At 67.2% G+C, this 57,671-nt stretch carries 43 protein-coding genes (2 of these 43 cut by a window edge); 25 read left to right on the top strand and 18 right to left on the bottom strand.

Translation table 11 applies throughout. The annotated features are described in order from the left end of the window. Positions 1 to 2,238, top strand: partial view of an EAL domain-containing protein gene (locus IPM80_19770; GenBank protein ID MBK8960590.1) — the 3' portion only. Its footprint begins 156 nt before the window's first position; the window shows 2,238 of its 2,394 coding nt (coding positions 157–2,394); its start codon lies beyond the left edge, outside the window; it ends in the stop codon at positions 2,236 to 2,238. 420 nt (positions 2,239 to 2,658) lie between these two features. Here the strand turns inward: IPM80_19770 and IPM80_19765 are convergent, their stop codons facing one another. After that, a complete protein-coding gene (locus IPM80_19765; protein MBK8960589.1) occupies positions 2,659 to 3,831 on the bottom strand; it encodes an amidohydrolase in 1,173 nt (390 codons plus the stop codon). A gap of 161 nt (positions 3,832 to 3,992) precedes the next feature. Here IPM80_19765 and IPM80_19760 point away from each other — a divergent pair, with 161 nt between their 5' ends. Next, positions 3,993 to 5,690, top strand: coding sequence for an amidohydrolase family protein (locus tag IPM80_19760; GenBank protein ID MBK8960588.1), 1,698 nt, complete (start codon positions 3,993 to 3,995; stop codon positions 5,688 to 5,690). A gap of 113 nt (positions 5,691 to 5,803) precedes the next feature. Here IPM80_19760 and IPM80_19755 read toward each other — a convergent pair whose 3' ends face one another. Further along, on the bottom strand, positions 5,804 to 6,649 hold the full coding sequence (locus tag IPM80_19755) for a class I SAM-dependent methyltransferase (protein ID MBK8960587.1): 846 nt from the start codon (positions 6,647 to 6,649) through the stop codon (positions 5,804 to 5,806). Positions 6,650 to 6,809: 160 nt separating this feature from the next. On the opposite strand from IPM80_19755, the gene IPM80_19750 reads away from it, so the two are divergent. The 5 genes from IPM80_19750 (at position 6,810) to IPM80_19730 (ending at position 12,905) form a co-directional block, all read left to right on the top strand. Further along, entirely contained in the window at positions 6,810 to 8,264 is a 1,455-nt protein-coding gene (locus IPM80_19750) for a hypothetical protein (GenBank protein MBK8960586.1), read from the top strand. Positions 8,265 to 8,344: 80 nt separating this feature from the next. Next, on the top strand, positions 8,345 to 9,172 hold the full coding sequence (locus tag IPM80_19745) for an N-acetylneuraminate synthase family protein (GenBank protein ID MBK8960585.1): 828 nt from the start codon (positions 8,345 to 8,347) through the stop codon (positions 9,170 to 9,172). After that, positions 9,172 to 10,320, top strand: a complete 1,149-nt coding sequence (locus tag IPM80_19740; protein MBK8960584.1) for an acylneuraminate cytidylyltransferase — start codon at positions 9,172 to 9,174, stop codon at positions 10,318 to 10,320. The genes IPM80_19745 and IPM80_19740 overlap by 1 nt, the downstream gene beginning before the upstream one ends. A 6-nt stretch (positions 10,321 to 10,326) precedes the next feature. Next, positions 10,327 to 11,073: a TerC family protein gene (locus tag IPM80_19735; GenBank protein ID MBK8960583.1), complete on the top strand. Its 747-nt coding sequence runs from the start codon at positions 10,327 to 10,329 to the stop codon at positions 11,071 to 11,073. A gap of 107 nt (positions 11,074 to 11,180) precedes the next feature. Then, positions 11,181 to 12,905: an aldehyde ferredoxin oxidoreductase gene (locus tag IPM80_19730; protein MBK8960582.1), complete on the top strand. Its 1,725-nt coding sequence runs from the start codon at positions 11,181 to 11,183 to the stop codon at positions 12,903 to 12,905. A gap of 124 nt (positions 12,906 to 13,029) precedes the next feature. Here the strand turns inward: IPM80_19730 and IPM80_19725 are convergent, their stop codons facing one another. The 4 genes from IPM80_19725 to IPM80_19710 form a co-directional block, all read right to left on the bottom strand. Continuing rightward, entirely contained in the window at positions 13,030 to 14,016 is a 987-nt protein-coding gene (locus tag IPM80_19725; protein ID MBK8960581.1) for a pyridoxamine 5'-phosphate oxidase family protein, read from the bottom strand. A 12-nt stretch (positions 14,017 to 14,028) separates the two neighbouring features. Continuing rightward, a complete protein-coding gene (locus tag IPM80_19720; GenBank protein ID MBK8960580.1) occupies positions 14,029 to 15,312 on the bottom strand; it encodes an acyl-CoA dehydrogenase family protein in 1,284 nt (427 codons plus the stop codon). A gap of 36 nt (positions 15,313 to 15,348) precedes the next feature. After that, positions 15,349 to 16,563 (bottom strand): MFS transporter, encoded by a 1,215-nt coding sequence (locus IPM80_19715; GenBank protein ID MBK8960579.1) that lies wholly within the window; start codon positions 16,561 to 16,563, stop codon positions 15,349 to 15,351. Positions 16,564 to 16,692: 129 nt separating this feature from the next. Beyond that, positions 16,693 to 17,538, bottom strand: a complete 846-nt coding sequence (locus tag IPM80_19710; GenBank protein ID MBK8960578.1) for an aldo/keto reductase — start codon at positions 17,536 to 17,538, stop codon at positions 16,693 to 16,695. Between the two features lie 245 nt (positions 17,539 to 17,783). Between IPM80_19710 and IPM80_19705 the strand changes: the two genes are divergently transcribed. From IPM80_19705 to IPM80_19695, 3 genes are all read left to right on the top strand, one after another. Beyond that, the gene (locus IPM80_19705; protein MBK8960577.1) at positions 17,784 to 19,250 is read left to right on the top strand and encodes an NAD(P)/FAD-dependent oxidoreductase; all 1,467 of its coding nucleotides are present in this window, start codon (positions 17,784 to 17,786) and stop codon (positions 19,248 to 19,250) included. Between the two features lie 143 nt (positions 19,251 to 19,393). Next, complete coding sequence (locus IPM80_19700) at positions 19,394 to 20,941, top strand: transglycosylase SLT domain-containing protein (GenBank protein MBK8960576.1); 1,548 nt, start codon at positions 19,394 to 19,396, stop codon at positions 20,939 to 20,941. Next, positions 20,938 to 22,425: a hypothetical protein gene (locus tag IPM80_19695; protein ID MBK8960575.1), complete on the top strand. Its 1,488-nt coding sequence runs from the start codon at positions 20,938 to 20,940 to the stop codon at positions 22,423 to 22,425. Before IPM80_19700 ends, IPM80_19695 begins: the two co-directional genes overlap by 4 nt. A gap of 6 nt (positions 22,426 to 22,431) precedes the next feature. On the opposite strand, the gene IPM80_19690 is transcribed toward IPM80_19695, so the two are convergent. Next, positions 22,432 to 23,529 carry a hypothetical protein gene (locus tag IPM80_19690; protein ID MBK8960574.1) on the bottom strand — a complete coding sequence of 366 codons (1,098 nt, stop codon included), beginning with the start codon at positions 23,527 to 23,529 and terminating at the stop codon, positions 22,432 to 22,434. 217 nt (positions 23,530 to 23,746) lie between these two features. Here IPM80_19690 and IPM80_19685 point away from each other — a divergent pair, with 217 nt between their 5' ends. Together IPM80_19685 and IPM80_19680 are read left to right on the top strand one after the other, a co-directional pair. Then, positions 23,747 to 24,325, top strand: a complete 579-nt coding sequence (locus tag IPM80_19685) for a hypothetical protein (protein ID MBK8960573.1) — start codon at positions 23,747 to 23,749, stop codon at positions 24,323 to 24,325. Positions 24,326 to 24,404: 79 nt separating this feature from the next. Then, complete coding sequence (locus tag IPM80_19680) at positions 24,405 to 24,806, top strand: PPOX class F420-dependent oxidoreductase (protein MBK8960572.1); 402 nt, start codon at positions 24,405 to 24,407, stop codon at positions 24,804 to 24,806. A 111-nt stretch (positions 24,807 to 24,917) separates the two neighbouring features. On the opposite strand, the gene IPM80_19675 is transcribed toward IPM80_19680, so the two are convergent. Both IPM80_19675 and IPM80_19670 read right to left on the bottom strand, forming a co-directional pair. Then, a complete protein-coding gene (locus IPM80_19675; protein MBK8960571.1) occupies positions 24,918 to 25,868 on the bottom strand; it encodes a class I SAM-dependent methyltransferase in 951 nt (316 codons plus the stop codon). A gap of 7 nt (positions 25,869 to 25,875) precedes the next feature. Next, on the bottom strand, positions 25,876 to 26,667 hold the full coding sequence (locus IPM80_19670; protein MBK8960570.1) for a fumarylacetoacetate hydrolase family protein: 792 nt from the start codon (positions 26,665 to 26,667) through the stop codon (positions 25,876 to 25,878). A 125-nt stretch (positions 26,668 to 26,792) separates the two neighbouring features. On the opposite strand from IPM80_19670, the gene IPM80_19665 reads away from it, so the two are divergent. From IPM80_19665 to IPM80_19655, 3 genes are all read left to right on the top strand, one after another. After that, positions 26,793 to 27,296, top strand: coding sequence for a hypothetical protein (locus IPM80_19665; GenBank protein MBK8960569.1), 504 nt, complete (start codon positions 26,793 to 26,795; stop codon positions 27,294 to 27,296). 127 nt (positions 27,297 to 27,423) lie between these two features. Beyond that, positions 27,424 to 28,986, top strand: coding sequence for a glucan biosynthesis protein D (locus IPM80_19660; protein MBK8960568.1), 1,563 nt, complete (start codon positions 27,424 to 27,426; stop codon positions 28,984 to 28,986). A 185-nt stretch (positions 28,987 to 29,171) separates the two neighbouring features. Beyond that, positions 29,172 to 29,501, top strand: coding sequence for a hypothetical protein (locus tag IPM80_19655; GenBank protein ID MBK8960567.1), 330 nt, complete (start codon positions 29,172 to 29,174; stop codon positions 29,499 to 29,501). Between the two features lie 30 nt (positions 29,502 to 29,531). Here the strand turns inward: IPM80_19655 and IPM80_19650 are convergent, their stop codons facing one another. Both IPM80_19650 and IPM80_19645 read right to left on the bottom strand, forming a co-directional pair. Next, the gene (locus IPM80_19650) at positions 29,532 to 31,043 is read right to left on the bottom strand and encodes an AAA family ATPase (protein MBK8960566.1); all 1,512 of its coding nucleotides are present in this window, start codon (positions 31,041 to 31,043) and stop codon (positions 29,532 to 29,534) included. 27 nt (positions 31,044 to 31,070) lie between these two features. Next, positions 31,071 to 32,696, bottom strand: coding sequence for an NAD(P)/FAD-dependent oxidoreductase (locus IPM80_19645; GenBank protein ID MBK8960565.1), 1,626 nt, complete (start codon positions 32,694 to 32,696; stop codon positions 31,071 to 31,073). Positions 32,697 to 32,911: 215 nt separating this feature from the next. Between IPM80_19645 and IPM80_19640 the strand changes: the two genes are divergently transcribed. Both IPM80_19640 and IPM80_19635 read left to right on the top strand, forming a co-directional pair. Then, a complete protein-coding gene (locus tag IPM80_19640; protein MBK8960564.1) occupies positions 32,912 to 35,347 on the top strand; it encodes an AAA family ATPase in 2,436 nt (811 codons plus the stop codon). Then, positions 35,344 to 36,075: a hypothetical protein gene (locus tag IPM80_19635; protein ID MBK8960563.1), complete on the top strand. Its 732-nt coding sequence runs from the start codon at positions 35,344 to 35,346 to the stop codon at positions 36,073 to 36,075. The genes IPM80_19640 and IPM80_19635 overlap by 4 nt, the downstream gene beginning before the upstream one ends. Positions 36,076 to 36,087: 12 nt before the next feature. Here the strand turns inward: IPM80_19635 and IPM80_19630 are convergent, their stop codons facing one another. Next, positions 36,088 to 36,480: a nuclear transport factor 2 family protein gene (locus IPM80_19630; protein ID MBK8960562.1), complete on the bottom strand. Its 393-nt coding sequence runs from the start codon at positions 36,478 to 36,480 to the stop codon at positions 36,088 to 36,090. A 155-nt stretch (positions 36,481 to 36,635) separates the two neighbouring features. Here IPM80_19630 and IPM80_19625 point away from each other — a divergent pair, with 155 nt between their 5' ends. Together IPM80_19625 and IPM80_19620 are read left to right on the top strand one after the other, a co-directional pair. Beyond that, positions 36,636 to 37,640 carry a flippase-like domain-containing protein gene (locus IPM80_19625; protein MBK8960561.1) on the top strand — a complete coding sequence of 335 codons (1,005 nt, stop codon included), beginning with the start codon at positions 36,636 to 36,638 and terminating at the stop codon, positions 37,638 to 37,640. Positions 37,641 to 37,732: 92 nt separating this feature from the next. Next, positions 37,733 to 39,304, top strand: a complete 1,572-nt coding sequence (locus IPM80_19620; GenBank protein MBK8960560.1) for an AMP-binding protein — start codon at positions 37,733 to 37,735, stop codon at positions 39,302 to 39,304. A gap of 145 nt (positions 39,305 to 39,449) precedes the next feature. Here IPM80_19620 and IPM80_19615 read toward each other — a convergent pair whose 3' ends face one another. The 3 genes from IPM80_19615 to rhlB all read right to left on the bottom strand — a co-directional run bounded on the left by IPM80_19615 (position 39,450) and on the right by rhlB (position 46,400). Continuing rightward, a complete protein-coding gene (locus IPM80_19615; GenBank protein MBK8960559.1) occupies positions 39,450 to 40,616 on the bottom strand; it encodes an FG-GAP repeat protein in 1,167 nt (388 codons plus the stop codon). Then, entirely contained in the window at positions 40,564 to 44,538 is a 3,975-nt protein-coding gene (locus IPM80_19610) for an FG-GAP repeat protein (protein ID MBK8960558.1), read from the bottom strand. Before IPM80_19610 ends, IPM80_19615 begins: the two co-directional genes overlap by 53 nt. A gap of 203 nt (positions 44,539 to 44,741) precedes the next feature. Beyond that, positions 44,742 to 46,400 carry an ATP-dependent RNA helicase RhlB gene (gene rhlB / locus IPM80_19605; GenBank protein MBK8960557.1) on the bottom strand — a complete coding sequence of 553 codons (1,659 nt, stop codon included), beginning with the start codon at positions 46,398 to 46,400 and terminating at the stop codon, positions 44,742 to 44,744. A gap of 476 nt (positions 46,401 to 46,876) precedes the next feature. Between rhlB and IPM80_19600 the strand changes: the two genes are divergently transcribed. The 4 genes from IPM80_19600 to IPM80_19585 are packed head-to-tail and all read left to right on the top strand — an operon-like array spanning position 46,877 to position 51,708. Then, complete coding sequence (locus IPM80_19600) at positions 46,877 to 47,416, top strand: MarR family transcriptional regulator (GenBank protein MBK8960556.1); 540 nt, start codon at positions 46,877 to 46,879, stop codon at positions 47,414 to 47,416. After that, positions 47,413 to 48,852 carry an efflux transporter outer membrane subunit gene (locus tag IPM80_19595; GenBank protein ID MBK8960555.1) on the top strand — a complete coding sequence of 480 codons (1,440 nt, stop codon included), beginning with the start codon at positions 47,413 to 47,415 and terminating at the stop codon, positions 48,850 to 48,852. The genes IPM80_19600 and IPM80_19595 overlap by 4 nt, the downstream gene beginning before the upstream one ends. 16 nt (positions 48,853 to 48,868) lie before the next feature. After that, positions 48,869 to 50,101 (top strand): HlyD family efflux transporter periplasmic adaptor subunit, encoded by a 1,233-nt coding sequence (locus IPM80_19590; protein ID MBK8960554.1) that lies wholly within the window; start codon positions 48,869 to 48,871, stop codon positions 50,099 to 50,101. A gap of 8 nt (positions 50,102 to 50,109) precedes the next feature. Then, a complete protein-coding gene (locus IPM80_19585) occupies positions 50,110 to 51,708 on the top strand; it encodes a DHA2 family efflux MFS transporter permease subunit (GenBank protein MBK8960553.1) in 1,599 nt (532 codons plus the stop codon). Positions 51,709 to 51,824: 116 nt separating this feature from the next. On the opposite strand, the gene IPM80_19580 is transcribed toward IPM80_19585, so the two are convergent. From IPM80_19580 to IPM80_19570, 3 genes are all read right to left on the bottom strand, one after another. Next, complete coding sequence (locus tag IPM80_19580) at positions 51,825 to 53,489, bottom strand: alpha-keto acid decarboxylase family protein (GenBank protein MBK8960552.1); 1,665 nt, start codon at positions 53,487 to 53,489, stop codon at positions 51,825 to 51,827. Positions 53,490 to 53,663: 174 nt separating this feature from the next. After that, positions 53,664 to 54,485, bottom strand: coding sequence for a hypothetical protein (locus tag IPM80_19575; GenBank protein ID MBK8960551.1), 822 nt, complete (start codon positions 54,483 to 54,485; stop codon positions 53,664 to 53,666). Then, the gene (locus IPM80_19570; protein ID MBK8960550.1) at positions 54,482 to 55,588 is read right to left on the bottom strand and encodes an LLM class flavin-dependent oxidoreductase; all 1,107 of its coding nucleotides are present in this window, start codon (positions 55,586 to 55,588) and stop codon (positions 54,482 to 54,484) included. Before IPM80_19570 ends, IPM80_19575 begins: the two co-directional genes overlap by 4 nt. Positions 55,589 to 55,794: 206 nt before the next feature. Here IPM80_19570 and IPM80_19565 point away from each other — a divergent pair, with 206 nt between their 5' ends. Beyond that, positions 55,795 to 56,508 (top strand): hypothetical protein, encoded by a 714-nt coding sequence (locus tag IPM80_19565; GenBank protein MBK8960549.1) that lies wholly within the window; start codon positions 55,795 to 55,797, stop codon positions 56,506 to 56,508. After that, on the top strand, positions 56,505 to 57,671 hold the 5' portion of the coding sequence (locus IPM80_19560; GenBank protein MBK8960548.1) for a RimK family protein. Its footprint extends 312 nt past the window's final position; the window shows 1,167 of its 1,479 coding nt (coding positions 1–1,167); it begins with the start codon at positions 56,505 to 56,507; the stop codon falls past the right edge of the window. Before IPM80_19565 ends, IPM80_19560 begins: the two co-directional genes overlap by 4 nt.

Below are 57,671 nucleotides of genomic sequence, written 5' to 3'. Positions count from 1 at the left end.
GCGCTGCTCGGCTTCATCTGCAACCTCGCGCTCGCGACCTTGCTGCTGTGCCTGTGGTGGCCCTATGGCAACCACGGCATGCTCGCGAGCTGGTACCTGGGCCTCGGCGGCCTGTGCATGTTGCGCATGCACCAGCGCACGCGCTTCCTCGCCAGTCCCGGCCGCCAGCCCGTGGCCCAGGCCGAGCAGCAGTTCTGCGTGCTGGTGGCACTGACCGGCCTGACCTGGGGCGTCGGCGCGGTGTTGATGATGTCGGGCGTACCCTTCGAATACCAGTTCCTCGCCGTCTCGGTGCTGGCCGGCTTGAGCGCGGGCGGCATCGTGCACCTGTCACCGGTGCTCGGCAGCTATCGCCTGTACGTGCCGCTGATGCTGCTCCCCGTGTCGCTGTGGTGCGCACTGCACGACAGCGCGGTGTTTCGCACCTTGGCCTTGATGGCGATGTTGTTCGGCGTGGCGCTGCTGTCGGCCGGGCGGCACTACAGTCGTCATTTCAACCGTTCGGCGGAACTGGCCTCGGCCCTGCAGCAGACCGAGGCGCGCTTCGCCAGCGCCTTTCACAATGCGCCCATCGGCATGCTCCTGATCGACGCCGACGGCGCGGTGGTGCATGCCAACCGTGTCACCGAGGGCATTTATGGCACGGACGCCGGCTATTGGCAGCAGCGGCCGTTCTGGGCGTTGGCCGACGCGGTGGACGGTGCGCGTCTCCACGAGCGCTTCAACGCCCTGCTGGCCGGGCGCATCAGCGAGTTCTGTCTCGAGACCCGCCAATCGTCCTGCCACGGCGCGCCGCTGTGGGTGATGGTGTCGGGCTCACCGATCCTGCGCTCGACCGAGGGCGGTGTGCGCGCCATCGTACAGATCCAGGATGTCACCACCACCCGCATCATGGCGGACCGGCTCGCCTACCAGGCAACCCACGACGAGCTGACGGAACTGCTCAACCGCCACGAATTCGAGACGCGCCTCAAACGCGCGCTGGAATCGATCCGCATCGACACCACCCAGCACGCGGTGCTGTATCTCGATCTCGACAGCTTCAAGGTCATCAACGATGCCTGCGGACACGAGGCCGGCGATGCCATGCTCAAGGAAGTGGCGGCGCTGCTGCGCGAGCACGTGCGCAAGCACGACGCGGTGGCGCGACTCGGCGGCGATGAATTCGCGATCCTGCTCGAGCACTGCACGCGCGCGCAGGCCGGCGCCATCGCCGACAAGCTGTGCAAATCCATCGAGGCGCACCGCTTCGCCTGGGAGGACAAGTTCTTCAATGCCGGTGCGAGCATCGGCCTGGTCGCGCTCTTGTCACCCGATACCAGCGCGGCGAGCGTCATGAAGGCGGCCGACGCGGCCTGCTATGCGGCCAAGGAAATAGGCCGTAGGCGCGTCTACCAGTTCGATCCCGACGACGCCGAGCTGAACCGCCATCGCCAGCAGGTGGACTCGGTGGCGGTCATCAACCGCGCGCTGGAGCACGACCGTTTCGAACTGCACGCGCAGCCGATACGCGCGACCCGCAGCCGACCCGAGGCGCCGTCCACCCATCTCGAGATCCTGGTGCGCATGCGCGACGATCGCGGCGCCATGATTTCACCCGGCCTGTTCCTGCCGGCGGCGGAGCGCTTCGGCCTCGCGCCGCGCCTTGATCGCTGGGTGATACGCCACACCTGTGAATGGTTTGCCGCGCATCGCGACTGCCTGGCGCTGATCGAGTCGTGCTCGATCAATATTTCCGGCCAGTCATTGGCAGACCAGGAGCTGCAGGCCTTCATCGAGCAGCAGTTCCACGCCCACCACCTGCCGGCCGCCAAGTTCTGTTTCGAGATCACCGAAACCGCCGCCATCGCCAGCATCAATACCGCGCAGGCGTTCATCAACGGACTCAAGCAGCGCGGTTTCCGCTTCGCGCTCGATGATTTCGGCAGCGGCTTGTCGTCCTTCGCCTACCTGAAGGCGCTGCCGGTGGACGTGGTCAAGATCGACGGCATCTTCGTGCGCAACATCGCCCTCGACCGACTCGATGAAGCGATGGTGCGATCGATCGCCGAAGTCGCGCGCATCATGGACAAGACCACGGTCGCCGAATTCGTCGAAGGACCGCAGCAGGCCGAAGTGCTGACGCGGCTCGGCATCGACTACCTGCAGGGCTATGGCATCGGCAAGCCGGTGCCGCTCGCGGAGCTGTTCGAGGAATTGCACGATGCGACGGCGGCCATGCATCGCGTGGCGGTGTGAGGTCGTGCCCTGTAGGTGCGAATTCATTCGCACATTGACGTCGAACGTTCGGTCTTCGCCCGAACGTGTGCCGGATGAATTCGCACCTACAGAGGGAATCCGCCGGTCGAGTGTGCTCGACGCGCAGCGCATGCCGGTGCGCCGCCAGCACCTCGTCGAAACGCGCGCTGAGATCGGCGTCCGCTGCCGCTGAATCCACGTAGAAACGAGTCAGGCCGCGCATCGCGCCGCTGGCGTCGCTGGCCTTGGCACTGGCCTCGGCGCGCACGGCGACGCGTTTCAGGTAGCGCAGGAAATACCAGGCGGTGCCATGCCGCTCGGGATCGGCGCGTGTCAGGTCCTTGATGTGGCGCGCCAGGGTCTCGCGAAACTCGACGCAGGCGCTGCTGACCGGTATTTGCGACATCGGCGACGAAGCGTTCAGGCGCGCGCGAGATCCGCGGCGCCCGGTTCCTCGACCTTGTACAGCTTCTGCGCATTGCTCCACAGGATCTTGCGCCGCGTGTCGGCATCGCATTCACCGAGGCCGCTCGCGATGCGCGCGTGTACGTCCGCGCCGTACAGCGATGTCGGGTGCGGGAAGTCGGTCTCGAACAGGATGTTGTCGACGCCGACCTTGTCGATCAGGCGTCGCGGCGCCACCTGCTCGAACCAGTAACAGCCATAGATGTTCCGCGCGAAGTACTGCGAAGGCAGCATGTCGAGATCGGGGCGTTCCTCGCTGACGCGGTTGCCCAGGAACTGGTAGTCCAGCGCTTCGAGCAGAAACGGTATCCAGCCGATGCCGCTTTCCACCGACACGAACTTGATGCCCGGATAGCGCGCCAGCACGCCCGACATCAACAGGTCGGCCATCTGCACGCCGTTGCGCATGAAGAACGCGACCGATACTTCGGTGAAGGCCGCCATGCGGCCGTAGGCCTCGATTTTCTGTTTCTGTACGCCCGCTTCCATGTTGCCCGAACCGATGTGGAAGCTCAGCGGCAGGTCCAGCTCCACCGCCGTTTCCCACAGCGGGTTCCAATACCTATCGCCGATCACCGGCAGGCCGAACGATTGTGGCTCGCCGGTGAACAGGATGCCGCGATGGCCCATGCTGGCGCAGCGTCGCACCTCCTTGACCGCCGCATCGACGTCCCAGAAAGGTGTCGAGGTGATGGGCAGCAGGCGGCGGCTGTCGGCCGACGCCCATTCGGTCTGCCAGTCGTTGTAGACCTCGACGCAGGTCCGCATCAATTCCGGATCACCGAGCTGCAGGAACACCTGGCTGCCGAAGCCACCGACGTTGGGATACATGACCATCGCCCAGATGCCCATCTCGTCCATGTAGGCGAGGCGCGCCTGGGCGTCGAACGCACCGGGATGCATGTCGTCGTAGTGATCGGGCGGTTCCTTCATGTCGCCGGCGCCGGCGGTGGCCGACAGGCCCAGCTTGGCAATGGGCTTGCCGTTCAAAAACCACATATGTCGTCCGCGTTTGTCTTTGGCCAGTCGCGGCACCGCGTCGCGCATGCGTGCCGGCACGCGGCTGGTCCACAGGTCCGCCGACTCGGTGACGTGGGTGTCGACGTCGATGATGGTGTAGGCCGGCATGCGCACGATCTCCTGCGATGGGGTGAGGTTATTGTAGGCGCGCGGTCGCGCTTTGGCGCGAACCCGCGCGATGGGGTGACGATACCCACTAAAGGGTTGGCGGGTGCGCCGCGGACGGTGTGCTAATCTCCTTTACGCTTCTCCCACAGTGAGTGACGACGATGTACGACCTCGTGATCAAGAACGGCTTCGTGGTGGACGGTTCCGGTGGCCCGCGCTTTCCGGCTGACGTGGGAGTGAAGAACGGCAAGATAGTCAAGATCGGACGCATCAAGGAACGCGCGCAGCGCAGCATCGATGCCGCCGGCCAGGTGGTGTCGCCGGGCTTCGTCGATGGCCACACCCACATGGACGCGCAGATCTTCTGGGATCCGCTCGGTTCCTGCTCCTGCTACCACGGCGTCACCACCGTCATCATGGGCAATTGTGGTTTCACGCTCGCGCCCTGCGCGGCGAAAGACGCTGACATGGTGTTCCGCAATCTCGAACGCGCCGAAGACCTGTCGCGCGACGCGATGCGCGCCGGTATCGACTGGCGCTGGGAAACCTTCCGTGAATATCTCGACGTGCTGGACGGCCTGCCCAAGGGCATCAACTACGGCGGCTACATCGGCCACTCGGCGCTGCGCACCTACGTGATGGGCGAGCGCGCGTTCAGCGAGCAGGCGACGCCCGATGAACTGAAGCGCATGCAGTTCGAAGTGCAGGACGCGGTGCGCGCCGGCGCCATCGGTTTTTCCACCTCGCGCACCTACAACCACCAGACCGCCGACGATCGACCGGTGGCGAGCCGCATCGCCGACTGGTCGGAAGTGCGCGCCATCGTCAACGCCATGGGCGAGACCGGCGCCGGCATCTTCGAACTGGCCGGCGAAGCGCCCGGACGCAGCGAGCGGCGCAAGAAGGATTATTTCGAACGCCTGACCACGCTCGCCGTCGAGTCGGGCGTGCCGATTACTTTCGGCATGCCGAGCATTCGCATCGCGCCCGACGTGTGGCCCGACTATTACCAGCTCGCCAATGACGTATGCGTGGCCGGCGGGCGCATGTTCGTGCAAGCCCACAGCCGCTCGATTTCCACCCTGCTGTCGTTCAAATCGCACACGCCTTTCGACACCTGGGACGTGTGGCGCGAGATCCGCGCCAAGCCCATCGATGAACAGCTGGCCCTGCTGCGCGACCCGGCGGTCAAGCGCAAGCTGGTCGAAGTCGCCAACGCCCCGTATACCGGCCCCGAGATCGTCGGCGCCGAGGCGCGTCCGCCGGAATGGGACTGGTTCTATTACATGCGCGGCATCGGTGATGAACTATTGATGTCCGACATCGCGCGCGAGCGCGGCCTGAGCGGCGCCGAAGCGATGATTGACATCGCGCTCGAGACCAACGGCAATGCCTTCTTCCGCCAGCCGCTCGCCAACGAAGACCAGGATCATGTGCTGACCATGATGAAGCACCCGCGCAGCGTGGTGACCTTCTCCGATTCCGGGGCGCATGTCGCGCAGATCATGGACTCGTCCCTGCAGACCCATCTTTTGAGTCACTGGGTGCGCGACAAGCAGGCCTTCACCCTGGAAGAAGCCGTGCGTCTCATCACCCACGACACCGCCACCGCCTGGGGGCTATACGATCGCGGCCTGGTGCGCGAGGGCCTGAACGCGGACCTCGTGATCTTCGACCCCGACACCATCGCGCAGAACATGCCGGAGCTGGTGAACGACCTGCCGGCCGGCGCGCAGCGCCTGAAGCAGACCGCCACCGGCATCAGCACCTCCATCGTCAACGGTGAAGTGCTGCTCGAGAACAATGTGCCGACAGGAAACCTGCCGGGGCGTTTGGTCAGGGGGCCGTTGGCGCGGTAGCGACCGCGTCCCAGCCCTGTAGGTGCGAATTCATTCGCACATTACTGTCGCGGAGGGCACTGCGAATCACACTTGAATGTGCGAATGAATTCGCACCTACGGGATTTTTGCGCTCACACCACCCGCGCTTTCACCACCCAGGTCGCGCCGTTCAGCACCACGCGGCCATTGCGTTCTTCGTTGCCCAGAGCCTCGCGCATCGCATCCAGCGCCAGCGCGCGGTGATCCTCGTTCGCTTCGCGCAACGGTTGGGCGGCCGGGCCCATGTGCGTCAGCCACGCCATGGCTTCATCCAGTGAACCCAGGTCGATGCCGCGATCGAGCGCTTCGAATTCGATTGCGCCGAAGCCGGCCGAACTCAGGATGTCGCTCACGCGTTCGCGTTTCGCGAACGAGAACGGTCCGGGTGCGCCCGGTTCGGGTCTGGGCGGCGGCGGCAACACCGTGAATGCGGCCGCGGCGGCGAGCCCCATCCACGGGTTCTCGTCGAGCCGGCGCCAGCACAGGAAGCACAGACGCGCGTCGGCTTTCAGGGCACGCCGCAGGTTGGCGAAGGCGGCATGGGGATCGGGAAAGAACATCACGCCGAAGCGCGAGGTCAAGACCTCGTAGCTGGCCGGCGCGAAGTCATGGGTGCCGGCGTCGGCGAGCAGGAAGTCGAGATTGGCGAGCGTCGCATAACGGCGCCGCGCCACCTCCAGTATGACTTGCGAGACGTCGAGGCCGGTCACGTGGCCGCCGTCTCCGACCGCGCGCGCCAGCGCCGCGCTGGTGACGCCGCCGCCGCAGCCGATGTCCAGCACGCGCTCGCCGGGCCGCGCCGCCACGCCCGCCAGCAGGCCGGCGTTCAAAGGTTCGAGCATGGCCTCGACGCCGTCGATATGGCGCACCCAGCGTTCGCCGCCTTCCTCGTTCCAGTAGGTCGCCTGTTCGTTGCTGGGCGTGTCGGCATTGCTCATGGCGGGTCTCCGGTGATGACAGGCGCCGGATGATGGCACAGCCTGGCGGACACGGCGACGCGGCTTGGCGGTTGCCAAGCGCCGGCAATTCGGGTCAACTGCGCGCCGTGATGCCGCGCCGTTTCGTTTCACCCGCCATGCCGACAGTTTGCTCCCGCCCATGACGGCCAGCCCGTCGACCTTGATCATTCCGGTCGAGAACCAGGTGCGTGAACTCGACGCCAAGCTGCTGTTGGCCTGCGTGGCGGCGGAGCGCGGCCTGCCGGTCATCATCGGCTCGCGCACCTACATCAATTTCGCCATGCCCTACCTGCCGCGCGGCCTGTTCCTGGCCAAGAGCATGCGCTCCTTGAGCAAGCTCATGCTCAATCTCATCCGTGGTCTCGGCCACGACATCGTGGCCTGGGACGAGGAGAGCCTGGTGCGCTACAGCTCGCCCGAGTACTACGCGTGGCGCTACTCGGAAGACACCTTCAAGGTCATCGACCAGCTGTTCGCCTGGGGCCGCGACGACGCCGAGTTCTTCAAGAGCTATGCCGGCTACAACGGCGTGCCGGTGCACGTGACCGGCAATCCGCGCATCGATCAGCTGCGCCCGGAAGTGCGCGGCTATTTCGCCGACGAAGTCGCGGCGCTCAAGGCGCGCTACGGCGATTTCATCCTGGTCAACACCAATTTCTCGTTCGTGAACAATTTCGTGCCGGCGCTCAATCTCATCGAGCAGGACAGCCACGGGCAGCCGCAGGTGAGTCGCACCGGGCGTGGCATGAGTCTCGAATTCGCGACCGGCATGGCCGCGCACCAGCAGGCCATCTACGATCATTTCCGCGAGCTGCTGCCCAAGCTCGCCGGCTGGTTCCCCGGGCAGCGCATCGTGCTGCGCCCCCATCCGTCGGAGAATCACGACGTGTGGCGCGCCATCCTGGCGGACTGTCCCGAGGTCGAGGTCGCCCACCAGGGCAATGTCGTGCCGTGGCTGATGGCCGCCAAGGTGTTGCTGCACAACGGCTGTACCACCGCCGTCGAGGCATGCGTGCTCGATACGCCGGCCGTCAGCTACATGCCGGTGCGCTCGCAGACCTTCGACTACCACCTGCCCAACGGCCTGAGCCATTGCGCGCAAACGCAGGACGAGGTGCGCGTTTTCCTGGCGGAGATCCTCGACGGCCGCCGTGGCCTGGTCGACGCCGCCACCCGTGAACGCCTGTTCGACCGCCACCTGGCGGCGACCCACGGCGCGCTCGCCTGTGACCGCGTCATGGACGTGCTGCTGGCCGGTGGCCATGGCAACCACGCGCCGCCGCGACCGGCCGCGCTACCCTGGCTCCGCGCGTGGCTGACCGGTAACATCCGCACTCTGGTCAAGCGCATCAACGGCATGAGGCCCAACCACCGCAACAGTGCCGCCTACCATGCGCATCGATTCCCGGGCGTGACCGTGCCCGAACTGAATGCCCGCATCGCGCGTTTCGGCGCCGAGCTCGGGCGCTTTGGCAGTGTGCGGGCCGAGGCCCGCTCACCCTACGTGTTTCGCATCCATGACCCCGCCGCCGCCAGGCGCCGTACCGGCGCGCGCGCCTCGGGGCCACACGCGACCGATCAAGTCGCGCCTTGACAGTTGTAAGGAGCAGGCCAGTGAGCCAACGACCGCATCCACGCGTGGTAGCCGAAATCGGCTGCAACCACAAAGGCGAGATGGCCATCGCCCGCGATTTGATCGAATCCGCGGCGCGCTTCGCCAAGGCCGACTTCGTCAAGTTCCAGAAGCGCTGCAACCGTGAACTGCTGACGGCCGAGGAATACAACGCCCCGCATCCCAATCCCGCCAACAGCTATGGCGACACCTACGGCGCGCATCGCGAGTTCCTGGAGTTCGACCCCGACCAGCATCGCCAACTCATGCGCTGGTGCGAGGAGTTCGGCATCGGCTATTCGACCTCGGTGTGGGACATGACTTCGGCGCGCGAAATGGCGGCGCTCAATCCCTACATGCTGAAGGTGCCGTCGGCCTGCAACCTGCATTTCGAGATGCTGGAATTCCTGGCCCGCGATTACGCCGGTGAGATCCATATCTCCATGGGCATGACCACGCCCGCCGAGCAGGAAGAGATCGTGACCTTGCTCGAGCGGCTCGACGTGCACAACCGCGTGGTGCTGTACGCCTGCACCTCGGGCTACCCGGTGCCGTTCGACCAGGTCTGCCTGCTGGAAGTGGCGCGCCTGCGCGAACTGTATGCCCATCGCGTCAAGGACATCGGTTTCTCAGGCCATCATCTCGGCATCGCCGTCGACGTCGCGGCGGTGACCCTGGGCGCCAACTGGGTGGAGCGTCACTTCACGCTCGATCGCACCTGGAAGGGCACCGATCACCCGGCCTCGCTCGAGCCCGATGGCCTGCGCAAACTGGTGCGCGACGTACGCGCGGTGGCCACCGCGCTGACCCACAAGCCGACCGCCATTCTCGACATCGAGGCGCCCCAGCGCGCCAAGCTCAAGCGTCTGCCCGGCGTGCACCTGCGCTGATGCGCTGGGTCGCGCTGCTGCCGCTGCGCGGTGGCTCGAAGTCCATCCCGGGCAAGAACCTGCGCAGCATCGCCGGGCGGCCGCTGTACGCCTGGAGCCTCACGGCAGCGTTGGAGTCGGGCTGCTTCGATGCCATCTACGTGGCCTCGGACGACGCCGACATCCGTGCCGACGCGCGCGCGCGTTTCGGCGCGCGTGTCGAGGTTGTCGACCGCGACCCGGCCAATGCCAGCGACACCGCGAGCAGCGAATCGGTGATGCTGGAACTTGCCGCCCAGGTCGAGTGCGACGTGCTGTGCCTCATCCAGGCCACCTCGCCCCTGACGCGCAGCGAGGACTTTCGCGCGGCGCGCGCACGCTTCGAAGCCGAACAGCTCGATTCATTGCTGACCGGCGTGGAATTGAAACGCTTCTTCTGGCGTCACGACGGCCAGGCGCTCAATTACGACCCTGCCCGGCGGCCGCGACGCCAGGACTTCGCCGGCACCGTGATGGAGAACGGCGCGTTTTATTTCACCCGCCGCCGCCTGCTGGATGAAACCCATGTGCGTCTCGGTGGTCGCATCGGCGTACACGTGATGCACGAGGAGTGCGCGGCGGAACTCGACGAGCCCGCCGACTGGCCTGTCGTCGAGGCGCTGCTCAGGCCACGCATCGCCGCCGCCCACGATGTCCGGCTGCTGGTGGTGGACGTCGACGGCACCTTGACCGACGCCGGCATGTACTACGACGGCCACGGCGAGGCCCTGAAAAAATTCGACACGCGCGATGCCAAGGGCATGCTGATGCTGCGCGATGCCGGCGTGCGGGTGTGCGTGGTGACGGCCGAGAACAGCGCGGTGGTGCGCGCGCGCATGCGCAAGCTCGGTATCACGGATTATTTTCCGGGCGTGAAGGACAAGCGCGCGTGGCTCGACGAACACGCCCCGCGATTCGGCGTGAGCCTGGCGCAAATTGCCTACATCGGGGACGATCTCAACGATCTCCCCGGGCTGCGCGCGGTGGGCTTGTCGAGCTGCCCGGCCGATGCGGTGCCGGAGGTGCGGCGCGCGGTGAACTACCTGTGCCAGGCCGGCGGCGGCGCCGGCGCGGTGCGTGAATTTTGTGATCTCATACGTGCGCGCGTGGCGCCAGACAGCGAGGCCTGAACGAAGATGGAATGGTTGAGTTCCCCGGAAGCCTGGGTGGCATTGGCCACCCTCACGTTCCTCGAGATCGTACTCGGCATCGATAACATCATCTTCATTGCGATTCTTGTCGGCCGCCTGCCGCCGGAACAGCGCAAGCGCGCGCGCGTGATCGGCCTCGGCTTCGCCATGGCCACGCGCATCATGCTGCTGCTGGCACTGACCTGGATAATGAAGCTCAAGGCCACGCTGGTGAGCGTGATGGGCATCGACCTGTCGGGCCGTGATTTCATCCTGATCGGCGGCGGCCTGTTCCTGCTCGCCAAGTCGACGCTCGAGATCCACCATTCACTCGAAGGCGTGGAAGACACCGGCAACGCGGCCGGCGGCCACGCCACCTTCTTCAGCACCATCATCCAGATCGGCGTGCTCGATATCGTGTTCTCGCTGGATTCGGTCATCACCGCCGTCGGCCTCGCCAGTGATGTCGAGATCATGATCGCGGCCATCATGATCGCGGTGGCGGTGATGATGGTCGCGTCGGGCCCGATCTCGGATTTCGTCGATGCCCATCCGACCATCAAGATGCTGGCCTTGAGCTTCCTGGTGCTGATCGGCGTGGCGTTGATCGGTGAGGGCCTGGAATTCCATATCCCGAAGGGCTACATCTACTTCGCCATGGCCTTCTCGGTGTCGGTGGAAATGCTCAATCTACGTCTGCGGCGCCGCACCGTGGCGCCCATCGAGTTGCGCAAGCACATCGACGACGACTGAGGCGGCGCCGGGCGGCTTCAGCCACACTCTCCGCGCGGGAATGCGGCGCGGGCCGCCCGTGCCGATATACTGGCGCCAGATCAGAAAATGCCACGCGAGGAATGCCGATGCGCAAATATCTCCACATCGATCTCGCCCAGCGCAGCGTGCGCGAAGAGACCTTCAGCGGCGAGCAGGTGGCCCACGCCGGCCGTTACTTCATCGCCAAGACCCTGCTCGAACTGGGCGCCGCCAGCGTCGACCCGCTCAGCACCGACAACCCGCTGATCTTCTCGGCGGGGCCGTTCGCGGGCAGCAACTGGTCCAATGCCAACCGCACCAGTGTCGGCTGCAAGAGTCCCCTGACCGGCGGCATCAAGGAAGCCAATGCCGGCGGCTCTTTCGGCCTCGCCATGGGCCAGCTCTCGATTGCCGGTTTCACGCTCCATGGCGGCTGCGACGACTGGACGGTGATGTACCTCAAGAAGGACGGCACGGTCGAATTCACCAGCGGCACGCCCTATCTCGGCCGCGGCACGTTCGAAACCGCCGCCATGCTGCACGAGGTCTATGGCCAGAAAGTCAGCGTCGCCATCTGCGGGCCGGTGGGTGAGTACGGCGGTCTGTTGGCCGGCATTTCCATGAGCGACACCGACAAGCGGCCGGCGCGCCTCGCGGCCCGTGGCGGTGTAGGCGCGGTGATGGGCGTGAAGAAGCTCAAGGCCATCGTCATCGACCTCGACCGCATGCCGACCTTCCACGATCGCAAGAAGGTGCTCGGCAGCATCAAGGACTACGGCGCCAAGCTGCGTGCCGACGAGGCGGTCAACGTGCTGAAGGACTACGGCACGGCGATGATGGCCGACTACACCAACCATGTCGGTGGCCTGCCGGTGAACAATTTCACCTCCGGTCAACAGGTCGATATCGCCAAGGGCGTGTTGAAGATGGGCGGCGATTTCATCCGCGCCCAGAACCAGTCGCGCGGCGGCGAAACCTCCCATGCCTGCATGCCCGGCTGCCTCATCGAATGCAGCAATGTCTACGCCGATGCCGACGGTCGTGAAATCGTCTCACCGGTGGAATACGAGACCCTGGGCCTGATGGGCACCAACTGCGGCCTGACCGACCCCGACGATCTCGCGCGCCTCAACTGGCACGCCAACGACCTCGGCATCGACACTATCGAAACCGGCGCCATGATGGGTGTGCTGCTGGATGCGGGACTCGCGCCTTTCGGCGACGTCGCGTTCCTCACGCGCGTGATGGAGGAACTGCGCGCCGGCAGCGCCGACGGGCGACTGTGGGCGCGCGGCACGGCGGCGGTTGGCCAGCATTACAACGTGGCGCGCTGTCCGGTGATCAAGAAGCAGGGCATCAGCGCCTATGACCCGCGCGTCATCGAAGTGACCGGCATTTCGATGATGGTCACCGCGCAGGGCGCCGATCACACCACCGGCAACGCGCCGAAGTTCGAATGCAGCGGCAAGAACGTCGACGAACTGGTGGACGTCAGCATGGAAATGCAGACCCTGTGCGCCACCGCCGATTCGCTGGGGCTGTGCGTGTTCGGCCGCTCGGTGACGAATGCCAATATCGAGATGGTGGTCGATTCCATCAATGCCGCCTGCGGCACGTCCTTCGGCGTCGATTGGTTCCGCGCGCTCGGCCGCCAGACCCTGCGCATGGAAGCCGAGTTCAATCGCGCCGCCGGCTTCACCGAGGTCGATGACGAACTGCCGACCTTCTTCTACGAAGAAGCGCTGGCGCCGAGCAACAAGGTCGCGCGATTCCACGCCGCCGAAGTGAACGCCTCGGTGCGCCGCTGGTGGGCGCAGCAGCAGGTGGCGTAGCGTTGCAATGTTGTCTTTGGGCGGCGACGGCCTGACGTTGAACGCAAGGCTCCTGAGCGACTGAAGTCTGACCCACAAAGACGCATTGTGGGTCTGACGCGCAGATGTGCGAATGAATTCGCACCTACAGGGGCCATTCACCCAAATCGTTCAGTTGCGGCGCCAGTTCGGCTTCGCTCCAGCGTACCGGCAACACGCCCGGCCGCCACACGCTGCCGCGCAAGTGGAAACGCCACAGGCGTTCGGCGCCTTTGAAGCGCGCCACCTCCGCACCTTGCCATTCAATCTCGCCGTCGCCCATCAACTGCAACAGCCCGCCGTGCTCGTGGTCGACGAACAGCAGCGCGCAGGCAGGATGTTCGAGCAGGTTGCCGAGCGTGTTGAACAGGAAGTTGCCGACGAAATCGGGGATCACCAGCACGCTGTGCGTGGCGCTGTCGTCGATGCGGATGAAGCCCGGCCTGCCGCCGCGGTGTGATATGTCGAGTCCCGTGCCGCCGTCGCGCGCGGCGTGGCTATCGCGAGAACGGCTGGCGACGAAGAAGGTGTCGGCACCGCGGATGCGGGCGCGCAGGGCATCATCGAGCAGCGCGCCGCCAAGCTCGCGGCCTCCCTGCGGCACGCCGCCGAGCCAGCGCGCCTCGCGCGCCTGGATGTATTTCGGGCAGTTGCCGAAACTCTGGCGCACCGCCACCGTGAAACCCTCGGCGTCGACCGCGCTCACTTCACCGTTCATGCGATTGCGGCGGCGGGTGTGGGCTTGCAGCCCCAGCATCCCGACGGGCGCGCCGACGACGATGCCACCGGCCAGTGGGTCATCGCCGCGCGGCAGCGCATCGATGCGCAGGTGCATCGCGTCCAGTGCATGCACGAAGCCCGGCGCGCCGGCCAACATGCCGGCCCACACCTGGCCGCGCGGGTCGAGGGCGCTCACCAGCACCGTCGGCAACAGCGCGAAGAAGTCGCGGTGCTGCTCGATGAGGTGGTCGCGGATCACCACCTGGCCAAGCTGCTCGATGCGCTCGCGCACGCCGGCGCGCGCCTGCAGGTCCGCTTCGCCGGCGTGGAAGGGCGAGGCCTTGTCCGCGTCGCCCTGGTCCGCGTTCGTCACGAGACCGTCGACCTAGTCGTCGCTGCCGTCGAGCAATGCGTCGTACAGATCATGGGCGCGCTCCGCTTCGCTCAAGTTGTGATAGTCGGGGAAGAGCTTGGTGGTGCCTTCGTATTCCTTCAAGACTTCGCGCGCGACCGTGATCTTGTGCACTTCGGTCGGGCCGTCGGCCAGGCCGACGTGGTAGGAATTGACCAGCCAGTCCGCGAACGGCATTTCCGTCGACAGGCCGAGCGAGCCGTGCAGGTGCAGCGCGCGCTCGGAGATATCGTGCAGCACCTTGGGCATCACGGCTTTCACTGCCGCGATGTTCTTGCGCACCGCTTTGTAGTCATGGCCCTGGTCGCACAGCCACGCGGTTTCCAGCACCAGCAGGCGGAACTGGCGCAGCTGCACCCACGAGTCGGCAATCTTCTCCTGCACCATCTGCTTGCGCGCCAGCAGTTCACCCTTGGTGGTGCGTGACAAGGCCCGCTCGCACATCATCTCCAGCGCGCGCCGCGCCTGCGCGACGGTGCGCATGGCGTGGTGCAGACGGCCGCCGCCGAGGCGCACCTGCGCCACCACGAAGGCATCGCCGCGACCGCCGAGCATGTTCTCCTTCGGCACCCGCACTGCCTTGTAGGCCATGTAGGCGTGGGTCGCTTCCGGCTCGCCGTAGAAGGTCAGGTTGCGCTTGATTTCGACGCCGGGCGTGTCGGCCGGCACGATGAACATCGACATGCGCTTGTAGGGCGCGGCCTCGGGATCGGTGATGGCCATGACGATGTAGAACGCCGCGTAGCGCGCGTTCGAGGAAAACCATTTCTCGCCGTCGATCACCCACTCGTCGCCGTCCTGCACGGCGCGCGTGGTGAACACCAGCGGATCGGCGCCGCCCTGCGGCTCGGTCATGGAAAAGCACGACACGATGTCGTTGGCTAGCAACGGCTCGAGAAAGCGCTTCTTCTGTTCCGGCGTGCCGTAGTGGGCCAGGATCTCGGCGTTGCCGGTGTCGGGCGCCTGGGCGCCGAACACGATGGGTCCGAAGCGCGAGCGACCGAACAATTCGTTCATGAGCGCGAGCTTCAACTGGCCGTAACCCTTGCCGCCGAGATGCGGCCCGAGATGGCAGGCCCACAGGCCGCGCGCGCGCACCTTGGCCTGCAGCGGCCGCACCAGTTTCACAAAGCGCGGGTCGTGGATGTTCCACTGGCTGCCGAGCAGGTGGTCGAGCGGCTCGACTTCGTGCTTGACGAAATGATCTATCCAGTCGAGTTGCTCCTGGAAATCGGGGTCAGTGGCGAATGACCACATGTTCAAGTCCTCACTATTTGTCTTGTCTTGCGGATGTCAGTTGCGTTGCGCAAGGCTGCGCTCGTCGACCAGGCGTATCAAGGCCGTGGCGATGACCAGCACCACGGCAAGGCCGGTCCAGGCGCCCGGCCACGAATGGCTGCGGTCGACGAAATACCCGAACAGCGGCGGAAACACGATGATGCATGGATACATGATCGACATCGCCACGCCGACCGTGCGGCCCTGGCGCTCGGGGCCGGCGACCTCGGCCACCAGTGCGATCCAGTTGCCGTGCCAGCCCAGCGCACAGAATGCATGGGCGGTGACCAGCAGCGCTATCACCCAGAACGGCGTGCCGTGGGGCAGCCAACCGAGCGCCAGCGCGCCGAGCGCCGACAGCGCGACCGGCAACAGCAGCGCCGGCCGTCGCCGATGACCGAACAGGCGATCGCTGGCCACGCCCCACAGCACGCGGCCGCTGGCGCCGGCCACCTGCGCCATCACCAGCAGGCTGGCCGAGGTCGTGACCGCGATGGCCTGGCTCTCCTTGAGATAGATGGCGAGATAGGTGATCAAGGTGAACTGGCCGAGGGTGGCGAGTCCGCCGGCGATGCCGAGCAGCACCACTTCGCGCGACGCGAAATCGCGAAAGCGCGACAGCGGCTGCGCGACGCTGGTGGCGCGCTGCACGGTGTCGGGCGCGCGATACGCCCATTGGCACAACGCCGCGCTCGCGAAGCAGGCGAGTCCGCCGGCCATCACCGCCACGCGCCAGCCGGCGACATGCGCTATGAAGGGCAGGGTGGCGGCCGCCAGCGCACCGCCGAGCGGAATGCCGGTCTGGCGCACGCCCATGGCCATGCCGCGTTGATGGATGGGGAACCACGCCATCACGGTCTTGCTGCCGGCCGGGGTCGGAAAGGCGCCGCCGATGCCGGCAAAGAACAGCGCGATGAGGGCGGTGACGAAAGTATGGGTGGCGATCACGGTCATGCAGAACAGGCCGACCAGCACATTGCCCCACACCAGCGCCGCGCGCTCGCCCTTGACATCCACCACCCAGCCGGCGGCGAACATCGCCACCAGCGAGCCGCCCATCAGCGCCGAATTGAACATGCCGACCTCGGCGCGTGTGAGACCGAGATCGGCCTGCAGGAAGGGCGCGAGCGTCGGCACACCCTGCACCACCAGCGACACCGCCACCTGGCACAGCAGGGCAAGACTCAACATCAACCACGGGCGCGGCGCGGGGGCATGGGAAGCGGGCATGGCGAGACAATACCTGAATGACGTCGGTCCCGCTTGCGCTGATGCGCAGCCGTCGTGTCGGTCGACGCCTTGGCAAGGCGCGGCGTCAGGACGGCACCTGCTGGTCGGCGGACTGGTGATGCGCGGGCTTCAGAACAGCAGGCTGACGGCGTCGCATTCGCGCGCGTCGAGCACGAAATCGAAGATCGCGAGATCCTCACGCATGTGGGCAACGGAGGTGGTGCCGATCAAGGGCACGACGTCGATGTGGGTCAGGTAACGATAGAGGATCTGCGCCGGCGCACAGCGGTGGCGCAGCGCGAGGTTGCGCAGCGTGGCGCTGGCCAGGGCCTCGGGATTGGCGGTCAGGGTCCAGAAGCTCTGGTACACCACGCCATGGGCACGGCAATAGGCGCGCAGCTCGCGATCGTGGCGCGTGCGCGCGTAGAAGCGGTTCTGCAGTACCGCGGGTTTGATCGTGGCCGCGCGGTACAGCGCGTCGAACTCGGCGAGCGCATAGCAATTGCTGATGCCGAGCTGGCGCACCATGCCGCGCGCCACCCCCTGTTCCATGGCGCGCCATGCGTCCAGCGTCGCGGCGCGGCTCGCGAGCGGTGAATGCAGGACCAGGCCATCGACATAGTCGCAGCCGAGGCGCACCAGGGAACCCATGAGCGATTGTTCCACCTGCACCGCCAGCGGCGCTTCGAGCGCATAGGGCAGACGCGCGCGGTCCTGGCCGTCGGGCGGCGTGAACTTGGTCTGCACGTAGAGTTGCTCGCGGGGCAGGCCGACTTCGGCGAGGCCGGCGCCGACGCCGCTTTCGTCGTAGTGCTTGGGTTGCGCGGCGGTGTCGATGCCGCGAAAGCCGGCGCGCAGCGCCGCTTCGACCAGGGCCGCGGTGCGCTCGGCTTTCCAGGCCGTGCCGTAGACCAATCGCGGCATGCGCACGCCCGCGGAGGTGATGATCGCCTGCTGGCGGGCCTCGTCGTTCATGGGGCGCTGGCGGCCGTGTGCGGAACTGCCATGGATGATCATCCCGGAGCCTTGTCGCGCCCAATCTTAAACGTCATCCTGCCCGGCTGGGCAGCCCCCGCCGCCGCCGCCCGCGCTTGATCAGGATCATGCGCCCTGGCGGCGCGGGCTTGAGTTGCGCGCGCGGAGCCCGTGTACTCAGGCCCCATGGGTTTCGAGCGGGCGTCGCGGCGGGCGACGTGATCAATGATTCCAAGGAGCGAGTGATGTCTCAATCTAACGGGCGCGCGTTGCGCATCGTCGTGATCGGCGCCGGCATGGCCGGCATCCTGTCCGCCATCAAGCTGCGCGAGGCGGGCTATGACAATTTCGTCATCTACGAGAAGGCCGCGCGCCTCGGTGGCACCTGGCGCGAGAACACCTATCCGGGCATCGCCTGCGACGTGCCGGCGCATCTTTATACCTATACCTTCGAGCCGAACCCCAACTGGAGCCACGTGTTCGCGCCGGGCGAGGAGATCCAGGCCTACTTCGAAGGCGTGGCGAACAAGTACGACGTGCTGTCGTCGATCCGCTTCAACACCGAGATCACGCGCTGCGTGTTCGAGAACGGGCGCTGGCAGCTCACCACCGCGGCCGGCGCGACCGACAGCGCCGACGTCGTGATCGCGGCGACCGGCGTGCTGCATTACCCGAACATCCCGGACATCGCCGGTCTCGCCGACTTCAAGGGCGCGTGCTTCCACAGCGCGCGCTGGAACCACGAGGTGGCGCTGGACGGCAAGCGCGTGGGCGTGATCGGCACCGGCTCGACCGCCATCCAGATCACTTCGGCGTTGGTGGAGAAGGTCGCCAAGTTCGAGCTCTTCCAGCGCACCGCGCAGTGGGTGATGCCGATCGAGAACCCGGCCTACAGCGGCGAAGAGCGCGCGGCCTTCGCCGCCGACCCGGCGCGCATCTTTGCCATTCGCGACGAAGCCAAGCGCATGATGACCGACTTCATCGCCAACGCCGTCATCGATGCCGACTCCAAGGAAATGGCCAGCATCGAGCGCGCCTGTCTCGACAACCTGGAAAACAACGTCAAGGATGCGGCGCTGCGCGAGAAGCTGCGACCCAATTACCGGGCGGCGTGCAAGCGCCTGATCTTCTCGCCGGATTTCTACCAGGCCATCCAGCACCCCCACGCCGAGCTCGTCACCGACGGCATCACGCGCATCGAAGCGCAAGGCGTGCGCACCGCCGACGGCCGCCTGCACGAACTCGATGCACTGGTGCTGGCCACCGGCTTCCGCGCCGACCGGTTCATCCGCCCGACGGTGGTGACGGGGCGCGGTGGCGTGACGCTCGACGATGTTTGGGCCGACCGCCCCATCGCCTACCTGTCGCTGTCGGTGCCGGGCTTCCCCAACCTGTTCCTGTTGAACGGCCCGAATGGCCCGGTCGGCAATTTCTCCTTGATCCAGATTGCCGAGATGCAGCTCGGCTACGTCATCCAGTTGTTGAACCGCCTGCGTGATGGCAGTTGCCGCGAGATCAGCGCCAGTGCCGACGCCACCAGCGCCTTCGACCAGGCGCGCGTGGAAGCGGCCAAGGGCGCCATCTGGTCGACCGGCTGCAAGAGTTGGTATCTCGACAAGTTCGGCGTGCCGGCCAGTTGGCCATGGAGCTATGCGCGTTTTGCCGAGGAGATGGCAGCGCCGAAACTCGAAGCCTACGAGCAGGTCGCCTGAGCGGCGGGGCGAGTGCGTGACAGACCTCGCGACGAGGTCTGTCGACACGGCGGGCGCCGCGCGGGCTCGGCCGGCGTTTTGTAAATGTTGCACGGCGGCGGGCGTGCCGTTACCTTTGCCGCGGTTCTTGTCGGAGTCTCTGCATGCCCCGTTCCGTTCGTGCCGTTTTCGCCTTCGCGCTGTGCCTGTTGACGGCATGCAATCTCTCCGGCTCACGTTCCTCGACCAACGCTTTCGCCAATCGCCCCAACGAAGTGTCCGCCGCCAGCGCGGTATTCATTCAAGCCGTCTACGACGACAGCGACGCGGCGCGTACGCAAGGCGAGCAGGCGCTCGACAAGCTGCGCAGCGGCGATGCCGCGGCGGCGGCCGATGGCCTGGCCCAGGCGCGCACGCGACTGGCGGCCGCCGCCGAACGCTGCGCGGCCATGCACGGCTGCGCGGTCGAGCGCATTGCCAAGTCGCAGGACGCGCTGCTCGAAGCCCAGACCCAGGCGCTGGTCGGCATCGGCGCGGCTGACGGTGACGACAACAGCAGCAGCGAAGACGGCGAGCGCTCGCCGGTGCTGGCGGCGCTGCCGGAGAGCGAACGCAGCGTCAACCTGCTGAACGGCCAGGCGCTCGGCGACCTCATCCAGTTCAACGAACCGCTGCGCGCCGCGCTGCGCGAGTGGCTGACGTGGATGCGGCCGCAGTTGCTCGACACCTACGAGAACTACCAGTACCTGCGTTACAAGATGTGGCCGACCTACGCCAAGAACGGTCTGCCGGAAGCGATATTGTTCGGCATCATGGCCAAGGAGTCGGGCGGCAAGGTGCACGCGGTGTCGTCGAGCGGCGCGTCGGGCCTGCTGCAGTTCATGCCGGCCACCGGCAAGCGCTATGGTCTGGGCGCCGACAACGGCTTCGATCAGCGTTTCGATCCGACCGCCTCGACCGAGGCCAACGCCGCCTACCTCAACGATCAGTTGAAGCGACTGAACAACGACCTGGAACTGGTGCTGGGGGCCTATAACGGCGGTGAGTCGCGCATGGTGAAGCTGTCGCAGGGCGGCGCGCGGCGTTTCTGGGACCCGCGTGTCTTCCAGGCGCTGGCGCCCGAGACGCGCGAGTACGTGCCGATGGTGTTGGCGGCAGCATGGCTGTTCCTGCATCCCGAGGACTACGGCCTGCGTTGGCCCAAGGTCGATCAGCGGCCCGGTGAGATCAATCTCGTGACTTCGATGTCACTCAACGAACTCAGCATCTGTCTCGGCCAGGATGGCAATGAGCGCGGCTGGTTCCGCACCCTGCGCAATCTCAATCCGCGCTGGGAAGCCAACGCCCGTTTGCCGGTCGGCACGCGCCTCGAAGCGCCGGCGCGCGCCGCCGAGGCCTTCACGCGGCGCTGCACTGCGCCGGAAATGGTGGCGCGCGTCCAGGCCTTGCAGGACGCGCGCATTCCCGGCGTCGCGCCGCGCGTGGGTGTGCGCACGGTGGCGGTGGCCCGCGCCGCGCCGGCGCGCGCCGCGGCGAGCGCGTCCGCCGCCAAGCAGACGCACAAGGTCACCAAGGGCGAAACGCTCATCACCATCGCGCGCAAGCACGGCTGCAACAGCGTCAAGGATTTTGCCAGCATGAACGGACTGGCGGCGCCGCGTTACTCCTTGCGTGAAGGGCAGACGCTGCGCGTACCGACCTGCGGCGCGTGAATCGCCCGGTGCCAGCGGCGGGCGCTGGCGCCGTTTCTACGCTCCGCGCCGCGCCTCGCCCATGGCTGGCGCCGCTGCTGATCCTGCTGCTGGCATTGGTGTTGCGCGCGGCTGCCGCGCGCGGCGATTTGTGGCTGGACGAGATCTGGTCGTGGCTCGCGGTACGCGATCGCGTGCACGGCCTCGCCGACGTGTTCCTCGGCATACGCCACGACAACAACCACATCCTCAATTCGCTGTGGATCCACGCGCTGGGCCTCGAGGTCGACGGGCGCTGGTATCGCCTGCCGGCGGTGGTGGCCGGCAGCCTGTCGGTGCTGGTCGCATGGCAGCTGATGGCGCCGGCCGGACGCGTGGCGCAGTGGCTGGTGGCGTTGTTGATGGCGCCGTCCTTCCTGCTCGTCAACTACGCCTCGGAAGCGCGCGGATACGGCGTACTGATGCTGTGCGTACTGGTCAGCCTGTGGGCCCTCGAGTGCTTCGATGCGGCCTGCGCGCGGGGCGACGCGGGGCGCGCGCGCGCCGCGCTGGCGACTTTCTGGCTGGCTGCCATGCTCGGCGTGATGGCACACGCCAGCTATGGCGCGACGCTGCTGAGCCTCGCCCTGTGGTTCGCCCTGCGGCTGTGGCGTGCGCCGCTGGCGCAGGCCACGCGCTGGCGCCGCTTCGTGCTGCCGTTCGGTGTGCCGATGCTGTTCGCGGCGTGGCTGTCGGCCGTGACCTACCTCGACGCGACGGCCGGCGGTGGTCCGTTGATGAATGCCTGGCAGGCGGCCGCGGCGGCCTGTTCACTGGCGCTGGGCGGACCCGTCGACGGCATGTGGGTGTGGCCCTTGGCGGGCTTGGCGATGGCGGCGCTGTTCACCGAAGCCGCGCTCGCGAGGCGCGCCGGCGATGAGCGCGCACTGCTGTGGCTGGTGATGCTGCTGGTGCCGGCCGTGCCGCTCGCGGCCGGCCTGCACCAGCAGTTCATCTACCCACGATTTTTTCTCGGCGAGGTGCTGTACCTGCTGCTGGCCGTGGCGCAGCTCGGCGCGCGCGCCTGGCGCCACGGCGGCGCGCCGCGCCTGGTCTGTTGTGGCGTGCTGGCCGCGATTTCGCTAGGCAACCTTTTCGGCCTTGCGCTGCTGGTGCGCGACGGCCGCGGTCAGCCCGGCGCGGCGGTACGGTACATGTCCGCCCACAGCCACGCGCCGCGCATCGTGGTGGCGAGCGACCACGCGTTTCGTCATGGCATCACGCTCGATTACTACACGCGCCTGCTCGCGCCCGGTCAGAGTTTTCAACTGCTGGTCGGACCGCCGTGGCCGGCGCAAGGACCGGAATGGATCCTGCGGCAGGACGCGTCACGCGCGTGGCAAGCGGCGCCGGCGCTGCACGATGCCGAGGGCCGTGCCTACCGGCTCGAAGCGTTCTATCCCCATGCCGGCCTGTCGGGATTCAGTCTCGCGCTCTACCACCGCCGCGAGGCACGCGCTCCGTGATGCGCGTCAGGGCGCGGGCGGCGCGATCTCGAACAGCCGCGCCAGCGGTTGCCTGACGCCATCACGCACCACCAGTTGTTCCGCCAACAGCGTGAAGCGCGGCGGAAACGGTGTGCGCACTTCCAGCAGCTCATGGCGCAGTCCGCGATTGGCCGCGCAGCGCGGCCAACAGGCGGACTCGTGCTTGCGCGTCGGGTCGTCGGCGCGTTGCACCAGCAGGTAGCGCACGTAGGGCGCCTCGCTCAGCAATTGCGCGACCGAGCCGCGCATCAGCTTTTCCACCAACAGCAGCTTGCGTTCGTGCTGCGGCGTCAGGATGAAGTTGTCGGCGATGACGCTGCAGGCGGAATGAAAGCTGATGTAATGACCATTGTCGTGCTCGGCCAGCACGATGCCCGGTGCGCGCTCGCAGCGCTGGCCGAGATCGAGATAGATGCCGCGCAGCAGCAGATAACTGATATCGCCGCCGGCCGCCAGGCGATCGCCGAGGCGTGACAGGCCCGGTGCCTGCGCGGCCACCATCACGATCACGAACAGCGCCAGCCAGTGCCGCGGTCGTGGCGGCACGTACGCCGCGTAGAGCACGCATGGCGCGAGCCACAGCACGAAGCCGCCGAAGTAGGCAAGGCGTTCCTGGAACAAGGTCAGGCCGACACCGAACACGCTCATCACCACGAAATGCAAGGCGGCCGGGGCGGCGTCATCGCGCAGCCGCCACAGCAGCGCCGCCAACAGCAGCGGCACGCTCCACACCAGCGCCGAGTAACGTTCGGCGAGCACGCCGTAATCGCCGCGCGCCAGCAGGGCCGGCACGCTCACCGCTTCCTGGATGCGATCCAGCACCGCGAGGCGCGCGCCGAGAAAGCCGGCGCCGAGATGCATCTCGGGCAGCAGCGGCAGCAGCGCGACGAGGCCGAGGCCGAGGCCGAGCAGCACGTTCACGCGCTTGGCGGGACGCCAACGCATCCACAGCGCGGCGCCGGCCGAGCAGGCCGCCACGTAGAGATGAAACCAGGAGTGCAAGGTGTAGGAAAACATGCCGAGCCGGAACGGCTGCGATGGCAACAGCATGATGAAGGTGGTGAGCAGCAGCGCGCCCGGCAAAGGCCACCGTGGCGCGCGCCGGCAGTGCGTTCCGCCACCACAGCAGCGCGAGCGTCACCAATACCGGCAGCTGCAGGATGAAGTCACCGTTGTGAAATGCCGGTGCGAGACCGAGCGTCACGCCCAGCCAGCACGCGGCGCGCGCGTTCTCGAGTCGGCGGCACCAGCGTAGCCCGCAGTACAGCGTGGCAAGCACGAAGATCTGCTCGACGTAGTGATGGTCGAGCATGCCGACGCGATGCAGTTCGCGGGTCAGCGTGGCGAGCGCGAAACTCGCGGCCGCCGCCACCTGCAGCGCGAAGCGCAGGCCGAGCTGCCGGGCGCAGCCGATCACCAGCGCGGCGCTGACGCTCACCGCCAAGGGCGCGATGATGTCGAGGATCGCGAGCGGCTGCCGCGTCGGCATGAACAGCAGCGCCCCGTGCGCGAGCGCCGCCATGAGCATGTCGTAGGCCCATGGCCAGGTGACCCAGCTGCCTTCCGGGGCGTGGATGCGTGCATCGAATTGCAGCAGCTGCCACGGCGCCGGCAGCGCCGCGAGGATGCGTCGCGCGTGGTAGAAAGAATCATGATCGGCCGGGATGTAAACACCGTCGATGAGCGCCGCCGACAGGCCGTGCATGGCCAGCATGAAGGCCACGGCGCTGGCCGCCAGCCACAGCGCCAGGCTGCGATGGCGGAACGCGGGGGCGGACGTGACGGCTTTCATCGCGGGCGCGCGGGCATGGCTGTGGACAGTGAACGCGAACGGACAGGGCGCCATGGTAAGGGAAATCGGCCGCTGACCGCGCCTTGACCGGCTGCTGGGCGCTCGCTACTTTGCCGGGGTCGCCGCAGTCGCGGCCCCATCACAAGCCCTTCGCGAGGAGCCCTCCATGGCCGCATCGATTCCGGAGAATTTCCACGACCTTGTCACCAGCAAGATTACTTTTGCCCATCTCGGCACCGTCATGAAGAACGGCACGCCGCAGGTCACGCCGATCTGGTTCAGCTTCGACGGCAAGCAGGTTCTGCTCAATTCGGCCAAGGGCCGCGTCAAGGACAAGAACATGCGCGCCCGTCCGCATGTCGCGCTGTCGATCCTCGACCCCGACAATGCCTATCGCTACATCCAGATCATCGGAGAAATCACCGAGATCACCGAACAGGGCGGCGACGATCACATCAACGCGCTGGCCAAGAAATATCTCGGCCAGGACGTCTACCCGTTCCGCCAGCCGGGCGAGGTGCGCGTGATCTACAAGGTCACACCGACCAAGGTGCAGACCATGGGTTGAGGACCCTGTAGGTGCGAATTCATTCGCATATTCATGTCCGGCGCTGCGCATGTGGCGCGGCCTGCAATGTGCGAATGAATTCGCACCTACAATGTCTACCCAGTCGAGTTCTTACGCCCGCGTCACCCGCCAGCAGCGATGCGGCGGGCGACGTTTGAAATCCTCCGGCACCGTGCGCGCCGTGATGTCTTCGAAATGCGCGAGCCGCGCCACCTCGGCGTCGAGCTTGAAGCCCTGTCGGTTGTTGGAGAAATACAGCACTCCGCCGGGCGCCAGCAATCTCACGCTCGCCGCCAGCAGCGGCGCCTGGTCGCGCTGCACGTCGAAGCTGTCCTGCATGCGCTTGGAATTGGAGAAGCTCGGCGGGTCGAGCACGATCACGTCGTAGCGTTCGCGCGCGTAGGTGGCTGCGCCCAGCCACGCCATCACGTCCTCGGTCACGAGCCGATGACGTTCGAAATCATCGATACCGTTCAGCCTGAGATTGCGTGCCGTCCAGTCCTGGTAGGTATGGGACATGTCGACGGTCACCGTGCGTTCGGCGCCGGCGCAGGCCGCGTACACCGTGAAACTGCCGGTGTAGGCGAACAGGTTCAGCACGCGCTTGCCCGGCGCCGCCGCCGCCACCATGCGCCGCGTGTCGCGATGATCGAGGAATAGGCCGCTGTCCAGGTAGCGCGTGAGGTTCACTTCGAACAGGTGGCCGCGCTCGCGCACGGTGAAGGATGGGCCATCGTCGGCGAGCTTCTCGTACTGTGAGCTGCCGCGCTGGCGGCGGCGCAGCTTGAGCGCGATGCGCTCGCGCGGCACGTCGAGCGCGGCGCCGATGGCCGCGAGGTGGGCAGCGATGTCATGGTCCGTGACTGGGCGCTTGCCTTCGAACAGCTGTACGTGCAGCCAGTCGGCGTAGATGTCGATGGCGTAGGGAAACTCGGGGATGTCGCGGTCGTAGAGCCGGTAGGCCTCCAGCGCTTCACGCCGCGCCCAGCGCGCCAGGTGGCGCGCGTTCTTGCGCAGGCGATTGGCGAGCGCGGCGGCGTCGCTGTCGCGGACTTCGCTCACGGTCGCGTCAATCGACTATTGAAAATGACAGCGCGCCGAGGCCGGCGATGCTGTAGCGATACTGTTCCGCTTCCAGCGGGAAGCGCGTCGGCACGATGCTGCCGGTGGCGACCACGTCGCCGGCGCGCAAGCCCTCGCCGCTGTCGGCGAGGTGGTTGGCCAGCCACGTCAAGGCGTGGAAGGGATGGCCGAGCACGTCACGTCCGTGGCCCTGGTCGACCGTCACGCCGTTGCGGCTCACCACGCCGAGCAGGTCCGGCAGATTGGGCCAGCGGCTTTGCCACTCGCCGAGGATCACACCCGCGTTCCACGAGTTGTCGGCGACCAGCGAGGCCATGTCCAGGCCCTGGTATTGCGCCGCGCGGTCGTCCACCACTTCCACCGCCACGCAGACCGCCGCCACCGCCGCGGCCACGCGCTCGAAGTCGTGGGGCGCGGCGGCGGCCGGCAGGTCGGCGCCCATGCGCACGCCGATCTCGAACTCGATGCCGAGGCGTCCGTAATCGGCGCGACGCAGGCAGGCGCCGTCGCCGAGCAGGCGCGAGGCCAGCACGCGGCCGGCGATGGGGCTGTCGATGCCGCACATGGCCTGCATGCGCGGCGAGGTCAGGCCAATCTTGTAGCCGGCGATGTGCGTGTCGAGTTGCGCCGCGAGGCTGGCGACATAGGTGCGCTGCACCGCGTAGGCGTCGGCGAGGGAGGGCAGGGCCGCGTCGGCCGTGAACGGCGTGAAGGGCTGGCGCGCGGCATGGGCGGCCATCAGTTCGGCGGCGCGCTGGCGGATATCGTCGTCATTCATGGCCGGGACCTCGCGGGTGTTCAAGCACGCGTGCCGCCACGCCGCTACCGCCTGGGCGTGCCAGGCGCGGTGCGTCCACCGTCGCCGGGTGGCAAGGCTTGGCGTGCAGGTGCGTGGAATTCAACATGACTCCAAAGACGGTGTTCGGCGTGGCCTGCGCGGCCGCGCTCACGTGGTATTTCAGCGCGCATCGCGAGACTACGTTCTCGATGCCGGCGCCGGCCGCCGAGCGCAGCGGCAAACCGATGGTGAGCCAGGACTTCGTGCCGCTGTTCGAGGCCGAAGCGCCCTTGTCGTCGTTGGCCGGCGATGGCGTGTATACCGTGGTCGAGGTTTATATCAACACCTGTTCCATCTGCAAACAATTGGAGCGCGACCTGCCGCCCTTTCTCGCTGCGCGCAACGACGTGGTGGTGATGCGCGTGCACTATCCCGAGCGCGGCATCAGCTGGCCGCTCGGCGATGCGCTGGGCATGGAGCAGCGCATGAACAGTTACAACATCTGCGGCACGCCCCATATCGAGATCTATGGTCCCGATGGCAAGGCGCTCGCGGTCGACGATTGCGGCAACAAGGACGCCTTGCGCTTCCTGCGCAGATGGATGGCGAGCGAGCGCGCCAGCGGTTGAGTGCACGGCGGCACGCTGCGCGCGTGACGTGACGCGCGGGGTTTGCCTGCTGGCAAGGATGCCGTAATCTGGCGGTCCGCCCATTCTGGAATGACGGGCCGGCTTTCGCTGGCCACACCAAGCGCACATGCATCGCCGTTCATTGTTGAAATTCATGGCGCTGGCCGGCGCCTGGCGCAATCTCCCCGCGGCCTCCCTGGTGTTGCCCGCACCGCCCGCCCAAGGCTTCGACTACGCGTGGCTGAAAGGCCAGGCGCGGACCCTCGCCAGCCAGGCCTACGACGAGCACCAGGGCGAGCTGCCGCAAGCGCTGCTCGATGTCGACTACGCGCATTACCAGCTCATTCACTACCGGCCGGATCATTCGCTGTGGCATGGCGAGAAGCGCGGTCTCGAAGTGCGCTTCTTCCATCCCGGCTTCATCTTCAAGCGTCCCGTGCACCTGTTCGAAGTGGTGGACGGCAACGCCACGCCGATTGCCTACAACCCGGCCGCCTTCGATTTCAGCAAGAGCGGCATCGACGGCAGCCAGTTCAGTCCCGACATCGGTTACGCCGGATTCCGCGTCATCGACGAGACCAATCCCGACATCGACGTGGCCGCGTTTCTCGGCGCGAGCTACTTCCGCGCGGTCGGCGCCGAACGGCAGTACGGCATGTCGGTGCGCGGGCTGGCCATCGACACCGGCATCGACACGCCGGAGGAGTTTCCGTACTTCACGCACTTCTGGCTGGAGCGCCCGCCGCTCGGCGGCTTTCACCTCGTGATCTATGCGCTGCTCGATTCACCGAGCTGCGCCGGCGCCTATCGCATCGAAATGGTGCCGGGCGAGAACATGGTGATGGACATCGATGCCGCGCTGTATCCGCGCAAGACCATCGAGCGCATCGGCATCGCGCCCTTGACCAGCATGTACCAGACCGGCGAGAACGACCGGCGCCTGGCCAACGACATCCGTCCCGAGATCCATGATTCCGACGGGCTCGCGATGTGGACCGGCAACGGCGAGTGGATCTGGCGGCCGCTCGAGAATCCGCGTCACCTGCGTTACAACCAGTACAGCGATCATGCGCCGCGCGGCTTCGGCCTGTTGCAGCGCGATCGCAACTTCGATCACTACCAGGACGACGGCGTGTTCTACGAGCGGCGGCCCGGCGTGTGGGTGGAGCCCAAGGGCGACTGGGGCGCGGGTGGCGTGGTGCTGGTCGAACTGCCGACCGCCGACGAGACCTCGGACAACATCGTCGCCTTCTGGCACCCCGACAAGGCGCCCGCCGCCGGAGACGAGGTGCTGTACGGCTATCGTCTGCACTGGGGACACAAGCCGCCGGTGACCACCCACCTCGCGAGCGTGGTGGCGACCCGCACCGGTATCGGCGGCGTGGTGGGCAACAAGCGCGAGAAATTCTCGTGGCGCTTCGCCATCGATTTCGCCGGCGGCAAGCTGCCGTTGCTGGCGCGTGACGCCAAGCTCGACCTGAAACTGGAACTGTCGCGCGGCAGCTTCGAGACCGCCTCGTGCCGCCCGCTGGATGCGATTGGCGGCTACCGTGCGATCTTCGACCTGGTGCCGGACGAATCCACCGACCCCATCAACATCAAGCTCTACCTCGAGTTCGACGGCGTGCCCTTGAGCGAAACCTGGCTTTACCAGTATTCGCCGCCGCCGCTGGAGGAGCGGCGCTACTAGGGCGACGGCCGCCCCTGTAGGCACGAATTCATTCGCACATCCGTGGGCGCCCTGAACGCCTCGCCTGCCCTTCAATGTGCGAATGAATTCGCACCTACAATTTTCCCCCAGCCTGCCGCTAAAGGTCTCGAGAGCCCCTGTGTCCGTGTTCGCGGGGGGGGCTTTGTCGCCGAGGAGACCCGAGCATGTTGAGTACCGATGACGAATTCGACCACCGCCGATTGCACCACGAGCTGGAGCAGTCCATAGCCGCCATCAACCGCAGCCAGATCAGCTCGGTCACCGGCAGCATCACCAAGACCGCATTCATCAACGTGGTGAAAATGGTGGCCTGTTTGCGCGCCCGCTACCTGTACACCGTGCTCGATCTCGGCAAGAACTGTCACAGCGAATGCATTCCCACCGATGCGGCGCTGGAACTGGCGCGTCTGCGCCAGGCCTACACCGAAGCCATGGACGGGTTCGCGGCGCTGGAACACGCCGTCAAGCGCGGTTACGTGCAGCTCACCGAGTAGGCTGCGCGGCGCGCGGCGCCGCCAACACTTTTAATGCGCCCGTGGCCGCCCCAGCGCGGCCACGGCCACATCACTGTCATCGAGGCTGTCGGCCTCGACCGCCAGCGCGCTTTCGCGCGCGTTCAAGCCTTCAATCGATCGTAGCTGCCGCTCGAGCACGGGCAGCGTCGCTTCCGACGCGTCATTGCCTTGCGCGGCGCGCGTTGCCACGCGACGGCGCAATTCATCATCGCTCGCGCGGCAAGCCAGGATGTGCAGCGGCACGCGCAGCGCGGCGGCAAGTTCCAGGAACGGCGCGCGCTCCTTGACGGTCAGGAAGGTCGCGTCCACCACCACGCTGTAGCCCGCTTGCAAGGCGTGGCGCGCCAGCGTCAACAGCCGCGCATAGGTGGCGGCGTTCATATCCGGGCCATACAGGCCGGCACCCGGCGCGCTGTCGCTGCGCGCATCGAGCGCGAGACCGGCCAGCCGCCGCCGTTCGATGTCGGAGCGCAGGTGGATGAAGCCGGCGCGCGCGGCCAGGCGGCGCGCGTGATGACTCTTGCCGCTGCCCGATACGCCATGGGTCAGCACCAGGCCGGCGACGCCGTGAGGCACCAGGTAGCGTTGCGCGAGCTCGACGTGGCGCTCGGCATCGGCGCGCGCGGCGTGCGCGGCGCCGGCATCCTGCGCGGCGCGCAGCAAGGCGACCTTGGCCCGCACCAAGGCCCGGTACGCGCAGTACAGGGGCAGCAGGGCCAAGCCCGCGTAATCGTCGGCCTGTTCCAGGTAGGCGTTCAGGAAGGCATGTGCGAGGTGCGCGGCGCCGTGGTAATCGAGATCCATCAACAGGAAGGCGGCGTCGGACAGGGTGTCGATGACGCGCAACTCGTCGTTGAACTCGATGCAGTCGAAGGCCTGCAGCTCGCCGTCGAACTCCACCACGTTGCCGCCATGCAGATCGCCATGGCAGTCGCGCACATGGCCTTCGGCATGGCGCGCGGCGAGCAGCGGCATGGCGGCATCGAGCCGCGCCTGCAGCGCCGTGCGCAGCGCGTCGGGTAACAAGGCCGCGAGCGGTCCCGCCTGGCAGGCTTCGATCTGTTGGCGGGCGAGGGCAGCGTTGCCCAACGGCCCGTCGGCGCGTGGCGCGGCGGCGTGCTGTGCGGCGAGGGCGCGCGCGAAGGCGGCCATCTGCTCGGCCGTCACGCCATCGCGCGCCAGCAGTTGCGTGAGCGTCGCCTCGTCACCGAAGCGCCGCATGCGTACCGCGTACTCGGTGACGCCCAGCGCTTCGACGGTCTCGACACCGAGATAGATGCGCGGCGCGTGGCGCACGTTGAGCGTCACTTCGCGCGCGCAGAAATACTTGCGCCGTTCGAGCGTGGTGAAGTCGACGAAACCGAAGTCGACCGGCTTCTTGAACTTGTAGGCGAACTCGCCGGCCAACAGCACCAGCGAGATATGGGTTTCGACCAGCCGCGCGTCGGCGCCCTCGCCACGCGCGACGAGGCGCGCGCGAAACGCCTCCACCACGGCCGCGAGCGTCGGCGCTGATGTCATGGTGGTGCGTGGTCCCGGGTTCGTCGCCTAAGCGATGGCAAAGCCCTCGTAGCCCTTGTCGGCCACTTCGTTGCACAGCTTGCGGTAGGTGCCGAAGCCGCCGATGTAGGGCAGGAACACGCGCGGCTTGCCGGGGATGTTGGCGCCGAGATACCAGGAGTCGGCCTGCGGAAACAGCGTGGCGTCGGCGAGCTCCTGCACGTGCTGGCTCCAGTTGTCTTCCGCCTGGGTGGTCGGTTCGGCGTGCGCCGCGCCCTGGCCGCGCAGGTGCGCGATGAGTCCGCACACCCAGTCGACGTGCTGCTCGATGGAGGTCGGCATGTTGCCGAGCACCGACGGGCTGCCGGGACCGGTGATCATGAAAAGATTGGGAAAGCCTTCGCTCGCGACGCCGAGGTAGGTGCGCGGGCCTTCCGCCCACTTGTCCTCGAGCTTGCGGCCCTGGCGGCCGCGGATGCCGACGCGCGTGAGCGGGCCGGTCAGCGCATCGAAGCCGGTGGCGAACACGATGATGTCGAGTTCATGGGTCTTGTCGCTGGTGCGCACGCCGTCGGCGACGATGCGCTCGATAGGCGTGTCGCGCAGGTCGACCAGCGTCACGTTGTCGCGGTTGAAGGTTTCGAAATAACCACTGTCGAGCGGCAGACGCTTGGTGGCTATCGGGTAGCCGGCCGGAATGAGCTTCTCGGCGAGCTTGGGATCCTTGACGGTCTGCCGGATCTTCTCGCGCACGAAATCCGCCGCGATGTCATTGGCGCGCTGGTCGTAGAGCATGTCGGGGAAGCCGCCGAACATCCATTCGAAGCCGCCCTTGCGCCAATTCGCTTCGAGTTGCTGACGCAGCGTGTCGGCGTCGAGGTCCAGTGCGTTCTGGTTCTGGAAGTCATAGGGCTGGCCGATGGTCGACCAGCGGCAGAATTCGCGGATCTCCTTGATGTTGCGCTTGAGGTTCGCGACTTCCTCGGGCGTCAGCGCGCGGTTGCGCGCCGGCACGCTGAAATTCGGTGTGCGCTGGAACACCGTCAGGTGCTTGGCCTGGCGCGCGATGACGGGGATGGCCTGGATGCCGGACGAGCCGGTGCCGATCACGCCGACGCGCTTGCCGCTGAAGTCGACGCCCTCGTGCGGCCATTCACCGGTGTGATACCAGCGGCCCTTGAAGTCGTCACGGCCGGCGATGTTCGGCACCGCGGCGGCCGACAGGCAGCCGACGGCGGTGATGAGGTAGCTGGCGGCGAGGGTGTCGCCCTTGTCGGTCTTCACCAGCCAGCGATTGCTCGCCTCGTCATAGCTCGCGCCGTTGACGGCGGTATGGAATTGAAACGAACGGTTGAGATCGAAGCGTTCGGCGACGTGCTGCAGATAGCGCAGGATCTCCGACTGCGGCAGAAAGCGTGAACTCCAGGTCCATTCCTGTTCGAGTTCCGAGGAGAAGGTATAGGAATACACCCACGACTCGGAATCCGAACCGGCGCCGGGATAGCGATTCCAGTACCAGGTGCCGCCGACGCCGCTGCCGCGTTCGAAGCCCTGCACCGAGAGCCCCATTTCGCGCAGGCGATGGACCGCGTACAGGCCGGCGAAACCGGCCCCGATCACCACTGCATCCACATTCCTGGCCGCGGCCGCGGGGCCGCCCTGTGTCGTTGTCATGAAAACCTGCTCCAGCGCTGCAAGGGAACACGCCTGTGCCCGACACGCTCGGTCGGGCGGCGCGTACTACGTCGAACCAAGCGGCGATTCTAATGGACGCACGGTGGCCGCGGGCAAGTGGCGGCCCGGCCTTGATATCGATCAGCGAGTCCGGCCGCGATGCGGTTAAGCTGCACGGGCGCGCGACCGCGCGGCACCGGGGAGAGATTGCACGCATGACCGCTACCACCGCCTTGGCACCCGTCGCGCTGTATCGCGCCTGCGCGCCGGACGCCCTGCCTTTCGCCACCACCGCCGAACTCGACGACGGCAGCGCGCCTTTCGGTCAGCAGCGCGCCATCGAAGCGATCCGCTTCGGCGTCGAGATGCGCCTGCCGGGCCACAACCTGTTCGTGATGGGGCCGGCCGGCACCGGCCGCCGCAGCTTCGTCGGCGATTTCTTGAAGCAATTGTCGGCCGGCGATCCGGCGCCCGCCGACTGGTGTTACGTCAACGACTTCAACGACGCGGCGCGCCCGCGCGCCCTGGCGCTGCCGGCCGGCGTCGGCAAACGCCTGGCGCAGGCGGTCGAGCGCTGCCTGGTCGAAGTGCAGGCGGCGGTCGGCGCGGCCTTCGGCAGCGAGGAATATCGCAATCGTCGCCAGGGCATCGAACGCGAGTTCGAGGAAAGCCAGGGCCGCGCCTTCGAACAGGTGCAGCAGGCGGCGCGCGAACGCAATATCCGCATCATGCAGACACCGAACGGCATGGTGTTCGCGCCGGTGGTCAATGGCGCGGTGCTCGGGCCCGAGGAATTCGAGAAGCTCACGGCCGAGCAGCAGGCGACCTTGCAGAACGCGGTGGAGGAAGTCGGCAAGCTGTTCCAGGAGACCATGCAGCACACCCCCGAACGTTTGCGCGGCGCGCGTGAACGCATCCGCCAACTCGATCACGAGGTGGCCGATCTCGCCATACGACGGCTGGTGGCGGAAGTCGATGCCGAGTTCGAGGCGGTGCCGGCGGCGCGTGAATACCTGGAAATGATGCGCGCCGATCTGACCAGCCATTACGAACTGCTGCGCGAGCCGGAAGGGCAGGCGGCCGGCATGCCCTTGCGCCTCGATCTGGATGGCGAGGAGCCGGGCGATTCGCGCGTGCAGCGGCGCTACGGCATCAACGTGCTGGTGTCGCGCGAACCGCAGGACGGCGCGCCGGTGGTGATCGAAGAGCGGCCGTCCTACGGACGCCTGCTCGGCAAGATTGAACACCGCGCGCGCTTCGGCGCGCTGACCACCGATTTCAAGCTCATTCGCGCCGGCGCCCTGCACCAGGCCAACGGCGGCTACCTGGTCATGAACGCGCTGCGCCTGTTGTCCGAGCCGTTTGCCTGGGACGCGCTCAAGGAAACACTGCGCAACGGCCACATACGCATCGTGCCGCTGGAACAGGCCTATGGCTTTGCCTCGACGGTGTCGCTGGAGCCGGCGCCGATCCCGGTCAAGCTCAAGGTCATCCTGATCGGCGCGCCGCGCCTGTACTACCTGTTGCGCGAGATGGATCCGGAGTTCGACGACTTCTTCAAGGTGGTCGCCGAATTCGATGACCGCACTTCACGCAGTGATGCCGCGCAGTTGGAGTTCGCGCGCCTCGTGGCGGGTGCCGCGCGCAAGGATGCGCTGCTGCCGCTGGTGCGCGACGCGGTGGCGCGCGTCATCGAGGAAGCGGCGCGCTGGGCGGAAGACGCCGACAAGCTGTCCACCGAATTGCGCCGCGCCATCGACCTGGTGCGCGAGGCGGATTACTGGGCGCGCAAGCGCGGCGTCGCTGCAATCGAACGCGCCGACGTCGAGCAGGCCATCGAGCGCCAGGCGTGGCGCAAGGGCCGCATCTCGGAACGCATCCAGGAAGAGATCCTGCGCGACACCTTGCTCATCGATACCAGCGGCACGCGCATCGGCCAGATCAATGGCCTGGCGGTGATGGCCGTCGGCGACCAGGCTTTCGGCAAGCCGTCCCGCATCAGTGCGCGCGTCAGCCTCGGCGGCGGCACCGTCATCGACATCGAACGCGAGGCCGAACTCGGCGGTGAACTGCATTCCAAGGGCGTCATGATCCTGGCCGGCTACATCGCCGCGCGCTATGCGCAATGGGCGCCGGCCTCGTTCGCCGCGACCTTGGCTTTCGAGCAGTCCTACGGCGGCGTGGATGGCGACAGCGCTTCATCGACCGAGCTCTACGCGTTGCTGTCGGCGCTGGCGCAGGTGCCGTTGCGCCAGGACCTCGCCGTCACCGGCTCGGTCAATCAATTCGGCGACGTGCAGGCCATCGGCGGCGTCAATCACAAGATAGAAGGCTTCTTCGACGTGTGCGCCGCGCGCGGTCTGACCGGCAGCCAGGGCGTGCTGATCCCGGCCGCCAACGTCAAGCACCTGATGCTGCGTCCGCGCGTGGTCGAAGCGGTCGCCGCCGGCCGCTTTCACATCCACGCCGTCAACAGCATCGATGAAGGCATCACGCTTCTGACCGGCATGGAGGCCGGTACGCCCGATGCCGACGGCAGCTATCCCGAGGGTTCCCTCAACCGTCGCGTGGTCGAGCAGCTGGCGAGCTTCGCGCAGGCCAGGCGCCAGTTCGGCCAGGGCGGCGCCGCGGCTGGCGAGGCGCTGACATGAACGACAACGGCCGCGCCGATCCGCATCGGCCACTCATCGATCGGCGCAGCGAGCTCAGCGTGCGGCGCTTCGCCATCTGGTTGACGCGCCGCGACCTGCCGTCGCCCTTGCTGAGCCTGGTGGTGCGCGCCTTGGGCAATCACGAACCGGCGGAGCTCAGCGCGGTGTTCGTCGAGGATGCCGATCTCTTGAACGCCGTGGCCTTGCCTTTCACCCATGAGCTGTGTGGCCTGACCAACGCCATGCGCCCCATCGATCGCGCGCGCCTCGAAGCGCATTTCCAGCGTGAATCGGCGGCGGCGGCGACGGCCGTCGCCGAGCTCACGCGCGTGGTCGGGCGTCAATGCCGCTTCGAGGTGCTGCGCGCGCGCAAGGCGGCGGCGCTGCGCGCCACGCTCGCGGGCGCTGATGCGCTGTTCCTGCCTGGCGCGGCGCCGGCGACGCGCCGTGAAGGCGGCGCCGGCCTGCTGGCGGTGGTGGATGACAGCGACAGCGCCACGCATTGCGAGATCCTGGCGCGACGCCTGGCGGCGGCGGTCGGCGCGCCGCTCGAGATGCACAAGGTGAGGCCGGGCGCCGACGGCATTGCGCTCGAGCAGGTGCCGGCGCTGCTCGCGCGTCGCGACCCGCAGCTGGTGCTGCTGGCGGCCAACCTCGTGCCGCAGCTCGCGCACAGCGCCGTCGAACTCGACGAGATGTGCGCGCCGCCCTTGCTGATCGTGAACTGAGCGAGGTCGCGCTCAGGGCGCGAACGTGGCGGTGACGTGCTCGGTGTCGAGGTATTCGCGCACCGACACGAACTTGCCGTCGCGGATCACCATCATGAAATGGTATTCGTTCTTGTACACGCGGCCATTGGTGAATTCGCCATAAGACACCGCTTCGACCGATACCCGATCGCCTTCGGCGCACAGCGCCGTGGGCGTGACGCTGAGCCCTTTCGGCGCCATCGGCGTGACCTGCGACAGCAACTGGGCGAACTCGCTCTTGGTATAGGTGCGCGACAGCGCCGTGGTGCCGGCCACCCACCAGGTGGCGTCATCGGCCAGCATGGCCACCGCCTCGTCGTACCTGCCGGCCGAGAAGGTTTGCCAGAAGCGGGTCACCAGGGCCTTGTTGTCTTCGATGCTCATCCGCGCTCTCCGGGTTGATGTTTGCCGAGCCTAGCGGAACCCGCTCGGCCACGACAGGCCCCGATAGGGTGTCGCGACGCGGTGCGGCCATGGGGCGGCCCGCGCATTTCGGCTAAGCTGCGCGCTCTGTCGACCAGCCCAGCGGACCTCACCCCGTGCGCATCACCCAACTGCTGTTTCCCGTGCTCGGCCTCGCGCTGCTGGTGGCGGTGCTGTGGCGCACCGACGTCGCCGAGCTGCGCGCGCACATCGAGGCGGTGGGCTTCGGCACTTTTGCGCAGATCTGCGCGCTGTGGCTGGTGTATTTCGCCGCCGACGTCATCAACTGGCAGGCGGCGCTGCCGCAGGTGCCGCGCACGCCGCGCTGGTTCGCGCGCCTGTGGCTGGTGCGCATGATCGGCGACGCCTACAACAACGTCACGCCCACCGCCGCGCTGGGCGGCGAGCCGGTCAAGGCCTGGCTCATGAAACGCCGCTACGGTGTGCCATGGCGCGACACCGGCGCCGGCATCGTCATCGCGCGCACCAGCACCATGTTCGCCCTCATCGCTTTCGTCGCCATCGGCGTGGCGCTGGTGTGGCGGCGGCCGGGTTTGAGCAGCCACCAGCAGGCGCTCGCCGCGGCCACGCTGCTGGCGGTGGTGGCCGGCACCGCCGCCATCTTCCTCGTGCAGTATTTCAAACTCTCGACGCGCCTGGCGCGCGCCGCCGGCGGCACGCGCTGGGGCGCGCGCCTGGTGCGTGCGATTGCCGCGATCGAGGACATCGATCGCAAGCTCATGGACTACTACCGCGCGCATCGGCCGGCGCTGCTGGTGTCGATAGGCGCGGCATGGCTGGCGTGGGTGCTGGGTGCGCTCGAGGCATGGCTGATCCTGAAGGCGCTGGGCGCCGAGGTCAGCTTCGCCGACGTGTGGATCATGGAAGCCTTCGTGCAGAGCGTGCGCGCCGCGAGCTTCTTCATTCCTGCTTCGCTCGGCGCGCAGGAAGCGGCGATCCTGGTGATGGTCGACTGGTTGCTCGGTACACAGTCGCTGGGCGTGGCGACCGCGCTGGTCAGGCGCGCGCGTGAAGTGCTGTGGATTGCGCTGAGCCTCGCCGTGAGCGGCCTGTGCGCGGCCACACCGCGGCGCGTTGCCGCGCTCGACCTGCGCGACTGATGCCGCGCACGCGCGCATCGCGCGATTGAAAGCGCGGGCCTCGATAGGCATCATGGCCGCAATCTCCGTAGGGAAATCAAGCAGAGTCCGGCATGCGACCCATAGACTATTTCGAGCGCGGCGCGTCTATCGATCCCGCGCGTCCCTTTCTCGTCGGTAACGGCCAGAGCTATTCCTTCGACGTCGCCAGGCAGCTCATCGACGACATCGCGCGCGGCCTGTTCGCGGCCGGCTTCAAGCTCGGCGATTCGATAGCGGTCTATTCGCCCAACGATCCGCTGGCCATGCTGTGCGTGTTCGCATCGATGCGCGCCGGTGGCGCGTGGGTGCCGGTCAACGTGCGCAATTCGGCGAGCGCCAACGGCGCCTACATGGCCTATACCCGCACGCGCTGGTTGTTCTTCCATTCGAGCGTGGCCGATCTCGCCAAGCAGGCCATGGCCATGATGCCGGAATTGAAGGGCGCCTATTGCATCGACAGCGATGCCTGCGGCGTGCCGACGCTCGCGGCGTTTTGCGCGGCCGGCAAGGACGTCGAGATCCCGGACTGGTCCGATCCCTTCGGCGCGCCGAGCGGGCCTTTCTCACGCTGGCCGACCGGCGGCACCACCGGCCCGTCCAAGGGCGTGGAAATGAGCAATGCCTCGGTCGTCACAATGATCGAGCTCGGCCTCAAGCATTACGTGGCCGGCCGTGAAAACGACATCGTGCACCTCGCGGTCGCGCCCATCACCCACGCGGCCGGCGCCATCATCGTGATCTTCGCGGCGGTCGGCGGGACCACCGTGGTGTTGCCGGGCTTCGATGCGACGGCAGTGCTGGAGGCTATCCAGACGCACAAGGTCACCCACATCTTCCTGCCGCCGACCGCTTACTACGCGCTGCTCGAGCATCCGAACGTCAAGGACTACGACTGCTCTAGCCTGCGCCAGGTCCTGATCGCGGCGGCGCCGGTGTCGCCCGACAAGTTCCGCCGCGGCGTGGAAGTGTTCGGCCCGGTGATCTGCCAGTGCTATGGCCAGGCCGAGGCGCCGATGCTGGTGTCGATGCTGTCGCCGGAAGTGGTGGCGGCCGCCGCGCGCGGCGAGCATCCGGAACGCCTCAAGAGCTGCGGCAAGGTGACCTCCGGCACGCTGGTCGCGATCCTCGACGACGACGGCAAGCCGGTGCCGCTCGGTGAGCGCGGCGAGATCTGCTGCCGCGGTCCCTTGGTCACGCCCGGTTATTTCGAGAAGCCCGAGGAAACGGTCGAGGCGCGCAAGTTCGGTTGGCACCACACCGGCGACGTCGGCTATCTGGACAAGGACAATTACCTCTACATCGTCGATCGCAAGAAGGACATGATCATCACCGGCGGCTTCAACGTGTTCGCCACCGAGGTCGAAGCGCCGATACTTGCCATGGCCGAAGTGCTGGAGTGCGCCGTGATCGGCGTGCCCGATGAGAAATGGGGCGAATCGATCAAGGCGGTGGTGGTGCTGAAGCCCGGCCACGCCTTGAGCGCCGATGAAATCATGGATCGCTGCCGCGCCAAGCTCGGCGCCATGAAAGCGCCGAAGTCCGTCGAACTGTGGGACGCCATTCCCAAGACCGCGGTCGGCAAGACCGACAAGAAGGTCATCCGCCAAAAGTACTGGGCGAATTCGGACCGGGCGGTGAATTAGCCCGAGGCTGCTGACTTGCACGCGGGATCGAATGTCGGACTGAAGTCCGACCCACACATTGAGACGCCATCCCCTGTGGGTCAGACTTCAGTCTGACATTCGCGCGCCTTGAACCGCGATGTGCAATCGAATTTGCACCGCCTGATCAGGTCACCGCGGTCTGCGTGATATCGCTGTCGATCAGCAGGGTGCCGCCGAGGTGTGAGTAACTCCGGTAATGCTGGCCGCCGATGTCCTGCCCGGCCAAGTTTTCAGTCCAGCCCTGACCGGCCGACGTCACCGCGTCGTCGGTATCGCCATCGATACGCAAGCTCTGCGTATCGCTCAAGGCCAGCAAGTCCCGGAAGTCGAGATTCAATGCGTTGTCACCGCTGCCGGTCAGGTCGATGCGTTCGACGCCGGTCACGGTGTGATTGGCGAGCGCCGTGAAGTCGAGCGTGATATTGGCGCCGTCGATGCGCAGGGTGTCGGCGCCGCTGCCGCCGTCGACATGCCGCGCACCCGTGTGCCACACCAGCACGTCGTCACCGGCGCCGCCTATCAGCACATCGGCGCCGCTGACGCCATCGAGCGTGTCATTGCCGAGTCCGCCGACGAGCTGCTCGTCGGCGCTGCTGCCGGTCAGGCTGTCGTTGCCGCTGCCGCCCTGGCGGTCGACGGTGCCGGTGAAGTCGCGGCCGTAGACCACGTAGGCGCTGCCGGGCGCGGCGCCAAAACCCTGGGCACCGACCAGGATGTCCCCGTAGCCGTCGCCATTCAAATCGCCGGCCGCGCTGACGTCCGAGCCGCTGATATCCGTGCCTATGGGCGGCGTGCGGCCGTCGAGGCGCAGGCCGTTGTGACCGTCGATGGCGGCGAGATTGAAGTCCGCCGCGAAGCCCGTGCCAGCGCCGAACAGCACAAAGCTCGCGCCGGCGCCGGTGCCCGCGCCGCTGGCGGGGCCCGGCGCGCCGATCAGCAGGTCGGCGTAGCCGTCGCCGTTCACGTCACCCGCGCCGCTGACCGCGCGGCCGCTGTTGCCGTTCGCCGTCACGCCATCGATGCGAAAGCCGTTGCTCCCATCCAGCGTGGTGAGATCGAAGGCCGCCTGGAATGCGCCGGCATGGCCGAAGATCACGTAGCTCGCACCGGCGTCGGTCGGGCTGGCCTTGGGCGCGCCGATCGCGATGTCGTCGAAGCCATCGCCGTTGAAGTCGCCTATGCCGGCGACACTGGCGCCGAGGTGATCGCCGTCCGCGAGTCCCTCGACGCGAAAGCCGCTATCGGCGCTCTGGTGCCGAGGTCGATGGCGCCACCGGCGCGGTATCGACACCGAAGATCACGAAGGCCATGCCGCCTTCGGCGCGGGTGTCGGCGGTTGCCGTTTCGCCGCCGAGGATCAAATCATCCAGGCCATCGCCGTTGATGTCACCGGCGCTGCCGACGGCTTGCACCTGGTAGAGGTTCGCGCCTTCGATCTTGAAGCCGCTGCTGCCGGTCAGGGTGGCCAGCGCGACGCTGCCGTCGAGCGCGCCATTGCTGCCGAACATCAGGTAGGCGGCGCCGACATCGTCCACGCCCGCACGGTCGGCCAGCGATGAAACGGTCGCGAGGTCGGCAAAGCCGTCACCGTTGAAATCACCGGCCGAACTCACGGCAAAGCCGCTGTAATCCATGTCCTCGATGCCGGTGAGCGCCACGCCGCTGCTGCCCAGCGCATTGACCTGCAGGGGGGCCAACACCGGCTGCGCGCCACCGAACACCAGGTAACTCGCGCCCGGCTGTGGCGCCACGCCCGACTGGTGCGGTGCGCCGATCAAGATTTCGCTCGCGCCCAGTTCGTCGCCGTTGAAATCGCCGACCAGCGCGACGCCGTTGCCGGTCCAGTCGTTGTCGCCCGCACCATCGATACGAAAACCGCTGGCGGGAGTGAGCGAAGCGAGCGCCAGGGTCGCCGCGCTGGTGCTCGAACTGCCGAACACGACATAGGCAGCGCCGACATCGTTACCGACCTTGGGCGCGCCGATGACGATATCGGCCAGGCCGTCGCCGTTGACGTCCGCGCCGCCGCTGACGCTGGCGCCGAGGCGGTCGTTGGCGACCGTGCCGTCGATGCGCATGCCGTCGATGCCATCGAGTGAGGCGAGCGCCACGCTGCCGCCGCTGATGACGTTCAGGCCGTCGGCCACGTCGACCGACACCCGGCCCGCGGCGTAATGCGTGAAGCCGGTCTCGATCACGGAAGCTGTCCAACTGCCGGCGAGGTTGACGACATCGTTGCTGTCGCCGAGCACGCGCAGCGTGTGCAAACCGCCGGCCACGTCCAGCACGCCGAGCGCATTCAGCGACAGCGTGCTGGCCACGCCGCCGCGCATGTCGATGCTCTCGATGTTGCGCACGTGATGACGGCTGCCATCGAAACTCGCGCCGCCGTTGACGATGCGCAGCGTGTCGCTGCCGCTGCCGCCGTCGATGCGCCTATCGATGCTGTCGAAGGTGAGGGTGTCGTCGCCGGCGCCACCTTGCAGGGCATCGATGCCGTCGCCGCCGACGATGACGTCATTGCCGCGACCGCCCACCAGGTTGTCGGCGTCGTCGCCGCCGGCGAGGGTGTCGTTGCCGCTCGCACCTTCGGCGCTGACCACGCCGTTGAAGTCGCGGCCATGGATGACATAGGTCGAGCCGCTGTTGGCGCCGTTGTTGTCCGCGCCGGCCGCGCTGACCAGCAGGTCGGCATAACCATCGCCGTTGATGTCGCCGGCGGCGCTGACGTCGCTGCCGAGACTGTCGCTGTTGGCAAGGCCATCGAAGCGCAGGCCGTTGGCGCCGTCGATGTCGCTCAAGGCGAAGGCGGTGGCCGAGCCATTGTCGGCGCCGAACAGCAGGTAGGCGCTGCCGAAGCCGCCGTTGGCGCCGAGTGCGCCGACCAGCATGTCGTCGAACCCGTCGCCGTTGACGTCGCCGGCCGCACGTATGCTGAAGCCCGCCAGGTCCGAGGCCGCGGCGCCTTCGATGCGGAAGCCGCTGTCGGCGGCGAGCGTGGCCAGGGACAGGCTGGCGGTGAAGCCCGTGGATTTGCCGAACACCACGTAGGCGGCGCCGCTTTCGGCGCCCTGTGGATCGGCGTAGCCGGCGCCGATCAAAAGGTCGTTCAAACCATCGCCGTTGACGTCGCCGGCGCCGCTGACGCTGTAGCCGGATTGGTCATTGAGCGCCACGCCATCGATGCGGAAGCCATCGGCGCCGCCGAGGCTGCCGAGATCGAGGTCGGTGGTGAAGCCATCGGCCTTGCCGAACACCACGTAGCTGGAACCGGACCCGGCGGCGTCGCCTTGATGACGCGGCGCGCCGACCACGAGATCGCCGTAGCCGTCGCCATTGATGTCGCCGACACCGGCCACGAATGCGGCGTTGTCGCCGGCGGCGGCGCCGACCAGGCGAAAGCCATTGTCGCCGTTCAAGGCGCCGAGATCGAAGGCGCCGCTGAACTCGCCGCCGAACACCACGTAGCTCGCGCCCGAGGACGCGCCATTGGCCGCGGCGTCGGGCGCGCCGAGGATGATGTCGGCAAAGCCGTCGCCGTTGATGTCGCCGGCCGCCGACAGCGATACACCGAGGTGATCGTTCGCGCCCAGGCCGTCGAAAACCATGCCGTCATTGGCGGCAAGCGTGGCGAGCGGCAGGGCGGCGTTGAACGCGGCGCCGCCGAAGATGAGGTAAGCGGTGCCGGAGTTCAGCGCGCCGCCATCCCGTGTGACCGCCCCCACCAGCAGGTCGGCGATGCCGTCGCCATTGAAATCGCCGGCGCCGCGCACGCTCTGACCGGCGGCGTCACCGTTGCTCACGCCCTCGATGCGAAAGCCGTCGCTGCCGTTGAGGCTGTCGAGGGTGACGGTCGCGGCGAACGCGCCACTGCGTCCGAATACCACATGCGCCACGCCGGCCGCCGAGCTTTGGCCGCCGATGATGAAATCGTCCAGGCCATCGTTGTTGAAGTCGCCGACGGTGGCGATGGAAAAGCCGCTCGCGCCACCGGTGGTGCCATCGAAGCGCGCGCCGTTGGCGCCGTCGAGATCGCCCAGATCGAACGCGCCGTTCACCACCAGGCGTGCGCCGGCCTCGACCTGCACCGTGCTGCCGAGACGCGTATAGGTGGTGATGCCGGCGTCGCTGGCACCCTCGGTCCAGCCACCATTCAGGAATACGCTGTCGTCGCTGCCGGCCACCACCCGCAGGGTGTCGGTGTCGGACAGCCGCGCGACCAGTTCGGCGTCGAGCGCCATGGCGTTGGCGCCGCTGCCGCGCAGGTCGACCGTTTCGAACGAGGTGAAATCCTCCAGGCGCGCGGTGCCGAGGGTGGTGCCGGCGGCCACCAGGCGCAGCGTGTCGCTGTTGGCGCCGCCGTCCTGGCTGGCATCTTCGCGGTCGTAGACGAGGATGTCGTTGCCGCTCGCGCCGAGCAGGGTGTCACGACCGCTGCCGCCGTCGAGGGTGTCGGCGCCCGTGTCGCCGCGCAGGCTGTCGCTACCGGCGCCGCCGTTCAGGCTGTTGGTGCCGGTGCCGGCCAACAGCGTGTCGTCGCCGTCGCCGCCGAGCAGGGTGTCATTGCCGTCGCCGCCCAGCAGGGTGTCGTTGCCGGCCTCGCCCTCCAGGCGATCGTTGCCGGCCTCGCCGCGCAGGGCGTCGTTACCGCTGCCGCCGAACAAGGCGTCGTTGTGGTCGCCGCCGAGCAGGGTGTCGTTACCGTTGCCGCCCTCGAGGCGGTCGTTGCCGGCCTCTCCGCGCAGCACGTCATTGCCGGTGCCGCCACGCAGGGTGTCGTTGCCGAGGCCACCAAACAGCGTGTCGTTGTCGCTGCCACCGTCCAGCACGTCGATGCCGGCGCCGCCTTCCAGCTTGTCGACGCCGGCGTCGCCGCGCAGGCTGTCGTTGCCATCGCCGCCGATGACGCGATCAACGCCGGCGCCACCCAGCAGGGTGTCGATACCGGCGCCGCCGGACAGCGTGTCGTTACCGTCGCCGCCAGACAGTGTGTCATTGCCGTCGCCGCCCACCAGCGTGTCATTGCCGGCCCCGCCCAGCAGGATGTCGTTACCGGTGCCGCCGTCGAGGACATCGTTGCCGAGCCCGCCATCGAGCTTGTCGTTGCCGGCCAGGCCGCGCAGGGTGTCGTTGCCCGCCAAGCCCAGCAAGACGTCGGCGCTGCTGCTGCCCGTCAGGGAATCCTTGCCGGCTGTACCGCGTCGTGTCGCCATAGGGTGCTCGTGATGTGCTTGAAAAGGTCTGCGTGCGTCGCTGTTCGATGACGCCGCCTGGGCGCCTTGCTCAAGTACTAATACTGGTGAGCAAGTGCGTCGACGTCAATGATTTGGCGGACATTTTTCACCAAACTTAAGGTGAAACACGAACCTCGGATCGGGGTGGGCGGCGGGGCGCGATGCCCGCCGCCCGGGCACGCCTAGTGGCGACCGCCGCGGAACACGGCGAGGAAGGACTTCACTTTCTGCTTGAGGCGGGTGCGCAGCTTGGGGGTGTCGCCACTGCTCTTGGGCTCGGCGCTCGCCGGCGTGGCGACGCTGACCTCGACCGTGGTCGGCACGCCCTCGGCGCGCGGCTTGCGCGGGCGTCGACGACGCTTGCGTTGCGCGCCCTCGTCGCCGATCGCCGCCGCGGCTTCCGCGACCAATGCCTCGGCCGGCGCCGGTGCCGCGGCGCGCGGCTCCTCGCGACGCGGCCCGCCTTCACGGCGCGGTCCACCGTCGCGTGACGAGCCGCTGCGACCGCGACCGCCACCGCCGCTGCGGCCACCACCATCACGGCCGCGCCCGCCACCGTCGCGTTCGCGGCGACGCTTGCGTTCGGCGGTGGCGGCGGCCAGCGCGTCCTCGATCACCGACTCTTCGCCCGGCTCGCCTTCGGCGCGCGGCGCGCGACGCGGCGGCAGGGGCAGCAGCAGCGCCGGGTCGACCTGCGCCACCGGGATCTTCTGCTCGATGTAGGCCTCGATGTCCGGCAGGCCCATGGCGTACTCGTCGCAGGCGAAGCTGATGGCGTCGCCCTCGGCGCCGAGGCGCGCGGTGCGCCCGATACGGTGCACGTAGTCCTCGGCGTCGAACGGCAGGTCGAAATTGAAGACGTGGCTGACACCCGGGATGTGCAGGCCGCGCGCGGCGACGTCGGTCGCCACCAGCAGCGACAGCTCGCCCTTCACGAAACGCGCGAGCAGGGTCTCGCGCTTCTTCTGCGGCACGTCGCCCGACAGCACGCCGACCTTGTAGCCGGCCCGTTCCAGCATCAGGGCCACGCGCTCGCAGCCGTACTTGGTGTTGACGAACACCATGGTGCGGTTGGCGTCCATCTGCGCCAGCAGGCCGAGCAGCAGCGGCATCTTCTCCTCGGTGGCCGGGAAGTAGACCTTCTGGCGCACGCTCGCGGCGGTGATGAATTCCGATTCGATCACGAGCTTCTCGGGATCGTTCATGTGCTCGTAGGCGAGTTCCAGCACGCGGTGGCTGAGCGTCGCCGAGAACAACAGGTTCTGGCGCTCGCTCGGCCCCGGCATCTTGCGCAGCAGGAAGCGGATGTCCTTGATGAAGCCGAGATCGAACATGCGATCGGCCTCGTCCATGATCATCACTTCCACCGAGCCGAGCTCGATGGCGCGCTGCTTGACGAAGTCGATGAGGCGGCCGGGCGTGGCGATGATCACATCGACGCCGTCCTCCAGCACCTTGCGCTGCTTGTCGTAATCGACGCCGCCGTAGATGAGGGCGGTGCGCAGACCGGTGTGGGCGCCGATCTGGCGCGCGTCCTTGTCGATCTGGATGGCGAGTTCGCGGGTCGGGGCGATGATCACGGCGCGCGTGTCCTGCGCGCGCCGCTCGGCGCTGCCGGGGTTCATCAACAGGCGGTTGTACATCGCCACCAGGAAGGCGGCGGTCTTGCCGGTGCCGGTCTGCGCCTGGCCGGCGACGTCCTTGCCGGCCAGCGTCAGCGGCAGGCTCATGGCTTGGATGGGTGTGCAGCGCACGAAGCCCGCGCTTTCCAGACCTTTGAGCAGGTTGGGGTGCAGTTCGAAGCTGTCGAAACAGATGTCAGTCAGGGTTTTATCAGTCACTAGTACTCCATTCCCGAGGGGCATGGGCGGCGACTCGCCGCGCCGGTATCGGGCCGCCAGGCCCGTTGGGGTTACGAACGACCGGCATGCCAATCGCGGGCTACGCGTAGCGATCGGAGCCGCGGCTCGACGCGATCGGCGGGTGTCGGGATGCGCTGGCAGCCACTCGCTGCCGAGGTTTCTTCAGGCAGTAACGGGAAGGCGCGCGGTTCGCGCGCATGGCCTTCGGCTGGAAGCGCTTCTCTACGACACATGCATCGGTGTTCGTGCTTTTGGACAGCTGTCCTCATGGTGGGACCCGCGTCACCGACTCGTGGCGCACGCGTGGGAGAGGCCGATGTCCACGGCCACCCCGTTGCGATTCTAACCGGGATTGCGCGCCAGGGCCCGCACCATCGCGAGGCGCGGTCCGCGGCCGACCACGGCCGCGGCAATCAATGCTTGGACAATAACTGCATAGGCAATAATATGCGGGCATGAGCAGTCGCCCGCCGAGTACCGTCCGCCCACGCGCCGCCGGCGCGTCGCGCAGGAACAGCGCATCGACTTTCTACGACGGGCGCACCTACGCCACCGACAACTCCTACGGCTACCTGCTGCGCCGCCTGTATGCGTCCATGCAGCGCCATTTCGAAAAGCGCATGCAGCCGCTCGATCTCACCGCCGGCCAGTGGGGCCCGCTGTTGTTGATGGCCGAGGGGCGCGGCAATACCGCCGCCGAGTTGGCGCGCGGCATGGACATCGACACCGGCGCCATGACACGCATGCTCGATCGCCTGGAGGCCAAGGGCCTGGTGGCGCGCGCGCGCAGCGCCAGCGACCGGCGCGTGGTGCGCCTGGAACTGACCGCCGAGGGCCTCAAGGTCGCGAGCCAGATCCCGCAGCAACTGGCCGAAGTGCTCAACCTCCATCTCAAGGATTTCAAGACGGACGAACTCACCATGCTGATGGGCTTTCTGCAACGCATGATCGCCAACGGCGCGAGCGGCGCCGGCACGCGCGGGGACCGGCCGTGATCGTGCCGCCCGGCAAGGTCGCGCGCTTGGCTCGCATCGCGCTGGCGCTGGCGCTCGCGGGCCTGGGCCTCGCGGGCTGCGTGAGCTCCAAGGGCCTCGCGCCCAGCGCCCAGCCGCTCGACGTGTCCGCCGCCGCCACCGACACCGCGTTCCACGCGTGGCCCGACGAACACTGGTGGACGGTGTACCGCGATGCGTCCCTGAACGAGCTCATCGAGCACGCGCTGGCCGCCAGCCCGTCGCTGGAAAAGGCGCGCGCGCGCATCGCCATGGCGGAAGCGGCCATCGGCTTCACCCACGGCCGCCTGCTGCCCGAGGTCACGTTCGCGGTCGACAGCACCTACCAGCGTTACCCGGAGCACGGCCAGAATCGCAACCTCGGTGGCGAGGGCGGTTCCGACAATGCCATCGAATTCCACGGCACCTACGAACTCGATTTCTTCGGGCGCAACCAGGCGGCGCTGGCCGCCGCGACGTCCAACGCGCGGGCCAGCGCGGCCGCGCAACAGGCGGTGCGGCTGTCGGTGGCGAGCACGGTGGCGCAAGCCTATTTCGTGCTGGCGCGCCAGCTGGCCGAGCGCCAGGTGGTGGCGGACACGCGGCGTCAGCGCGAGAAGATCCTGACGCTGGTGCAGGCGCGTGTCGCAGAAGGCATCGATTCGAACGTCGAACTGCGTCAGGCCGAGGGCGCCTTGCCCGACATCGACGGTCAGCTCGCGCTGCTCGACGAGAACATTGAATTGATGCGCAGCCGGCTGGCGGAACTCGCGGTGGTGCCGCTCGAAAAGACCGCGCGGCTCGCGCCGGCGCTGAAGGATGTCGCGGCGCCGACCTTGCCGGCGTCGATCCCGTCCGACCTGCTGGCGCGCCGCGCCGACATCACCGCCGCGCGTTGGGAAATCGAAGCCACGCTGCGCGGCACCGAGATGGTGAAGGCCGAGTTCTACCCGAGCGTCAACCTGACCGCTTTCGCCGGCATCGCCTCGCTGGGCCTGTCGTCGCTGTTCGAAGCGGGTTCCGGCACGCTGGGCGTGAACCCGACGCTGTCCCTGCCGATCTTCGATGGCGACAGGCTGCGCTCCAAGCTGAAGTTCGCCGATGCGGAGGTCGATCGCGCCATCGCCGAATACAACGGCACCCTGCTCGATGCCCTGCGCGATGTCGTGCATGCGGTCACGTCCTTGCGCGCGCTCGAACATCGCCAGGCCGCGCAGCGCGCGGCGCAGGCGTCGGCCGAGAGCGCCTACGATCTCGCCCTGCAACGCTACAAGGCCGGCCTGACCGGCTATCTCACCGTGCTTGCCACCGAGACCGAGGTCTTGAGCCAGCGTCGCGCCGCCACCGAACTCAAGGCCCGCGCGCTCGATCTCAACGTCGCGCTCAATCGTGCCCTCGGCGGCGGCTTCGATGCCGCCACGGTCACCGCCAGCAATTAATCCGGAAACCCGAACCATGGCCGCACCTGCTTCCACACCCATTCCGCGTGGCAAACGCAAACCCTTGCTGGTGTTGCTGCTGTTGTCGTGCCTCGCCGCCGCCGCCGGCGGCGGTGCGTACTACTGGTGGGTGGCGCGCTTCTTCGAACATACCGACGACGCCTACGTGGCGGCCAACGTGGTCGAAGTCACGCCGCAGGTGACGGGCACGGTGGTGGCGGTGACGGTGCGCGATACCGATCGCGTGACGGCCGGCCAGCTGCTGGTTGAACTCGACCCGGCCGATACCGAGATTGCCCTGCAACAGGCCGAGGCGGAACTCGCGCGCACCCTGCGCCAGGTGCGCACCGTGTACGCCGCCAACGAAACGCTGGCGGCCGACATCGCCGTGCGTCGCGCCGAATTGAAGCGTGCCCTGACCGACGCCGACAAGGCGCAGGGCGATCTGGACACCCGCGCGGCGCTGGTCAAGAGCGGCGCGGTGGGCAAGGAAGAACTCAAGCACGCGCAGGCCGCGCTGGCGACCGCCGAAGCGGTGCGCAACGCCGCCTCGGCGGCGATCGCGGCGGCCGAAGAGCGGCTGTCGGCCAACCAGGCCATGACCGAAGGCGTGGCGCTGGAAGAACATCCCGAGGTGCAGCGCGCCGCGGCGCGCGTGCGCGAAGCCTACCTGGCCTGGGCGCGCACGCGCATCCTGGCGCCGGTCGACGGTGATATCGCCAAGCGCGCGGTGCAGGTCGGGCAGCGCGTGCAGCCCGGCAGCAACCTCTTGTCGGTGGTGCCGCTCGAGCACGTGTGGGTCGACGCCAATTTCAAGGAAGTGCAGCTCGGCGACATGCGCATCGGTCAGCCGGTGACGATGCATGCCGACATGTACGGCGACACGGTCGAATACCACGGCCAGGTGGTCGGCTTCGGCGCCGGCACCGGTTCGGCGTTCGCCTTGCTGCCGGCGCAGAACGCCACCGGCAACTGGATCAAGATCGTGCAGCGTGTGCCGGTGCGTATCGAACTCGACAGCGAGCAAACCAAGGCGCATCCGTTGCGCGTCGGCCTGTCGATGCAGGTGCAGGTCGAAGTGCGCGATACCGGCGGTCCGCGATTGCGCGAGGTGGCGGCGTCCGATGCCGAGCGCAGTCGCACACACATCTTCGAAGACATGACCAAGGCCGCCGACCTGCGCATCGCCGACATCATCGCGCGCAACAGCGGCAAGCTGCGTGGCGATGGCGTGGCCGCGCGGCCCTGAATGTCGCCATGAGCACGGCTGACAGCGATACCGCCGAGGCTCCCGTCGCGCCGCCGCCCGCTGCGCCACCGCCGCCGCTGACCGGCGTCAAGCTGCTGCTCGGCAGTGTCGCGCTGTCCGCCGCGACCTTCATGAACGTGCTCGACACCTCCATCGCCAACGTCTCGATTCCGGCGATCTCGGGCGCGCTGGGCGTGGCGCCCAACCAGGGCACCTGGGTCATCACCTCGTTCGCGGTGTCGAGCGGCATCGGCCTGCCCATGACCGGCTGGCTCGCGCAGCGCTTCGGCGCGGTGCGCCTGTTCACCGCCAGCGTGCTGCTGTTCACCGTCGCGTCGTGGATGTGCGGCATGGCGACCAACATGACCGAACTCATCTTGATGCGCGTGCTGCAGGGCGCGGTGGCCGGGCCCATGATCCCGATGTCGCAGACGCTCATGCTCAGCAGCTATCCGCGCGAGAAGTCCGGCACCGCGCTGGCCATCTGGACCATCACCTCGCTGGTCGGGCCGGTGGTAGGACCGGTGCTCGGCGGCCTCATCACCGACAATTTCCACTGGGCGTGGATTTTCTACATCAACGTGCCGGTGGGACTGGCCGCCGCCGGTATCGCGTGGTGGCTGTACCGCGATCGCGAATCGCCGACGCGGCGCCTGCCGGTGGATTTCGTCGGCCTGGCCTTGCTCGTGATCTGGATAGGCGCGTTCCAGATCATGCTCGACAAGGGCAAGGAACTGGACTGGTTCGAGTCCGGCCAGATCATCGCGCTGGCGATGGTGGCGGCGGTTGGTTTCGTCGCGTTCCTGATCTGGGAGCTGACCGACGAGCACCCGGTGGTGGACTTGAGCCTGTTCGCCAATCGCAACTTCGCGGTCGCGACCATCACCGTGGCGCTCGGCTACAGCGCGTTCTTCGGCAACCTGGTGCTGCTGCCGGCGTGGCTGCAGCAACACATGGGCTATACGCCGACGCTGGCCGGATTTGCCATGGCGCCGGTCGGCCTGCTCGCGATCGTGGTCACGCCGTGGGTGGGCAAGAACATCAACCGCATCGACCCGCGCCTGCTGGCGACCATCGGTTTCTCGACGTTCTCCGTGGTGCTGTGGATGCGCACGCTGTTCAACACCCAGGCCGATTTCGTCACCATCCTCATCCCGACCTTCATCCAGGGCGCGGCCATCGGACTGTTCTTCATTCCGCTGTTCAACCTCGCCCTGTCCGGTGTCCCCATCGAGAGAACCGCCTCGGCGTCCGGCGTGCTGAATTTCCTGCGCATCACCGCCGGCGCGTTCGGCGCCTCGGTCGCGACCACGCTGTGGGACAACCGCGCGTCCATGCATCACGCCTACCTGTCGGAACAGGTCAGTGTCACCAGCCAGGCCTTCGCCACCGGCGCCGGCACCATCACGCGCAGCCTGCCGCCGCCGGCCGAGGCGCTCGCCATCATCAACCACGCGGTCGACCAGCAGGCCTTCATGCTCGCCGCCGCCGACATCTTCCGCATCAGCGCGGTGCTGTTCCTGGGCTTGATGCTGACGGTGTGGCATGCGCGCCCGCAGAAAGCGGCGAGTGCCGCCGGCGCGGCGGATGCGGGCGGGGCGCATTGAGGGGCGGCGCTGCAGCCGGCCATTCTCTTGAACTGTGGGTCAGACTTCAGTCTGACACTTCGGAATTGCAGATCGAGTGTCAGACTGAAGTCTGACCCACACAGGATTTTCAATGGTCAGGAGACCCGCCTGCCGAGCTCCCGCGTCAGCCGCTCCAGCGCCGGTGACACATCGCCTTGCGCGATGTGTACATGGATGACGGCGAGTTGGCGCGTGTCGGCGATGGCCGACTTCAAGGCCGCCACGAATTGCGCTTCGGTGTCGACCTCGTAGCCGCGGCCGCTGCCTATCACGTCCGGAATGCGGCTCACCGCCCACGGCTGCACGTCGTTGAAGCAGCCATCCAGCATCGGTCGCTCGGTGCCGTAGCCATTGTTGTCCAGCACCACCACGATCGGCGTCAGGCCGTAACGCGCGGCGGTGGACAACTCCATGCCGGTCATCTGGAAGGCGCCGTCACCGACCAGCACCAGCGGCCGCCATTGCGGCTCGGCGAGCTGCAGCGCCACGGCGGCGGGCACCGCGAAGCCCAGCGACGCGTAGTAGGCGCAGGCCACGAATTCGCTGCGCGAATGGATGGTCAGATCGATGGCGCCGAACAGGGCATCGCCGGGGTCGGCAATCACCGCGATGTTCTCCGACAGCTCGGCGTCCAGGCATTCGAACAGGCGCGCGATCGAGACCGCGCCATCGCCGACCGGCTCGAAGCTGTCGAGGCGCGCATGACAGCTTGGCGGCAGGGCGCCGCGCGCCACCAGGTTGGCGCGGCACAGGCCGTCGAGAAAGGTCGCGAGGCCGATGCCCTGGAAATGATGACGACGGATGCTCAGCGATTCGGCGCCGGCCGCGATCAGCTTCGCCGGGTCGAGGTTGGCGGTGAAGATGCCGGTGTCGAGATCGGTCAGCATCGCGCCGAGATTGAGCACGCAGTCGCTGGACTCCACCGCCGCACGCGCCATCTCGTTGGACAGGCTGCCGGCATACACGCCGACGAAGCCCGGCAGTTCTTCGTTGACCACCGACTTGCCCATGATGGTGGTGGCGAAGCGGATGCCGGATTTGCCGACCAGCTGGATGAGCTTGTCCTGCAGGCCGAAGCGATGCAGCTCGACGCCCGCCAGGATGATCGGCGCCGTGGCGCGATTGAGCATGTCGACCGCTTCGTGCAAGGCTTCGGCCAGCGTGGCGGCGTCACAGGTCGGCGTCGCGGGAGCGGTGGACTCCGGTCCTTCGTCGGCTATCGGCGCCAAGGCGCGGTCGCGCGGGATCTCGATGTATACCGGCCGCTTGTTGCGCGCCGCCGCCGCCAGCACGCGTCGCACTTCACGCTGCGCGGTCTGCGGGTCATCGAGCAGGCATTGCGCCACCGTCACCTCGCGGAACACGCGCATCTGCGTGCCGAAATCGCGCACACGATGGTGGAGCAGGGCGTCGTTGGCCGCTTCACCGACGCCCGGCGCGCCGCTGATGACGACCACCGGTGAGCGCTCGGCGTAGGCCTGGGCGGTGGAGTTGACGAGCTTCAAGCCGCCGACGCCATAGGTGACCGCCACCGCGCCGAGCCCGCGGATACGCGCGTAGGCATCGGCGGCAAAGCCCGCGCCCTGTTCGTCACAGGTGCCGATCAGTGCCAGCGGCGATTGCTCGATGGCCTTGAACAAGCCGAGCGAGTAATCACCGGGGATGCCGAGCGCGGGACGGCCCCCTCGTGCGAACACCCATGGTGGCACCGCACATCTGACGCGCCGCCAGTTGCCCCTGAATGTCCGACCTCTGAGCATGCGCGCGATGGTCGAGGGTTGACACTGAAATCACCTCGTGGGTCGACTTCAGCGAAACCGCCCGTCGACCTGAATGTCCCGACCTGTGGGGCGGTCAGTCTGACACTCAATGGCCCGCCGAGGCGCCCTCTTGGCACCATCGACACATGAATGTGCGACTGAATTCGCGGGACTTCAGCCTGACAGATAGTCCCACCTGGGGGACCCCGACCGCCGGGTCAGCGCCGACTTGTCCCAACTGCGCCTCCGGGTCATGCCGCTCTCGCGCCGCGCCCGGGGGCAGACCTGGAAGCGCGCCGGCATGAGATGCAGATCGACCACCGCATGAGATCCGGCGATGCCCATGGTCGGCGTCAGCGCGGCGTCGCCGAGGGCGGCGGCGTCGAACGTCGCGAGCTGCGAGCGGCCGCGTATCGAGCGTTTGAAATCGTAGCCCGCCTCGAATTGCACCAGCGCCGGCTCGCCGCCCACCCGCGTCGCGGTCAAGGGCGGCGAGTACTTGATCATGCCGCCGGCGCCGACCAGCGGGATGCATTCGGCGATGGCGACATCGAGTATCGAGCGGCCATCGACGCTCACTTCGCCGCGAATGCGGTCGTAGGTCTCGTGGTAGCTGACCACGGCGTGCCTGCAGTCGAAGCCGTAGCGGCCGCCGAAGTACTTGGCGGCGTCCGCATTGCCGCAGAACGCGCCGGTGATGAAATGCCGCGGCTTGATGCCGGTACGGCAGGCGATGCCGACATAGGCCAGCGTGAACTCGCCGAACGGGCTGTCCTTGGCATGCATGAAGGTGATGCCGAGCACCGCCGGGATGCTCGGGTGCAGCGCCACCGGCAGGCGCGCCAGCGCCGTCTGCATCGGCATCTCGTGCAGCACGTAGAGGATCTGCACATCGGGCAGGACCAGGGTTTCCTGCGGCGAGACATCGAGCGCCATGGCCGCCAGCGGCACGCTGTCCGCCGCGCGGTTGCCGTAGAGCAGGACCGGCGCGTTCATGCGTTCACCGCCGCGCCGACGCGCGCGCCGCTGAAGTGCGGCATGACTTCCTTGGCGAACAGGCGCAGGGAATCGAGCACGTCCTTCTGCGGCAGGTGTTCGCGCGCCTGGATCATGAACACCAGGTGGTCGACGCCGGCCGCCTCCCAGCGCTTGATGGTTTCCACCAGGGCTTGCGGGTTGCCGAAGCACAGGCCGCTGGCCGGCGGCTTCTTCTGGTCGCCCGGCGCATTCGGGTCGGGACGCAGTGAGCCCAACAGGCCGATGGCGGTGTAGTTGTTGGCCGGGTAGGCCTCCGACACCTCGATGGTCTGACCGGCCATGTAGCCGAAGGTCGCGACCAGCTCCTCACCCTTGCGCTTGGCGTAATCGTCGTCCGGATGACAGTAGAGCCAGTTGGCGATCGCGACCTGGTCGTTGACGAAGGCGCCGACCGGCCGGCAGCGCTTGATGCGCTCGCGGTATTCCTTGATGCGCGGCACGCAGCGCTCGACATCGGCAATCGACAGGATCAGCGCGCCCATGCCGCGCTCGGCCGCATCGAACTCGGTGCCCGGCGCGGTCACCGCCACCCACAGCGGCGGGTGCGGGTCCTGCATCGGCTTGGGCAGCACGCAGCGCTCCGGCATGCTGAAGTAGGTGCCGTTGTAGGAGAAGCGTTCCTCGGTCCACATCTTCGGGATCACGCGGCAGAACTCGTCCCAGGTGCGCTTGGTGTCGTCGATGATGGAATTGAAGCCGCCGAGTTCGTTCCAGGTCGAGGAGCGGCCGGTGCCGAACTCGACGCGGCCATTGGACAGGTGATCGAGGAAGGCGGCCTTTTCGGCCCAGCGGATCGGCGAATGCATGGACGGCACGCAGGTGCCGATGCCGAAGCCGAGGCGAATGTGCTTGGTTTCGCGCGCGGCGGCGGTCAGGAACATGTCCGGGCAGCTCGCGTGGCTGTATTCTTCGAGGAAGTGATGCTCGACACACCACACGCTGCCGAAGCCGAGTTCATCGACCACGCGAATCTGTTCGAGTGCGTTTTCGAACACCTCGCGCTGGGTGGCCGCGGTGAAGGGGCGCGGCGTGGACAGTTCGTAGATCAATCCGAATTTCATCGTGGCGGTTCCTCGCGACATAATGCGATGGCGAGCACGCTTGCGATTGACGCCGTGCTCTTCCCTTGCATGGCATTAAACCCGAAAATCGCGGGCCGTCCTAGGCGCTCGATCTGGGTATCGAGCGCCGGGTCGCAAGGTAAAATCCGTCACCCTGGAGGGGCCGCGTCTGAGCATTCGTCACCCGATTTCGCAGCGTCGCCGCGATGCCTGAAGACGTCGTCGAACTGCCCGTCGACATCGAGCCGCAGCCCGACGGCATCACCTGCGGTCCGACCTGTCTGCATGCGCTGTATCGCTACCACGGCCTCGATGTCAGCCTGTCCAAGGTCATCGGCTCGGTCACGTCGCTGGACGAGGGCGGCACGCTCGAGGTGCATCTCGCCTGCGACGCCCTGAAGCGTGGCTTCGAGGCCACCATCTACACCTTCAATCTGAACCTGTTCGACCCGACCTGGTTCGAGGATGCGGACACCGACATCGCCGCCAAGCTGCGCGAGCGCGCGGCGCGCAAACGCAGCGCCAAGTTCAAATTCGCGGTCGAAGGCTATTGTGAATTCCTGGAACGTGGCGGACGTCTGCGTTTTACCGACCTGACTCGTGGTGAACTGCGCGGCATGTTCCGTCGCGGCGTGCCGGTGATTGCCGGTCTCAATCTCACTTACCTCTATCGTCAGGCCCGCATCGCCGGGCCGCACGACGATCCGGACGACGTGCACGGCGAATCCTGTGGTCACTTCGTGGTGCTGGCCGGTTACAACCGCGAGGACCGCAGCATCGCCGTGGCCGATCCCTACGTACCCAACCCGGTTGGCGCGGGCCACAAGTACTGGGTACACATCGATCGCGTGATCGGTGCCATCCTGCTCGGCGTCATGACCTACGACGCCAGCCTGCTCATCCTGGAGCGTGAGAAATGAGTGCTCTTCTGGTCGTCGACAATCCCAAGCGCTGGCCGCTGACCATTCCCGGCGTCGAAGTAATCTCGTCGGGTGACTACCTGACGGACCGCCGCTACAGCGACATGCGCGCCGCCAAGGTCTTCAACCTGTGCCGCTCCTATCGCTACCAGACCGGCGGCTACTACGTGTCCTTGCTGGCCGAAGCGCGCGGCCATCGGCCGATGCCGAGCATCAGCACCCTGCAGGGCCTGCGCTCGCGCAGCGTGGTGCGGGCGCTGTCGGAGGACCTCGACGAGCGCATTCAGCGCATGCTGAAGCCGCTGCGCTCGAAGAGCTTCGAGCTGTCTGTCTACTTCGGACAGAACATGGCCAGCCGCTACGACGCGCTGGCCAAGGCCTTGTTCGACCTGTTCCCGGCGCCCCTGCTGCGCGCGCGCCTGGAGCGCAGCGGCAAGCGTTGGGAATTACGCTCGGTGGTGCTGGTCGGCGCCAATGACATTCCCGAAAAGCATCACGCCTTCGTGGCACAGGCCGCCGCCACGCATTTCCAGCGCAGCCACCCGGTGCGGCGCAAGCGCGCCGCCTCGCGCTTCGACGTCGCGATCCTCGTCGACCCGAATGAAAAGACGCCGCCCTCCGATGCGCGCGCGCTGAAGAAATTCGAACGCGCCGCCGACGCGGTCGGCATGGCCTGTGAATTCATCACGCGCGATGATGTCGGGCGCCTGGCCGAATTCGATGCCTTGTTCATCCGCGAAACGACGGCGGTCAACCACCACACCTTCCGCATGGCGACGCGCGCCGAGGCCGAGGGCCTGGTGGTCATCGACGATCCGCGCTCCATCATCCGCTGCACCAACAAGGTCTATCTTGCCGAACTGCTGGACCGTTACGACGTCGCCATTCCCAAGACCCTGATCGTGCATCGCGGCAACGCCCACGAGGTCGAGGCGGTGTGCGGCTTCCCGTGCGTGCTGAAGGCGCCGGACAGTTCGTTCTCGGCCGGCGTCATCAAGGTCGCCGATGCCGAGGAATTGCATCGCGCGCTGGCGAAATTCTTCGATGGCTCGGATCTGGTCGTCGCGCAGGAGTTCTGCCCCACCGATTTCGATTGGCGGGTGGGCGTGCTCGACGGTCGGCCGCTCTATGTGTGCCGTTACCACATGGCCAAGAGCCATTGG

Source organism: Pseudomonadota bacterium (genome assembly GCA_016719885.1).
Classification (GTDB): Bacteria; Pseudomonadota; Gammaproteobacteria.
The sequence above is the reverse complement of the archived record's forward strand: the minus strand, read 5'-3'. Positions and strand labels throughout refer to the sequence as shown.

Bases quoted from the DNA above. Each gene is read 5' to 3' on its own strand.
- IPM80_19765 (MBK8960589.1), bottom strand. From the start codon at position 3,831: ATGCCGGCCTACACCATCATCGACGTCGACACCCACGTCACCGAGTCG.
- IPM80_19760 (MBK8960588.1), top strand. From the start codon at position 3,993: ATGTACGACCTCGTGATCAAGAACGGCTTCGTGGTGGACGGTTCCGGT.
- IPM80_19755 (MBK8960587.1), bottom strand. From the start codon at position 6,649: ATGAGCAATGCCGACACGCCCAGCAACGAACAGGCGACCTACTGGAAC.
- IPM80_19750 (MBK8960586.1), top strand. From the start codon at position 6,810: ATGACGGCCAGCCCGTCGACCTTGATCATTCCGGTCGAGAACCAGGTG.
- IPM80_19745 (MBK8960585.1), top strand. From the start codon at position 8,345: ATGGCCATCGCCCGCGATTTGATCGAATCCGCGGCGCGCTTCGCCAAG.
- IPM80_19740 (MBK8960584.1), top strand. From the start codon at position 9,172: ATGCGCTGGGTCGCGCTGCTGCCGCTGCGCGGTGGCTCGAAGTCCATC.
- IPM80_19735 (MBK8960583.1), top strand. From the start codon at position 10,327: ATGGAATGGTTGAGTTCCCCGGAAGCCTGGGTGGCATTGGCCACCCTC.
- IPM80_19730 (MBK8960582.1), top strand. From the start codon at position 11,181: ATGCGCAAATATCTCCACATCGATCTCGCCCAGCGCAGCGTGCGCGAA.
- IPM80_19720 (MBK8960580.1), bottom strand. From the start codon at position 15,312: ATGTGGTCATTCGCCACTGACCCCGATTTCCAGGAGCAACTCGACTGG.
- IPM80_19715 (MBK8960579.1), bottom strand. From the start codon at position 16,563: ATGCCCGCTTCCCATGCCCCCGCGCCGCGCCCGTGGTTGATGTTGAGT.
- IPM80_19710 (MBK8960578.1), bottom strand. From the start codon at position 17,538: ATGAACGACGAGGCCCGCCAGCAGGCGATCATCACCTCCGCGGGCGTG.
- IPM80_19705 (MBK8960577.1), top strand. From the start codon at position 17,784: ATGTCTCAATCTAACGGGCGCGCGTTGCGCATCGTCGTGATCGGCGCC.
- IPM80_19700 (MBK8960576.1), top strand. From the start codon at position 19,394: ATGCCCCGTTCCGTTCGTGCCGTTTTCGCCTTCGCGCTGTGCCTGTTG.
- IPM80_19685 (MBK8960573.1), top strand. From the start codon at position 23,747: ATGGTCGAGCATGCCGACGCGATGCAGTTCGCGGGTCAGCGTGGCGAG.
- IPM80_19680 (MBK8960572.1), top strand. From the start codon at position 24,405: ATGGCCGCATCGATTCCGGAGAATTTCCACGACCTTGTCACCAGCAAG.
- IPM80_19670 (MBK8960570.1), bottom strand. From the start codon at position 26,667: ATGAATGACGACGATATCCGCCAGCGCGCCGCCGAACTGATGGCCGCC.
- IPM80_19665 (MBK8960569.1), top strand. From the start codon at position 26,793: ATGACTCCAAAGACGGTGTTCGGCGTGGCCTGCGCGGCCGCGCTCACG.
- IPM80_19660 (MBK8960568.1), top strand. From the start codon at position 27,424: ATGCATCGCCGTTCATTGTTGAAATTCATGGCGCTGGCCGGCGCCTGG.
- IPM80_19655 (MBK8960567.1), top strand. From the start codon at position 29,172: ATGTTGAGTACCGATGACGAATTCGACCACCGCCGATTGCACCACGAG.
- IPM80_19650 (MBK8960566.1), bottom strand. From the start codon at position 31,043: ATGACATCAGCGCCGACGCTCGCGGCCGTGGTGGAGGCGTTTCGCGCG.
- IPM80_19645 (MBK8960565.1), bottom strand. From the start codon at position 32,696: ATGACAACGACACAGGGCGGCCCCGCGGCCGCGGCCAGGAATGTGGAT.
- IPM80_19640 (MBK8960564.1), top strand. From the start codon at position 32,912: ATGACCGCTACCACCGCCTTGGCACCCGTCGCGCTGTATCGCGCCTGC.
- IPM80_19635 (MBK8960563.1), top strand. From the start codon at position 35,344: ATGAACGACAACGGCCGCGCCGATCCGCATCGGCCACTCATCGATCGG.
- IPM80_19630 (MBK8960562.1), bottom strand. From the start codon at position 36,480: ATGAGCATCGAAGACAACAAGGCCCTGGTGACCCGCTTCTGGCAAACC.
- IPM80_19620 (MBK8960560.1), top strand. From the start codon at position 37,733: ATGCGACCCATAGACTATTTCGAGCGCGGCGCGTCTATCGATCCCGCG.
- IPM80_19610 (MBK8960558.1), bottom strand. From the start codon at position 44,538: ATGGCGACACGACGCGGTACAGCCGGCAAGGATTCCCTGACGGGCAGC.
- IPM80_19600 (MBK8960556.1), top strand. From the start codon at position 46,877: ATGAGCAGTCGCCCGCCGAGTACCGTCCGCCCACGCGCCGCCGGCGCG.
- IPM80_19590 (MBK8960554.1), top strand. From the start codon at position 48,869: ATGGCCGCACCTGCTTCCACACCCATTCCGCGTGGCAAACGCAAACCC.
- IPM80_19585 (MBK8960553.1), top strand. From the start codon at position 50,110: ATGAGCACGGCTGACAGCGATACCGCCGAGGCTCCCGTCGCGCCGCCG.
- IPM80_19580 (MBK8960552.1), bottom strand. From the start codon at position 53,489: ATGCTCAGAGGTCGGACATTCAGGGGCAACTGGCGGCGCGTCAGATGT.
- IPM80_19575 (MBK8960551.1), bottom strand. From the start codon at position 54,485: ATGAACGCGCCGGTCCTGCTCTACGGCAACCGCGCGGCGGACAGCGTG.
- IPM80_19570 (MBK8960550.1), bottom strand. From the start codon at position 55,588: ATGAAATTCGGATTGATCTACGAACTGTCCACGCCGCGCCCCTTCACC.
- IPM80_19565 (MBK8960549.1), top strand. From the start codon at position 55,795: ATGCCTGAAGACGTCGTCGAACTGCCCGTCGACATCGAGCCGCAGCCC.